Origin of the sequence: Streptomyces sp. JJ36 (assembly GCF_021696945.1) — a bacterium.
In the GTDB taxonomy this organism is placed as follows: Bacteria; Actinomycetota; Actinomycetes; order Streptomycetales; family Streptomycetaceae; genus Streptomyces.
In genome coordinates this window covers 1-57,007 of record NZ_JACYHE010000017.1, presented here as the reverse complement: position 1 = coordinate 57,007, position 57,007 = coordinate 1, and the positions used below count along the sequence as shown (strand labels likewise).

The 57,007-nt window shown below is 75.0% G+C and carries 53 protein-coding genes (1 of these 53 cut by a window edge); 27 read left to right on the top strand and 26 right to left on the bottom strand.

The window, feature by feature from the left end; translation table 11 throughout:
• The 4 genes from HOY81_RS09840 to HOY81_RS09825 all read right to left on the bottom strand — a co-directional run.
• A protein-coding gene (locus HOY81_RS09840; protein ID WP_237319877.1) for a hypothetical protein crosses the window boundary here: on the bottom strand, positions 1-97 show its beginning. The gene continues 272 nt to the left of window position 1, outside the view; the window shows 97 of its 369 coding nt (coding positions 1-97); its start codon is at positions 95-97; its stop codon lies off the left edge, out of view.
• A 311-nt stretch (positions 98-408) separates the two neighbouring features.
• Positions 409-1,407, bottom strand: a complete 999-nt coding sequence (locus tag HOY81_RS09835) for a heme A synthase (protein ID WP_237319876.1) — start codon at positions 1,405-1,407, stop codon at positions 409-411.
• A gap of 106 nt (positions 1,408-1,513) precedes the next feature.
• Positions 1,514-2,317, bottom strand: a complete 804-nt coding sequence (locus tag HOY81_RS09830) for an ABC transporter permease (RefSeq protein WP_237319875.1) — start codon at positions 2,315-2,317, stop codon at positions 1,514-1,516.
• A gap of 97 nt (positions 2,318-2,414) precedes the next feature.
• Complete coding sequence (locus HOY81_RS09825) at positions 2,415-3,338, bottom strand: ABC transporter ATP-binding protein (protein ID WP_237319874.1); 924 nt, start codon at positions 3,336-3,338, stop codon at positions 2,415-2,417.
• Positions 3,339-3,583: 245 nt separating this feature from the next.
• Here HOY81_RS09825 and HOY81_RS09820 point away from each other — a divergent pair, with 245 nt between their 5' ends.
• From HOY81_RS09820 to HOY81_RS09755, 14 genes are all read left to right on the top strand, one after another.
• Complete coding sequence (locus HOY81_RS09820) at positions 3,584-4,399, top strand: metalloregulator ArsR/SmtB family transcription factor (protein ID WP_237319914.1); 816 nt, start codon at positions 3,584-3,586, stop codon at positions 4,397-4,399.
• A complete protein-coding gene (gene sufB / locus HOY81_RS09815; RefSeq protein WP_237319873.1) occupies positions 4,396-5,817 on the top strand; it encodes a Fe-S cluster assembly protein SufB in 1,422 nt (473 codons plus the stop codon). The genes HOY81_RS09820 and sufB overlap by 4 nt, the downstream gene beginning before the upstream one ends.
• A 104-nt stretch (positions 5,818-5,921) precedes the next feature.
• Complete coding sequence (gene sufD, locus HOY81_RS09810) at positions 5,922-7,103, top strand: Fe-S cluster assembly protein SufD (protein ID WP_237319872.1); 1,182 nt, start codon at positions 5,922-5,924, stop codon at positions 7,101-7,103.
• On the top strand, positions 7,100-7,441 hold the full coding sequence (locus HOY81_RS09805; RefSeq protein WP_237319871.1) for a non-heme iron oxygenase ferredoxin subunit: 342 nt from the start codon (positions 7,100-7,102) through the stop codon (positions 7,439-7,441). Before sufD ends, HOY81_RS09805 begins: the two co-directional genes overlap by 4 nt.
• A 7-nt stretch (positions 7,442-7,448) precedes the next feature.
• The gene (gene sufC, locus HOY81_RS09800; RefSeq protein WP_237319870.1) at positions 7,449-8,204 is read left to right on the top strand and encodes a Fe-S cluster assembly ATPase SufC; all 756 of its coding nucleotides are present in this window, start codon (positions 7,449-7,451) and stop codon (positions 8,202-8,204) included.
• A gap of 5 nt (positions 8,205-8,209) precedes the next feature.
• A complete protein-coding gene (locus HOY81_RS09795; protein WP_237319913.1) occupies positions 8,210-9,466 on the top strand; it encodes a cysteine desulfurase in 1,257 nt (418 codons plus the stop codon).
• Between the two features lie 36 nt (positions 9,467-9,502).
• Positions 9,503-9,961 (top strand): Fe-S cluster assembly sulfur transfer protein SufU, encoded by a 459-nt coding sequence (gene sufU / locus HOY81_RS09790; RefSeq protein ID WP_237319869.1) that lies wholly within the window; start codon positions 9,503-9,505, stop codon positions 9,959-9,961.
• Entirely contained in the window at positions 9,958-10,287 is a 330-nt protein-coding gene (locus HOY81_RS09785; RefSeq protein WP_237319868.1) for a metal-sulfur cluster assembly factor, read from the top strand. The genes sufU and HOY81_RS09785 overlap by 4 nt, the downstream gene beginning before the upstream one ends.
• A gap of 145 nt (positions 10,288-10,432) precedes the next feature.
• Complete coding sequence (locus HOY81_RS09780; protein WP_237319867.1) at positions 10,433-10,753, top strand: multidrug efflux SMR transporter; 321 nt, start codon at positions 10,433-10,435, stop codon at positions 10,751-10,753.
• Positions 10,753-11,322 (top strand): TetR/AcrR family transcriptional regulator, encoded by a 570-nt coding sequence (locus HOY81_RS09775; protein WP_237319866.1) that lies wholly within the window; start codon positions 10,753-10,755, stop codon positions 11,320-11,322. The genes HOY81_RS09780 and HOY81_RS09775 overlap by 1 nt, the downstream gene beginning before the upstream one ends.
• Positions 11,323-11,416: 94 nt before the next feature.
• Positions 11,417-12,004 (top strand): RNA polymerase sigma factor, encoded by a 588-nt coding sequence (locus HOY81_RS09770; protein ID WP_237319865.1) that lies wholly within the window; start codon positions 11,417-11,419, stop codon positions 12,002-12,004.
• A gap of 1 nt (position 12,005) precedes the next feature.
• Positions 12,006-12,944, top strand: a complete 939-nt coding sequence (locus HOY81_RS09765; protein WP_237319864.1) for a CU044_5270 family protein — start codon at positions 12,006-12,008, stop codon at positions 12,942-12,944.
• 109 nt (positions 12,945-13,053) lie between these two features.
• Positions 13,054-14,043 (top strand): 2,3,4,5-tetrahydropyridine-2,6-dicarboxylate N-succinyltransferase, encoded by a 990-nt coding sequence (gene dapD / locus HOY81_RS09760; RefSeq protein WP_237319863.1) that lies wholly within the window; start codon positions 13,054-13,056, stop codon positions 14,041-14,043.
• A 75-nt stretch (positions 14,044-14,118) separates the two neighbouring features.
• Positions 14,119-15,081, top strand: a complete 963-nt coding sequence (locus tag HOY81_RS09755; RefSeq protein WP_237319862.1) for an EI24 domain-containing protein — start codon at positions 14,119-14,121, stop codon at positions 15,079-15,081.
• 30 nt (positions 15,082-15,111) lie between these two features.
• Here HOY81_RS09755 and HOY81_RS09750 read toward each other — a convergent pair whose 3' ends face one another.
• Positions 15,112-16,959: an endonuclease/exonuclease/phosphatase family protein gene (locus tag HOY81_RS09750; RefSeq protein ID WP_237319861.1), complete on the bottom strand. Its 1,848-nt coding sequence runs from the start codon at positions 16,957-16,959 to the stop codon at positions 15,112-15,114.
• 258 nt (positions 16,960-17,217) lie between these two features.
• Here HOY81_RS09750 and HOY81_RS09745 point away from each other — a divergent pair, with 258 nt between their 5' ends.
• The 7 genes from HOY81_RS09745 (at position 17,218) to HOY81_RS09715 (ending at position 24,906) form a co-directional block, all read left to right on the top strand.
• Positions 17,218-17,406 (top strand): hypothetical protein, encoded by a 189-nt coding sequence (locus HOY81_RS09745; RefSeq protein WP_237319860.1) that lies wholly within the window; start codon positions 17,218-17,220, stop codon positions 17,404-17,406.
• A 10-nt stretch (positions 17,407-17,416) separates the two neighbouring features.
• Complete coding sequence (locus HOY81_RS09740; RefSeq protein ID WP_308340970.1) at positions 17,417-18,229, top strand: hypothetical protein; 813 nt, start codon at positions 17,417-17,419, stop codon at positions 18,227-18,229.
• Positions 18,226-19,254: a hypothetical protein gene (locus HOY81_RS09735; protein WP_237319859.1), complete on the top strand. Its 1,029-nt coding sequence runs from the start codon at positions 18,226-18,228 to the stop codon at positions 19,252-19,254. The genes HOY81_RS09740 and HOY81_RS09735 overlap by 4 nt, the downstream gene beginning before the upstream one ends.
• Before the next feature lie 10 nt (positions 19,255-19,264).
• The gene (locus HOY81_RS09730) at positions 19,265-20,305 is read left to right on the top strand and encodes a hypothetical protein (RefSeq protein WP_237319858.1); all 1,041 of its coding nucleotides are present in this window, start codon (positions 19,265-19,267) and stop codon (positions 20,303-20,305) included.
• Positions 20,302-21,402 carry a serine hydrolase gene (locus HOY81_RS09725; protein ID WP_237319857.1) on the top strand — a complete coding sequence of 367 codons (1,101 nt, stop codon included), beginning with the start codon at positions 20,302-20,304 and terminating at the stop codon, positions 21,400-21,402. Before HOY81_RS09730 ends, HOY81_RS09725 begins: the two co-directional genes overlap by 4 nt.
• A gap of 138 nt (positions 21,403-21,540) precedes the next feature.
• Positions 21,541-23,070 carry a hypothetical protein gene (locus HOY81_RS09720; protein ID WP_237319911.1) on the top strand — a complete coding sequence of 510 codons (1,530 nt, stop codon included), beginning with the start codon at positions 21,541-21,543 and terminating at the stop codon, positions 23,068-23,070.
• 360 nt (positions 23,071-23,430) lie between these two features.
• Positions 23,431-24,906 (top strand): alkaline phosphatase PhoX, encoded by a 1,476-nt coding sequence (locus HOY81_RS09715; protein ID WP_237319856.1) that lies wholly within the window; start codon positions 23,431-23,433, stop codon positions 24,904-24,906.
• An 80-nt stretch (positions 24,907-24,986) separates the two neighbouring features.
• Here HOY81_RS09715 and HOY81_RS09710 read toward each other — a convergent pair whose 3' ends face one another.
• Positions 24,987-26,249: a TerD family protein gene (locus HOY81_RS09710; protein WP_237319910.1), complete on the bottom strand. Its 1,263-nt coding sequence runs from the start codon at positions 26,247-26,249 to the stop codon at positions 24,987-24,989.
• Positions 26,173-27,219 (bottom strand): DMT family transporter, encoded by a 1,047-nt coding sequence (locus HOY81_RS09705; RefSeq protein ID WP_237319855.1) that lies wholly within the window; start codon positions 27,217-27,219, stop codon positions 26,173-26,175. Before HOY81_RS09705 ends, HOY81_RS09710 begins: the two co-directional genes overlap by 77 nt.
• A gap of 156 nt (positions 27,220-27,375) precedes the next feature.
• Here HOY81_RS09705 and HOY81_RS09700 point away from each other — a divergent pair, with 156 nt between their 5' ends.
• Together HOY81_RS09700 and HOY81_RS09695 are read left to right on the top strand one after the other, a co-directional pair.
• Positions 27,376-28,008, top strand: coding sequence for a TetR/AcrR family transcriptional regulator (locus HOY81_RS09700; RefSeq protein WP_237319854.1), 633 nt, complete (start codon positions 27,376-27,378; stop codon positions 28,006-28,008).
• On the top strand, positions 28,005-28,484 hold the full coding sequence (locus HOY81_RS09695; RefSeq protein ID WP_237319853.1) for a pyridoxamine 5'-phosphate oxidase family protein: 480 nt from the start codon (positions 28,005-28,007) through the stop codon (positions 28,482-28,484). Before HOY81_RS09700 ends, HOY81_RS09695 begins: the two co-directional genes overlap by 4 nt.
• A gap of 81 nt (positions 28,485-28,565) precedes the next feature.
• Here the strand turns inward: HOY81_RS09695 and HOY81_RS09690 are convergent, their stop codons facing one another.
• Complete coding sequence (locus HOY81_RS09690; RefSeq protein ID WP_237319909.1) at positions 28,566-28,844, bottom strand: GlsB/YeaQ/YmgE family stress response membrane protein; 279 nt, start codon at positions 28,842-28,844, stop codon at positions 28,566-28,568.
• 208 nt (positions 28,845-29,052) lie between these two features.
• Entirely contained in the window at positions 29,053-29,874 is an 822-nt protein-coding gene (locus HOY81_RS09685; RefSeq protein ID WP_237319852.1) for an NAD(P)-dependent oxidoreductase, read from the bottom strand.
• Positions 29,875-30,032: 158 nt separating this feature from the next.
• Here HOY81_RS09685 and HOY81_RS09680 point away from each other — a divergent pair, with 158 nt between their 5' ends.
• Together HOY81_RS09680 and HOY81_RS09675 are read left to right on the top strand one after the other, a co-directional pair.
• Positions 30,033-30,593 carry a carboxymuconolactone decarboxylase family protein gene (locus tag HOY81_RS09680; protein WP_237319851.1) on the top strand — a complete coding sequence of 187 codons (561 nt, stop codon included), beginning with the start codon at positions 30,033-30,035 and terminating at the stop codon, positions 30,591-30,593.
• 214 nt (positions 30,594-30,807) lie between these two features.
• The gene (locus HOY81_RS09675) at positions 30,808-31,956 is read left to right on the top strand and encodes an aminotransferase class V-fold PLP-dependent enzyme (protein ID WP_237319850.1); all 1,149 of its coding nucleotides are present in this window, start codon (positions 30,808-30,810) and stop codon (positions 31,954-31,956) included.
• 132 nt (positions 31,957-32,088) lie between these two features.
• Here the strand turns inward: HOY81_RS09675 and thpD are convergent, their stop codons facing one another.
• From thpD to ectA, 4 genes are all read right to left on the bottom strand, one after another.
• Positions 32,089-32,988, bottom strand: coding sequence for an ectoine hydroxylase (gene thpD, locus HOY81_RS09670; RefSeq protein WP_237319849.1), 900 nt, complete (start codon positions 32,986-32,988; stop codon positions 32,089-32,091).
• Between the two features lie 93 nt (positions 32,989-33,081).
• A complete protein-coding gene (locus HOY81_RS09665) occupies positions 33,082-33,486 on the bottom strand; it encodes an ectoine synthase (RefSeq protein ID WP_237319848.1) in 405 nt (134 codons plus the stop codon).
• Positions 33,487-33,573: 87 nt separating this feature from the next.
• On the bottom strand, positions 33,574-34,842 hold the full coding sequence (gene ectB / locus HOY81_RS09660) for a diaminobutyrate--2-oxoglutarate transaminase (RefSeq protein WP_237319847.1): 1,269 nt from the start codon (positions 34,840-34,842) through the stop codon (positions 33,574-33,576).
• 112 nt (positions 34,843-34,954) lie between these two features.
• A complete protein-coding gene (ectA, locus tag HOY81_RS09655; protein WP_237319846.1) occupies positions 34,955-35,482 on the bottom strand; it encodes a diaminobutyrate acetyltransferase in 528 nt (175 codons plus the stop codon).
• Between the two features lie 517 nt (positions 35,483-35,999).
• On the opposite strand from ectA, the gene HOY81_RS09650 reads away from it, so the two are divergent.
• Positions 36,000-37,100 (top strand): amidohydrolase family protein, encoded by a 1,101-nt coding sequence (locus HOY81_RS09650; RefSeq protein ID WP_237319845.1) that lies wholly within the window; start codon positions 36,000-36,002, stop codon positions 37,098-37,100.
• A gap of 286 nt (positions 37,101-37,386) precedes the next feature.
• Entirely contained in the window at positions 37,387-38,358 is a 972-nt protein-coding gene (locus tag HOY81_RS09645) for an SCO1860 family LAETG-anchored protein (RefSeq protein ID WP_237319916.1), read from the top strand.
• 508 nt (positions 38,359-38,866) lie between these two features.
• Here the strand turns inward: HOY81_RS09645 and cobC are convergent.
• The 13 genes from cobC to HOY81_RS09580 form a co-directional block, all read right to left on the bottom strand.
• Complete coding sequence (gene cobC / locus HOY81_RS09640) at positions 38,867-39,946, bottom strand: Rv2231c family pyridoxal phosphate-dependent protein CobC (protein ID WP_237319844.1); 1,080 nt, start codon at positions 39,944-39,946, stop codon at positions 38,867-38,869.
• Entirely contained in the window at positions 39,903-40,853 is a 951-nt protein-coding gene (locus HOY81_RS09635) for a sirohydrochlorin chelatase (RefSeq protein ID WP_237319843.1), read from the bottom strand. Before HOY81_RS09635 ends, cobC begins: the two co-directional genes overlap by 44 nt.
• Positions 40,850-41,512, bottom strand: a complete 663-nt coding sequence (locus HOY81_RS09630; RefSeq protein ID WP_237319842.1) for a precorrin-8X methylmutase — start codon at positions 41,510-41,512, stop codon at positions 40,850-40,852. Before HOY81_RS09630 ends, HOY81_RS09635 begins: the two co-directional genes overlap by 4 nt.
• 175 nt (positions 41,513-41,687) lie before the next feature.
• A complete protein-coding gene (cobJ, locus tag HOY81_RS09625; protein WP_237319841.1) occupies positions 41,688-43,412 on the bottom strand; it encodes a precorrin-3B C(17)-methyltransferase in 1,725 nt (574 codons plus the stop codon).
• Positions 43,409-44,779, bottom strand: a complete 1,371-nt coding sequence (gene cbiE, locus HOY81_RS09620; RefSeq protein ID WP_237319908.1) for a precorrin-6y C5,15-methyltransferase (decarboxylating) subunit CbiE — start codon at positions 44,777-44,779, stop codon at positions 43,409-43,411. The genes cobJ and cbiE overlap by 4 nt, the downstream gene beginning before the upstream one ends.
• Positions 44,780-44,903: 124 nt before the next feature.
• Positions 44,904-45,761 (bottom strand): precorrin-4 C(11)-methyltransferase, encoded by an 858-nt coding sequence (gene cobM, locus HOY81_RS09615; RefSeq protein WP_237319840.1) that lies wholly within the window; start codon positions 45,759-45,761, stop codon positions 44,904-44,906.
• Entirely contained in the window at positions 45,758-46,537 is a 780-nt protein-coding gene (cobI, locus tag HOY81_RS09610; protein WP_237319839.1) for a precorrin-2 C(20)-methyltransferase, read from the bottom strand. Before cobI ends, cobM begins: the two co-directional genes overlap by 4 nt.
• Positions 46,501-47,937 carry a cobyrinate a,c-diamide synthase gene (locus tag HOY81_RS09605; RefSeq protein WP_237319838.1) on the bottom strand — a complete coding sequence of 479 codons (1,437 nt, stop codon included), beginning with the start codon at positions 47,935-47,937 and terminating at the stop codon, positions 46,501-46,503. The genes cobI and HOY81_RS09605 overlap by 37 nt, the downstream gene beginning before the upstream one ends.
• A gap of 49 nt (positions 47,938-47,986) precedes the next feature.
• On the bottom strand, positions 47,987-48,586 hold the full coding sequence (cobO, locus tag HOY81_RS09600) for a cob(I)yrinic acid a,c-diamide adenosyltransferase (RefSeq protein ID WP_237319837.1): 600 nt from the start codon (positions 48,584-48,586) through the stop codon (positions 47,987-47,989).
• Complete coding sequence (locus HOY81_RS09595; RefSeq protein WP_237319836.1) at positions 48,586-50,727, bottom strand: putative cobaltochelatase; 2,142 nt, start codon at positions 50,725-50,727, stop codon at positions 48,586-48,588. The genes cobO and HOY81_RS09595 overlap by 1 nt, the downstream gene beginning before the upstream one ends.
• A gap of 169 nt (positions 50,728-50,896) precedes the next feature.
• Positions 50,897-54,547, bottom strand: a complete 3,651-nt coding sequence (gene cobN, locus HOY81_RS09590) for a cobaltochelatase subunit CobN (RefSeq protein ID WP_237319835.1) — start codon at positions 54,545-54,547, stop codon at positions 50,897-50,899.
• A 154-nt stretch (positions 54,548-54,701) separates the two neighbouring features.
• Positions 54,702-56,255 carry a cobyric acid synthase gene (locus HOY81_RS09585; protein WP_237319834.1) on the bottom strand — a complete coding sequence of 518 codons (1,554 nt, stop codon included), beginning with the start codon at positions 56,253-56,255 and terminating at the stop codon, positions 54,702-54,704.
• The coding region (locus HOY81_RS09580) for a CobD/CbiB family cobalamin biosynthesis protein (RefSeq protein WP_237319833.1) at positions 56,252-57,007 on the bottom strand (756 nt) is incomplete at its 5' end. The genes HOY81_RS09580 and HOY81_RS09585, both read right to left, overlap by 4 nt.

The following is a 57,007-nucleotide window of genomic DNA, read 5'->3' as shown; positions in this document are numbered from 1 at the left end:
TCTGCTTGGCGAGCCGGGCCACCCGGCGTGCGTCCCGGCCGGTGGCGGACGCGGCCGCGTCGGCCGTGGTCCCGTCGGCGTGCTGTGTCTCTGCCATGACTGGATGCTACCCGCGGGTATGCCGGAAGGCGAGAGCGGTCCCGGCCCGTAGCTGCGGTGAGACCCCGCACACCCGCGCGCGAGACCGCGGGGCTGGTGCGGCCGGCGCTCCGTGACGGCGGCAGCCGGGAGCTTTCGTGACGGCTGGACCCGGGAGCTGCCGCGGCGGGCCTGGCAGCCCGGTCCGGGGCGCGGCCCGTGCACCACCCCGCACGGGGGCGCGAGAACGGTGGCCCGGCGACGGGGTCGCCCGGTGCGTGCTGTGGGCGTGCGGACGCCGCCCGGGGCGCGCGGGCGGTACCCCGGCCGCTACCGGCCGGACACCGCCAGCGGCTGCTCCTCCGCGCTTGCGGGTGCCGGAACCGGGGCCGTGGGCGGCAGCCCCCGCTCCCGCAGCGACAGCAGCAGCCGCAGCACCGCGATCCACACCAGGACCGAGCCCAGCAGATGCAACCCCACCAGTACCTCCGGCAGCTCGGTGAGGTACTGCACGTAGCCGAGGGCGCCCTGGGCCAGCAGCACCAGGAGGAGCTCCCGGGCGCGGGCCCGCGGGCCGGGGGGTGCGTCGAAGACCCGCAGCACCAGCCACACCGCCACGGTCAGCACCACCACGGCCCAGGCCAGCTCGGCGTGGAGCTGGGCGACCGTCCGCCACTCCACGGGCATCCGCGGCACATCGCTGCTGTCGCCCGCGTGCGGCCCGGAGCCGGTGACCACCGTGCCCGCCACGAGCAGCGCCACGGTCACCACCGTCAGCGCCCCCGCCAGCCGCTTGACCGGCCGGCCGACCAGCGGCCGGGGCGGTCCGTCGCCCTCCCGGGCCCGCAGCCAGGTCACCGTCGTCACCGTCACCAGGCCGGTGGCCAGCAGGAAGTGTGCGGCGACGGTGTACGGGTTCAGCTCGGTCAGCACCGTGACGCCGCCCAGCACGGCGTTGCCCATCACCAGCCAGAACTGGGACCAGGCCAGCCGGCGCAGCCCGCGGCGGACCGGCTTGGCGGCGCGAGCCGCGACGATCGCCCAGCCCACGGCGGCGCACAGCACATAGGTCAGCATCCGGTTGCCGAACTCGATGTAGCCGTGCAGTCCCATCTCGGGGGTCGCCGTCAGGCTGTCGGAGCTGCACTTGGGCCAGGTCTCGCAGCCCAGCCCGGAGCCCGTCAGCCGCACCGCGCCGCCGGTCACCACGATGAGCACGCTCATCACCACGGCGGACAGGGTGGCGCGCTGGAGGGTGCGCCGGCCGGGCGTCCAGCGCGCGGCGACGTACGCGAGGGGGTTGCGCAGCAGGGGGAGGATGTTCGGCACGGACCCATGGTAGGCCGGGCCTTGTGCGTGCCTTCACAAGGGGGCGCCGGAAGGGCCCGGGCACGGGTGCCCGCCGCCTGACGTGCTGCGTGGAGGCGCCGGCGGCTCACTCCCAGCGGAAGAAGCGGGCGGCGGCGCCCAGCCCCAGCACGGCCCAGACGGCCAGCACGCCGAGGTCGCCCCACGGAAGCCCGGCGCCGTCCTGGAGCACCGCGCGCAGCCCGTCGGAGAGGGCCGCGACGGGCAGCAGCTCCAGTACGGCGCGCACCCCGTCCGGGAACCGCTCCAGCGGCACCACCACCCCGCCGCCGATCAGCAGCAGGACGAAGGCGAGGTTGGCGGCGGCCAGCGTGGCCTCCGCGCGCAGCGTGCCCGCCATCAGCAGCCCCAGCCCGGAGAACGCGGCCGTGCCGGCCAGCAGCAGGAGCAGCACGGAGAACGGGTCGCCCTGCGGCGACCAGCCCAGCGCGAAGGCGAGCGTGGTGAGCAGAGCCACCTGCAACGCCTCGATCACCAGCACCGCGCAGGTCTTGCCGGCCAGCAGGCCGCGGCGGGGCAGCGGCGAGGCGCCGAGCCGTTTGAGCACGCCGTAGCGCCGCTCGAAGCCGGTGGAGATCGCCTGCCCGGTGAAGGCGGTGGAGAGCACCGCCAGCGCCAGCACCCCGGGTGTCAGGAAGTCCACCCGGCGGCCCGCACCGGTGTCCACGATGTCCACGGCGCTGAACAGCACCAGGAGCAGCGCCGGGATGATCACGGTGAGCAGGAGCTGCTCGCCGTGGCGCAGCAGCAGCCGGGTCTCCAGCGCGGCCTGCGCGGCGATCATGCGCGGCAGCGGGGCCGCGCCGGGGCGCGGGGCGAACGTCCCCGGGGTGCCCGCGGCGTCCCGGGCCCCGGTGGTCGGTTCGGTCATGCGCGCAGCTCCTTGCCGGTCAGCTTGCCGGTCGGCTCCGGGCCGTCGTCCTCCGGGGGGCGGCTCCCGTACCCCCGGACGGCCGGGTGCGGGCGGGTCATCGCAGCTCCTTGCCGGTCAGCTCCAGGAAGACGTCCTCCAGGGTGCGCCGCTCCACCGTGATGCGGTCGGGCAGCACGCCGTTCTGCGCGCACCAGGAGGTGACGGTGGCGAGGAGCTGCGGGTCGACGGTGCCGGTGACCCGGTAGCCGCCCGGGGTCAGCTCCGCGGCCGCGGTCTCCGGGGGCAGGGCCTTCAGCAGCGAGGAGAGGTCCAGCCCGGGCCGCCCGGTGAAGCGCAGGCTGTTCTCCGCGCCGCCGCGGCACAGCTCCTCCGGGGTCCCCTCGGCGATCACCCGCCCGCGGTCCACCACGGCGACGGCGTCGGCCAGCTCCTCGGCCTCCTCCATGTGGTGGGTGGTGAGCACCACGGTCACGCCGTCCGCGCGCAGCTCCCGCACCAGGGCCCAGGTGGCGCGCCGGGCCTGCGGGTCGAGGCCGGCCGTCGGCTCGTCCAGGAAGACCAGTTCGGGCCGGCCCACCACGGCCATCGCCAGCGCGAGCCGCTGCCGCTGGCCGCCGGAGAGCCGCCGGTAGGGCGTCCGTCCGCAGCCGTCCAGGCCGAGCCGGGCGGCCAGCGCCGGCACGTCCAGCGGGTGCGCGTGCAGGGCGGCGACGTGCCGCAGCATCTCCTCGGCGCGGGTGGTCGGGTAGACGCCGCCGCTCTGCAGCATGACGCCGATCCGGGGACGCAGTGCGGCCGAACGGGTGACGGGGTCGAGGCCGAGCACGCGAACGGTGCCGGCGTCGGGGCGGCGGAAGCCCTCACAGATCTCCACGGTGGTGCTCTTACCTGCTCCGTTGGGCCCCAGGACGGCGGTGACGGAGCCCGCGGCGACGGTGAGGTCGAGCCCGTCCACCGCGGTCTTGCTGCCGTACCGCTTCACGAGTCCCGCGATCTCGACAGCCGGTGCGCTCTGCATACCGGGAAGTCTAGGGAGCCCAGGTCAGGGATTGTTTCCGGGGGGTCTGCGGAGGTCCGTGCGGGTCTGCCCGGGTTCGTCGGGCAGGGCAGGTAAGGCTGGCCTTACGTGATGCATGCCATTCGGCCTGGTCAGGGTGGCGCTTGCCCGGTTCCGCGGAATTACGCAACAATGACGTTGTGAAAAAGAAGGGCGAGACTCCGCAGGCACGCACGACGGCCGGTACGGCCGTCGGCGGCGCTTCGGTGCCTCCTGCCCTGGACGAGCAGCACGGCACGCGGAACAAGGTGGCCCGGTCCATCCTCGACCACGGCCCCTCCACCGCCGCGGAGCTGGCGCTGCGCCTCGAGCTCACCCAGGCGGCGGTCCGCCGCCACCTGGACCACCTGGTCTCCGAGGGGGTCGTGGAGCCCCGCGACAAGCGCGTGTACGGCGCGCGGGGCCGTGGCCGCCCGGCCAAGGTCTTCGCGCTGACCGACTGCGGCCGGGACGCCTTCGACCAGGCGTATGACGAGCTGGCGGTGGACGCCCTGCGCTGGATCGCCCGGTCGGCGGGCGGCGGCGAGCAGGGCGAGGCCGCCGTCGCGGCCTTCGCCCGGGCCCGGGTGGCCGCGCAGGCGGAGCGCTACCGCGCGTCCGTGGAGGAGGCGCCGCCGGAGGAACGCACCCGCGCGCTGGCGCGCGCGCTCTCCGAGGACGGGTACGCTGCGACGGCACGCAGTGCGCCCGCCGCGGGCGGTGCTCCCGGGCAGAGCGCCGGCGGAGAGCAGCTCTGTCAGCACCACTGCCCGGTGGTGCACGCCGCCGAGCAGTTCCCGCAGCTCTGCGAGGCGGAGACGGAGGTCTTCTCCCGCCTGCTCGGCACCCATGTGCAGCGGCTGGCCACCATCGCGCACGGCGACGGCGTGTGTACGACCTTCGTGCCGCAGGCGCCGCAGCCGCCGGCCGCGCCCGAGACCGCCCGTACGACCACCCTCAGCGACAGCCCCGAAGCCCCGACAGCCCACACAAGCGAAGCCACCGCAGCATCTGCGAACACGGCCGGGAGGAACCCCGCATGACGCTCCCCACGGAGACTGCCCACCCCGAGCTGGAGGGTCTGGGCCGGTACGAGTACGGCTGGGCCGACTCCGACGCGGCCGGCGCCGCCGCCAAGCGCGGCCTCAGCGAGGAAGTCGTCCGCGACATCTCGGACAAGAAGAACGAGCCGGCGTGGATGCTGAAGCAGCGCCTGAAGGGCCTCAAGCTCTTCGAGAAGAAGCCCATGCCGAACTGGGGCTCGGACCTGAGCGGCATCGACTTCGACAACATCAAGTACTTCGTGCGGTCCACCGAGAAGCAGGCCCAGACCTGGGAGGACCTGCCGGAGGACATCAAGAACACCTACGACAAGCTGGGCATCCCGGAGGCGGAGAAGCAGCGGCTGGTCGCCGGTGTCGCGGCGCAGTACGAGTCCGAGGTCGTCTACCACCAGATCCGTGAGGACCTGGAGAGCCAGGGCGTCCTCTTCCTGGACACCGACACCGCGCTGCGCGAGCACCCGGAGATCTTCCAGGAGCACTTCGGCACGGTGATCCCCGCCGGTGACAACAAGTTCGCCGCGCTGAACACCGCCGTGTGGTCCGGCGGCTCCTTCATCTACGTGCCGCCGGGCGTGCACGTGGACATCCCGCTCCAGGCCTACTTCCGGATCAACACCGAGAACATGGGCCAGTTCGAGCGGACCCTGATCATCGTCGACGAGAACGCCTACGTGCACTACGTCGAGGGCTGCACCGCGCCGATCTACAACTCGGACTCGCTGCACTCCGCCGTGGTCGAGATCATCGTCAAGAAGGGCGGCCGCTGCCGCTACACGACCATCCAGAACTGGTCCAACAACGTCTACAACCTGGTCACCAAGCGTGCCGTGGCCTACGAGGGCGCGACCATGGAGTGGGTCGACGGCAACCTCGGCTCCAAGGTCACCATGAAGTACCCGGCGGTCTACCTCATGGGCGAGCACGCCAAGGGCGAGACGCTGTCGGTCGCCTTCGCGGGCGAGGGCCAGCACCAGGACGCCGGCGCCAAGATGGTGCACATGGCGCCCCGGACCTCCTCCAACATCGTCTCCAAGTCGGTGGCCCGTTCCGGCGGCCGCACCTCCTACCGCGGCCTGATCGAGATCGGCGAGGGCGCCGAGGGCTCCAAGTCCAACGTCCTCTGCGACGCCCTGCTGGTCGACACGATCTCCCGGTCGGACACCTACCCGTACGTCGACGTCCGCGAGGACGACGTGACGATGGGCCACGAGGCGACGGTGTCCAAGGTCAGCGACGACCAGCTGTTCTACCTGATGAGCCGGGGCCTCTCCGAGGACGAGGCGATGGCGATGATCGTGCGCGGCTTCGTGGAGCCGATCGCGAAGGAGCTCCCGATGGAGTACGCGCTCGAGCTGAACCGGCTGATCGAGCTGCAGATGGAGGGCGCGGTCGGCTGACGCCGCCCGCCGCCTGTACCCGGTGACCAGGCGAGCGTGCCCCCGGACCCCGCTGCCCGGGGGCACGCGGCCACAGACTAAGGAAAGCGAGCACGACGACAGCCATGGCTGAGGCTCAGAACATCCCGGTCGGTTCGAACACCACCGGATCGATCGCGGTGGCCGCCGAGTCCACCGTCGCCACCAGGATGAGCGCGCCGCCGTCCTACGACGTGGCGGACTTCCCGGTGCCGCACGGCCGTGAGGAGGAGTGGCGGTTCACGCCGCTGGAGCGGTTGCGCGGGCTGCACGACGGCACCGCCGAGGCGTCGGGCTCGCTGAAGGCCGAGATCTCCGCGCCCGACGCCGTGACGGTGGAGACCGTCGCCCGTGACGACGCGCGGGTGGGCCGCGCCGGCACGCCGGTCGACCGCGTCGCGGCCCAGGCGTTCAGCTCCTTCGAGAAGGCCACCGTCGTCTCGGTGCCCAAGGAGGCCGTGCTGGACGAGCCCATCCGGGTGGGCCTGCACGGCGAGGGCGGCGTGACCTACGGGCACACCGTCTTCGAGCTCGGGGCGTTCGCCGAGGCGGTCGTGGTGATCGACCACACCGGCGACGGCGTCCGCGCCGCCAACGTGGAGTACGTCCTCGGCGACGGCGCGAAGCTCACCGTCGTCTCCGTCCAGGACTGGGACGACACCGCGGTGCACTGCTCCCAGCACAACGCCCTGGTGGGCCGGGACGCCTCCTTCAAGTCCGTGGTCGTCACCTTCGGCGGCGACCTGGTGCGGCTCTACCCCCAGGTCCGCTACGCCGGCCCGGGCGGTGAGGCCGAGCTCTACGGGCTCTACTTCACCGACGACGGCCAGCACCAGGAGCACCGGCTCTTCGTCGACCACGACAGCCCGAACTGCCGGAGCAACGTCGCCTACAAGGGCGCGCTGCAGGGCGAGGAGGCGCACGCCGTGTGGATCGGCGACGTGCTGATCCGCAAGGACGCCGAGGGCACCGACACCTACGAGCTCAACCGCAACCTGGTGCTCACCGACGGCGCGCGCGTCGACTCGGTCCCCAACCTCGAGATCGAGACCGGCGAGATCGTCGGCGCCGGGCACGCCTCGGCCACCGGGCGCTTCGACGACGAGCAGCTCTTCTACCTGATGGCCCGCGGCATCCCGGAGTACGAGGCCCGGCGCCTGGTGGTGCGCGGCTTCTTCGCCGAGCTGGTGCAGCAGATCGGCCTCCCCGACCTGGAGCAGCGCCTCATCGCCAAGATCGAGGCCGAGCTGGAGGCGTCGGTCGCATGACTGCCGCCGAGAGCTTCGTACGCGTCGCCACGCTGGGCGAGCTGGAGGAGGACACCCCCAAGCGGGTGGAGATCGACAGCACCCCGGTGTCGCTCGTCCGTACGGAGGGAGAGGTGTTCGCGATCTACGACATCTGCTCGCACGCGAACGTCTCGCTCTCCGAGGGCGAGGTCGAGGACTGCCAGATCGAGTGCTGGCTGCACGGCTCCAGCTTCGACCTGCGCACCGGCAAACCCTCGGGCCTGCCCGCCACCCGACCCGTCCCCGTATACCCCGTCAAGATCGAAGGAGACGGCCCCGACGCGGCTGTGCTCGTCTCCGTCACCCAGGAGTCCTGAGTTCCCCATGGCAACGCTTGAGATCAACGACCTGCACGTCTCCGTCGAGACCGACAACGGTACGAACGAGATCCTGCGCGGCGTCGACCTGACCGTGAAGCAGGGCGAGACGCACGCGATCATGGGTCCGAACGGCTCCGGGAAGTCCACCCTGGCCTACTCGCTCGCCGGTCACCCGAAGTACCAGATCACCGGCGGTTCGGTGAAGCTCGACGGCGAGGACGTCCTGGAGATGTCCGTCGACGAGCGCGCCCGGGCCGGCCTCTTCCTCGCCATGCAGTACCCGGTCGAGGTCCCCGGCGTCTCCGTCTCCAACTTCCTGCGCACCTCCGCCACCGCCATCCGGGGCGAGGCGCCGAAGCTGCGCACCTGGGTGAAGGAGGTCAAGGAGGCCATGGAGCGCCTCCAGATCGACCCGGCCTTCGCCGAGCGGAACGTCAACGAGGGCTTCTCCGGCGGTGAGAAGAAGCGCCACGAGATCCTCCAGCTCGAGCTGCTCAAGCCGCGGATCGCGGTGCTGGACGAGACCGACTCCGGGCTGGACGTCGACGCGCTGCGCGTCGTCTCCGAGGGCGTGAACCGCGTCCGCGAGTCGGGCGAGGTCGGCACCATGCTGATCACCCACTACACGCGCATCCTGCGCTACGTCACCCCCGACCACGTGCACGTCTTCGCCAAGGGCCGGATCGCCGAGTCCGGCGGTCCCGAGCTGGCGGACAAGCTGGAGGCCGAGGGCTACGAGGCGTACGTGAAGGGGGCATGAGGCACGTGACACAGCTCCCGGGGCTCCTCGACACCGAGGCGATCCGCAAGGACTTCCCGATCCTGGACCGCACGGTCCACGACGGGCAGAAGGTCGTGTACCTGGACAACGCGGCCACCTCGCAGAAGCCGCGCCAGGTGCTCGACGCGATGGCCGACTACAACGAGCGGCACAACGCCAACGTGCACCGCGGCGTCCATGTGCTCGCCGAGGAGGCCACGGCGCTCTACGAGGGCGCGCGGGACAAGGTCGCGGCCTTTGTCAACGCCCCGAGCCGGGACGAGGTCGTCTTCACCAAGAACGCCTCCGAGTCGCTGAACCTCGTGGCCAACATGCTGGGCTGGGCCGACGAGCCCTACCGCGTGGAGCACGACACCGAGATCGTCATCACGGAGATGGAACACCACTCCAACATCGTGCCGTGGCAGCTGCTGGCGCAGCGCACCGGCGCGAAGCTGAAGTGGTTCGGGCTGACCGACGAGGGCCGGCTCGACCTCTCCCGCATCGACGAGATCATCACCGAGAAGACCAAGGTCGTCTCCTTCGTGCTGGTCTCCAACATCCTGGGCACCTTCAACCCGGTCGAGGAGATCGTCCGGCGTGCCCAGGAGGTCGGGGCTCTGGTGGTGGTGGACGCCTCGCAGGCGGCGCCGCACATGCCGCTGGACGTGCAGGCGCTCCAGGCGGACTTCGTGGCCTTCACCGGCCACAAGATGTGCGGCCCGACCGGCATCGGCGTGCTCTGGGGCCGGCAGGGGCTGCTGGACGACCTGCCGCCCTTCCTCGGCGGCGGGGAGATGATCGAGACGGTCTCGATGCACTCCTCCACCTACGCCCCGGCGCCGCACAAGTTCGAGGCGGGGACGCCCCCGATCGCGCAGGCGGTCGGGCTGGGCGCGGCCGTGGACTACCTCTCCGCGATAGGCATGGAGAAGGTGCAGGCGCACGAGCACGCGCTCACCGAGTACGCGGTGGAGCGGCTGCGTCAGGTCTCCGGCCTGCGGATCATCGGCCCGGTCACGGCGGAGGAGCGCGGCGCCGCGATCTCCTTCACGCTCGGTGACATCCACCCGCACGACGTGGGTCAGGTACTGGACGAGCAGGGTATCGCCGTCCGGGTCGGCCACCACTGCGCGCGACCCGTCTGCCTGCGCTACGGAATTCCTGCGACGACGCGAGCGTCGTTCTATCTGTACTCCACGCCGGCCGAGGTCGACGCCCTGGTGGACGGCCTGGAGCACGTACGGAATTTCTTCGGTTAGCCGAGCGGCGGCAGAGGCCGGGACAGGGACTGACTAGTGAAGCTCGACTCCATGTACCAGGACGTGATCCTGGATCACTACAAGCACCCCCACGGGCGTGGCCTGCGCGAGGGCGACGCCGAGGTGCACCACGTCAATCCGACGTGTGGTGACGAGATCACCCTCCGGGTGCGGTACGACGGGGAGACCATCGCCGACGTGTCGTACGAGGGCCAGGGCTGCTCCATCAGCCAGGCCAGCGCCTCCGTGCTGAACGAGCTGCTGGTCGGCAAGGAGCTGGCCGAGGCCCGCCGCATCCAGGAGACCTTCCTGGAGCTGATGCAGTCCAAGGGCCAGCTCGAGCCGGACGACGCCATGGAGGCGGTGCTGGAGGACGCGGTCGCGTTCGCCGGGGTCTCCAAGTACCCGGCGCGCGTCAAGTGTGCTCTGCTGAGCTGGATGGCATGGAAGGACGCCACCGCCCAGGTGCTGGGCGACCCGAAGGAGAAGGCATGACCGAGACCACCACCAAGCCGGCGAGCGAGGACGAGGTCCGGGAGGCGCTGTACGACGTGGTCGACCCCGAGCTGGGCATCGACGTCGTCAACCTCGGGCTCATCTACGGCATCCACATCGACGACTCCAACGTCGCCACCCTGGACATGACGCTCACCTCGGCGGCCTGCCCGCTGACCGACGTCATCGAGGACCAGGCCAAGGCGGCGACCGAGGGCATCGTCAACGAGCTGAAGATCAACTGGGTCTGGATGCCCCCGTGGGGCCCGGACAAGATCACCGACGACGGGCGGGAGCAGCTCCGCGCCCTGGGCTTCAACGTCTGAGGCCCGCTCGCTCCGCCACGGCGAGGCCCGCCGGCTCCGGCCGGCGGGCCTCGCCGTTTCCGTGTCTCCGCACCCGGGGGCCGGGGGTCCTCGCCACCCGCCGCGCTGTGTACGGGCGTACGCATCGTTGTGTACGCTCGTACACATGGTCTATCTGACGCTTGCGAGCGCGATCCTCGCCGAGGTCCTCGGGACCACCGCGATGAAGTACAGCGACGGCTTCACCCGCCTCTGGCCCTCCCTCGGCACCGCCGCGGGCTATCTCGTCGCCTTCGCGCTGCTCGCGCAGACCCTGAAGACCATGGGTGTCGGCACCGCCTACGCCATCTGGTCGGGCGCGGGCACCGCGGCGATCGCCGCCATCGGCATGGTCTTCCTCGGCGAGCCGGTCACCGCCCTCAAGATTCTCGGGCTGCTGCTGGTGGTCGCCGGCGTGGTGGTGCTCAACCTCGGCGGGCTGCACTGATGGCCGGCCGGCGCTACGACCCCGAACGCCGCCGGCGCCTCGTCGACGCCGCCGTCCGGGTGGTGGCCGACCGCGGCATCGCGGGGGTGAGCCACCGCCGGGTGGCCCGCGAGGCCGACGTCCCGCTCGGCTCCACCACCTACCACTTCGCCTCCCTGGATGACCTGCTGGGCGCCGCGCTCCGCCAGATCAGCGAGGAGTGGCTGGCGGGCATGGAACGCTGGGACCGGCGCACCGACCCGGCCCTACCGCTCGCCGACGCGCTGACCGGGCTGGTCCTCGAGTGGCTGGCCGGCGACCGCACCCGCACCCGCCTGGAGTACGAGCTCTACCTCGCCGCCCTCAACCACGAGCGCCTGCGGCCGCTGGCCGCCGAGTGCCTGGACGGCCTCACCGCGCTGCTGCACCGCCGTACCGGCGACGAGGCCACCGCCCGTGCCCTGACCGCCCTGCTCGACGGCCTGACCCTGCAGTTCCTGCTCACCGACCGTCCCGCGGACCCGCAGACCATCCGTACCCTGGTCGCCCGCCTCACCGGGCCGGGGCCCGCCGGGGACGGCGGCCTGTGAACCCCGCCCGCCGCGGCGGGCAACAGCAGGTGACACATCCGCGCGCCCGGCACGTCCGGGCACCGACACCGCCCACCGACGGGGGACCGACCGCATGACCGATCCGCCGATGGACGACGCCGCCGTCATCGACGCGTCACTGGAGAGCCCCGAGGCCTTCGCCCAGCTCTACGACCGCTACGCGGCCGACATCCACCGCTATGCACTGCGGCGGCTCGGCGACTCGGTCGCGGACGACATCACGGCGGAGACCTTCCTCGCCGCCTTCCGTTCCCGGTCCCGCTTCGACACCACCCGCACCAGCGCCCGGCCCTGGCTCTACGGCATCGCCGCCAACCTCATCGGCCGGCACCGCCGCAGCGAGGTCCGCGCCCTGCGCGCCCTCGCCCGCACCGGCGTCGACCCGGTGGCCGAGTCCTGGACGGACCGGGTCGAGACCCGGGTCACCGCCGAGGCCGCCCGGGGCCCGCTCGCCGCCGCGCTCGCCGCGCTCCCCGCCCGCGACCGGCACGTACTGCTGCTCTTCGCCTGGGCCGACCTCAGCTACGCGGAGGTCGGCGAGGCCCTCGGCATCCCCGTCGGCACCGTCCGGTCCCGCCTCAACCGGGCCCGCCGGAAGGTGCGCTCCGCCCTGGGCGGCGACCCCACCGTTGTCCGCGACGACGCCCCGGAGGTGGCGTGACATGGACGAGATCACTTCCGTACGCGAACTGCGCGCGGACGCACCCCCAGCCGACCGGGCCCGGCTCGCCCCCGGGCGCCGCCGCCTGCTGGAGGCGGCCGAGCGGCCGGCGGCCCGCACCCGGCTCCGGGTGGACTGGCGGATCACCGCGCTCGGCGCCGCCGCCGCGGTCGCCGCGGCCGCCCTGGCCGGTGCCCAGCTCGCGGGGGAGGGCACCGGCGGGGGCGACCCCGGCCCCGCGGCCTCCCGGGTGCAGCAGCAGTACGACCTCACCGACGCCCCCGCGCTGCTCCACGCCGCCGCGGACGCCGCCGCGGCCCGGCCCGACCCCGAGCCGCGGGTCGGCCAGTGGGTCTACCGGAAGACCGTGCGGGGCAACGAGACCTCCGAGCCCGGGACCGGTGCCGTTCCCGACACCCAGGAGAACTGGTACCAATACGCCGACCCCGAGTTCGAGAACTGGAAGGAGGGCGACGACCACTCCTACCGGGAGCGGTACGAGTTCCTTGCCGGCCTCCCCGCGGAGCCGGAGAAGCTCTGGTCCGAGGCGCGCGACTTCTACCCCAGCGGCGGGGACGAGCCGGTGAGCGCGCACAACTACCGGGCCGCCCGGGTCCTGCTCCAGTCCTGGCCGGCGCCCCCGGAGGGCCTGGCCCGCGTCTACCGTGCGCTGGCGGAGCTGGACGGCATGCAGGCCGTCGACCACCCGGTCGAGGACGCGCAGGGGCATCCGGCGATCGCCCTCTACCGGGAGACCGACGGCCCCACCCGGGAGGAGATCCTGCTCGACCCGGACACGCTCGCCTACCGGGGCAGCCGGCTGGTGGCCACCGGGAACGGCCCGGTGTTCGGCGAGCGGGACCGCCGGGAGGGTGACGTCCTGATCAACTCCGCCGTGCTGCGCACCGCCATGGTGGACGCCGAGGGCGAGCGGCCCTGAGGGGGCCGCGGCCGCCCGCCCCGGGGCCCGGGGCGGGCGGCCGCGCGGTGCGCGACCGAAGCGTGGGACCGGTTCGCCAGGACGGCGGGCGGCCGGTTAGGTTCGGCGTATGACCGATGCACCCACCACCCGCACCACCGGCGCCGTCGCCGCCGGACTCGCCACCGTCACCGACGAGGGCACCGTCCTCGACACCTGGTTCCCCGCCCCGGAGCTCGCCGCGGAGCCCGGCCCCGCCGGTACCGAGCGCCTGAGCCCGGAGCAGGCCGCCGAGCTGCTGGGGGAGGCCGCCCCGAAGGCCCTCGGCCCGGACCCGCGGCGCGGCGTGGAGGTCATCGCCGTCCGAACGGTCATCGCCTCGCTGGACGACAAGCCCGCCGACGCGCACGACGCCTACCTCCGGCTGCACCTGCTCAGCCACCGGCTGGTGCGGCCGCACGGGCAGAACCTGGAGGGCCTCTTCGGGCTGCTCGCCAACGTCGCCTGGACCAGCCTCGGCCCCGTCCCCGTGGACCGCCTGGAGCAGGTGCGGCTCGCCGCCCGCGCCGACGGCCTCGCGCTCCAGGTCACCAGCGTCGACAAGTTCCCGCGCATGACCGACTACGTCGCCCCCAAGGGCGTGCGCATCGGCGACGCCGACCGGGTGCGCCTGGGCGCCCACCTCGCCGAGGGCACCACGGTCATGCACGAGGGCTTCTGCAACTTCAACGCCGGCACCCTGGGCACCTCCATGGTCGAGGGCCGGATCAGCGCGGGCGTCGTCGTGGGCGACGGCTCGGACGTCGGCGGCGGCGCCTCGATCATGGGCACCCTCTCCGGCGGCGGCAAGGAGACCATCTCCCTCGGCGAGCGCTGCCTGCTCGGCGCCGAGGCCGGGGTCGGCATCTCGCTCGGCGACGACTGCGTCGTCGAGGCCGGCCTCTACGTCACCGCCGGCACCCGGGTGACGCTCCCGGACGGCAAGGTCGCGAAGGCCCGCGAGCTGTCCGGCGCCCACAACCTGCTCTTCCGCCGCAACTCCACCACCGGCACCGTCGAGGCGCTTCCGCGCTCCGGCTCCTGGGGCGGCCTCAACGAGGCGCTGCACAGCCACAACTGACGCCCGGCCCGGGCGCCCGGGGGCCGCACACGGCGGCCCCCGGTGGCCGGGCGGCCCCCAGTAGGCTGTGCTGCCATGCGGGAGTTCACGGCGGGGATGCGGTATCTGGGGCGCGGCCAGAAGTGGGTCGCGGGGCACGGCAGATGGTTCGGCTTCGGGCTGCTGCCCGCCCTGCTGGCCTTCGTGCTCTACGCGGCGGCGCTGACCGGCCTGGCACTGGCCGCCGACGACCTCGCCGCCTGGGCCACGCCGTTCGCCGACGACTGGAGCGACGGCTGGCGGACCGCGCTACGGGTGCTGTTCGGGGTGCTGCTGTGGGTGGGCGGGCTGCTGCTCGCGGTGCTCACCTTCACCGCCGTCACCCTGCTGATCGGCGACCCCTTCTACGAGAAGCTCTCCGAACAGGTCGAGGAGTCCGAGGGCGGCTGCCCCACCGCACCCGACCGCCCGCTCTGGCAGGAGCTGTGGCGGTCGCTCGCCGACAGCCTGGGCGTCCTCTCCCGGGCACTGCTCTGGGCGGTGCCGCTCTTCGTGCTGGGCTTCGTGCCGGTCCTGGGGCAGACCGTGGTGCCCGTGACCGGCCTGGCGGTCTCCGGGTTCTTCCTCGCCGTGGAGCTCACCTCGGTCGCCATGCAGCGCCGGGACATCCCGGTGCGCGAGCGGCTCCGGCTGCTGCGTGCCCGCCGCGGTCTCGCGCTCGGCTTCGGGGTGCCGCTGGTGCTCTGCTTCCTGGTGCCGTTCGCCGCCGTGCTGCTGATGCCGGGAGCGGTGGCGGGCGCGGCCCTGCTGGTACGGGACGTCACGGGGACGGCGCCCGCGCCGTCGCGGGACGACGCGGGGGACGCACCGGGCGCCGGCCACCCCGGCACCGCCCCGTACGGGCCGGGCCCCGGCGCCCCGGCCGCTCCCGGCCCGTACGGCCCGCCCGGTGCCCCCGGCCCCTACGGCCCGCCCGGCACAACCGGGCCGTACGGCGCCCCGGGCCCCTACGCCCCGCCGGGTGCCCCCGGGGCGCACGGCCCCGGGGACGGCCGCTGAGCGGGGGCGCGGCCGGCGGCGTCCGGCGGCTCAGGGCCGGAAGCGCAGCACCTGCGGGTCGTGGTCGCTCACCTGGTCCGCGAACTCGGCGTTGGTGTGCACGATGTCGTAGTCGAAGGAGCGCACCCCGGGGGAGACCAGGGTCTGGTCCAGGACCTGCGAGTTGCCCTGGTAGACGTAGGTGTAGCGCTCCCAGGGCGGCAGCCGGAGCGCCGCGTTGCGCAGCACCCCGCCGTCCGTCAGCGCCTCGGCGGTGCCGGAGAACTCGAAGTCGTTGACGTCGCCGAGGACCACCACGTCCGCCGAGGGCTGCACCGCCAGCACGTCCGCGACGAAGGCGTTGACCTGTCGCGCCTGCCGCATCCGCTGCTCCTCGGAGCTGCGCCGCGGCGGCTGGAAGCGGGCGTGCAGCGCCTGGTCGCCGCCCTTGGAGGCGAAGTGGTTGGCCACCACGATCACCGGCCGCCCGCGGAACCGGAACTCGCCGGCCAGCGGCTTCCGGCTGTCCTCCCATGCCTCGTCACCCGGCGCGATCCGGCCGGGGGAGAGGGTGAGCGCCGCCTTCCCGCGGCGCTCGGTCACGCCGGTGGGGGTGGTCGCGTCGCCCCCCGGGCGGTCCACGAAGGAGACCCGGTCGGGGTCGAAGAGGAAGACGTTGCGGATGTTGCCGCCGGGCTGGCCGCCGTCCTGCTTGTCCCGGGGGTCGATGCCGCGCCACGCGTAGCGCGGACCGCCCGCCGCGACGATCGCGTCCACCAGCCTGCGCACCGTGCGGTCGGCGGTCACCGTGCCGTCGTCCTCGGGGCCGCTGTCGTCCTGGATCTCCTCCAGGGCGAGGATGTCGGGCGAGGCGAGCGAGCGCACCACGCCCTCGGCCAGCCGGTCGAACTTCGCCTGGTCGTCGCCGGGGTCGAGATTCTCCACGTTGTAGGTGGCCACGGCGAGTTCGGAGCGGTGCTGCGGGCGGGTGCGCTCGCGCGGCAGGTGCCGCCTTTCCACCTCCCCCAGCTCCCGGGCGGCGACCAGGTAGCCGCCGTACTGGTCGTAGTCGAGCGGCCCGGCCGTGGTGCCGGTGAGCCGGTCGCCCACGTCGGCGGTGGGGAAGGGCTGCTCGGAGAGCGGTGTGAGCATCTCCACCTTGAGGCGCCCGGAGTTCTGCGCCGCGTAGGACGCGTAGCGGGTGCCGCCCCGCGGCGTGGGGTGCTGCCACGGCTTCACGGTCACCCACAGCTCGGCGTACGGAGTGCTGGGGCCGACCACCCGGGCGTGCCGGATGCGGACGTTCATGCCCTCCAGCGACTCGAAGCGGTCCAGCGCGAACCGCCCCGGACGGAGCGGGAGGCCGTCGATGCTGCCGCCGTCCGCCGGGTCGCCCTCCGGCGCGTACGCGTCGGGGACGGTACGGAGGTCCAGCGCGCGGGCGCGGGGAAGGGGGTTGCCGGAGGAGAGCACCCGGACCTCGGGCCGGGTGATCTGGGTGACGGACTGGTTGCCCGAACTCCGCCCGCCGGGCGTGTACTCGGAGACCTCCCCGGTGACCAGCACCGCGTCGCCGGTCCGCACGGTGGGGGAGGAGCCGGTGTAGACGAACACCCCCTCGCTGGTGGCCGCGTCGTCGTCGGCGTCCGGGTCCTGCAGCCAGAAGCCCCGGGAGCCGTAGCTGCGGACGCCGGTGACCACGCCGGGCACCTCGCGCACGGTGCGCCCGGCGTAGGGGGAGGTTCTGGTGGTGCCCTGGATGTCGTGGACGCGGGTGCCGCCGGCCCCGGCGTCCCCGTCCGCCGGGTGCGGGGCCGCGACCGCGGGTGAGGCCAGCACCGTGGACGTCAGGGCGGCGAGGACGAGGGCGCGGGGTATGACCGTATGACGGAACGTCAAGGGAGCCTCCGTGGGCAGGAGTCGGCGCGCGATGAGGGGCCGCCCGGCGAGGGCGGTGCTACGCGCGTAAAACCTACGGAGCCCAGCGGTCTTGTCAAGGCGCGGCAGGCGACCGCCGGATCACCTGGAGATGAACCTCCGTCGACGTCCCGTGACCACTTCTGCGCAGCCCCGCGGGGATTTCCGGGTTGCGAGCCGGATAGTTGTGCCCTGCACTGGAACCGGTGCACAGAAGGACGAATCGGAAGAGGTGATTCCATGCTGTCGCCCACCGGAAAGCCGGCCGAGCCACTCACCGCGGAGGAACTCGCCGGTGACGTCGACGCCCTGCTGAACCCGGCAGAGCCGGACGGCGTCTTCCGCGACTCCCGCGAATGCGCCAGTCTGCTCCTGGCCAAGGGCGCGGCCCTGCTGTCCCCGCCTACTCCGCGGCCCAAGAAGGGGTAACCCGCCGGTCGTGGTGAACGCAGTCCCCGCCGCGTCCGGTCTCCCGGACGCGGCCCAGGAACTCGCGGCCGCGGTCGCCTCCGCCCTCGCGGGCGGGGACGGCCGCCCGGAAGCGTGGAACGCCTCCGGCGCAGATCCCCTCACCGTCGCCGCCGTGCGCGTGCTCGGCGCCGACGTCCTCGCACCGGCGACCCTGAGCGGCCGCCCGGCCGTGGTGGACACCGCCACCGCAGAACGGGCCTGCGCCGACCACCCGCCCCGGCCCGGCGCCTCCGCCACCACCCGGTGGAGCCACTGGGGCCTGCGGGAGGCACTGCGCCGGCTGCCCGCGGCGCACGGCCCCCCGGGCCCCGGCACCACCGGCACGCCCACGGGGCGTGCGGGGCCCGTGGCCGGTAACCCGGCCACGGCCGGACCGGCCGGGCCCTCCGTACACCCCGGACCGGCGGGCCCCGGCGCCCCCGCGTCCCCTGCTTCCGGTCAGCCCGACGCGGACTGGGTGGCGCGGGAGCCGTGGCAGCGGATGACCCACCACCTCGCCCACCTCGCCTCGCTGGCCGTCCCCGGCATCGACTCCGCGCTGCGCACCGCCGTGGCCGCCCGTCCGGTGGACCTGGCCCGCGGCTTCGTCCGCGCGGTACGCCGCCGGGACTGGCTGCAGGCGGCCGGGGCCGGCCGCTGGCTGGCCCTCACCCCCGGCGTGCCCTCCTCGGTCGGGCTCGGCGCCGGACTGGACTTCGTCGAGCACATGGCTGCGGAGGACGCCCGCGTCGTCCTGCAGACCCGGGCCGCCCGGCTGCTGCTCACCGGAGAGCCCGCGTGACCGTCACCCGGGCCCCGGCGCAGCAGGCGCCGGCGGCCCTGCTGGACCGGGTGACCACGTCGGCCCTGGCCTGGCTGGACGCGCACGCCGCGGGCTTCCGGCTCCCCGGCGATCCCACCGGCGCAGGCTGCGACCCGGATGCCACGCTCAAGCCGCTGGGCGAGCTGGCCCGGCTGAGCGGCACCCTGGCCACGCTGCCCGGTCTGACCCGGGAGACGCACCGGGCGGCCCGCCGGCTGCTGCACCACGCATGGCGGGAGGCGGGGCACGGCGCGCTCTTCGTGGCGCTCGCCCGGGCCGAACCCCACGCCACCTACCCGCTGGAGGTGTACGCCCCCTTCGCCGAGGCCGGGCTGCGCCACCGCCCGTACGAGGAACTGGCGCGTGCCCACGCCGGCACCCGGGCCTGGCGGGCCGCCGAGCTGGAACCCACCCGGCTGCTGGCCGTGCTCCAGGCCGAACGCTGCCTGGGGCTGCCGCCGCACGAGCTGCCCGAGCAGGCGATGCGCCGCACCTGGCTCGGCGCCCTGCCCGAGCCGTGGGCCTTCGAGGGCGGCTCCGGCTACGCCCTGACCCACTACGTCTTCCACGCCACCGGCTGGGGGCGCCGGCCCCGGGAGCTCCCCGACGGGGTCCGGGACCATCTGGCGCTCTGGCTACCCGCCTGGACCGACTGCTGCCTGGCGGAGGAGCGCTGGGACCTGGCCGGTGAACTGCTGGCCACCGCCGCCTGCCTCCCCGACCCGCTCCCCGCGGCGGCGGAGTGGCGGCGGCTTGCCGCCGCCCAGGGCGCCGACGGAGCCCTCGCCGAGGCCGGGCCGCCGCCCGCGGCCGGGCCCGGGGCCGGGGAGCCCGCCGCCGGGGAGCCGTCCACGGGAGTCTCCGCGGCCGGCGAGTCTCCCGCCGGCGCGACCCGCGCGGCGTTCCTGGGCTGCTACCACGCCACGCTGGTGGCCGCGTTCGCCGCCGGCCTGACCGCGGCCCGGACCCGGTGTCTCCCCGGGGCCGCCGCGGTGACCGAGTGAGGAGGGCCTCATGACCGCACCGGCCGGCCCCCGGGCCGCCGCACCCGCCCGGCTCGTCCACGGCGTCGGGGCCGGCGCCCTGGAGTGGCTCGACGCGCACCGCGAGTTCTTCCGCGCCCGGCGGGACGACACCACCCCGGACACCGAGGTCAAGGACCGCTTCAAGCCCCTCGGGGAACTGGCCACCATCGGGGCGGTGCTCTTCCGCGAGGGCGTGGCCGGCTCGCGGCAGGCCCGCATCGCCCGCCGGCTGCTGGACTTCGCCTGGCACGACCTGCTCGACTCCGGCGCGCTGCTCGCGTGGATGCAGCGCGAGGAGCCGCTGAGCCCGATCCCGCTGGAGATCTACGTCCCGTTCCGGGAGGTCGGCTACGTCCACCCCGGGATCGAACGCGCCGCCGCCGTCGCCCGCGGCCTGGCGAGCTGGCCCGCGCTCGGCATGCTGCCCGTCCGCCGTCTCGGGCTCGCCGCGACCGAGCGGCGCGCCGGCCTGCCGCCCAGCACCGGCACCGAGGAGGCCCTGCGGGGCACCTGGCTGGGGCGGGCCCCGGAGCCGTGGACCGTGGAGCAGCACCTGGCGTACGACGTGACGCACACCGTCTACCACCTCACCGACTGGGGCGCGGACCCCGGCGGCCTCCCCGCCGGCCTGGCCGGCTATCTCACGCACTGGCTCCCGGCGTGGCTGGACGACTGGGCCGGGATGGAGCACTGGGACCTCGTCGGGGAGCTGCTCGTCGTGGACGCCTGCCTGCCCGTACCGGCCCTGGACCGGGAGGTCTGGGAACGGTTCGCCGCGGCCCGGTCCCCGGACGGCGCCATGCCGGTGCAGCACGGGATGCCGGAGGGGGACACCGACGAGGTGTTCGACCTGGTGTACCACCCGACGCTGGTGGCCGCGCTGGCCTCCGCGCTGGCCACCTCCCGGGCGCTGAGCGCCCTGACCGGCGCGGACGGCGGCCCGGAGCCGGGCGGCCCCGGAAGCGGGGAGGCCGGTCCCGGAGGGCCCGGCTCCCCAGGGGCGTTCCCCGGCCCCGGAGGGGCGCCATGAGCCGCCCGGCCCAGGCCCACCACCCGCCGGCCCCGGCCGCGCATGCCGCCGCGGGCACGCTCACCGCGGCCCGGCTGCGCGAGGCGGTGGCCGCGGTCCCCGCCCCGGACGTGGTCTTCGCCGTCTCCCACCGCGGCCGCCGCACCCTGGTCGCGGGCGGCACCCGCCCGTACCCGCCCGGCGACCGGCGCGCGCTGCGGTACGAGATCGGCTCGGCGACCAAGACCTTCACCGGCCTCCTCTTCGCCGCCCTCGCGGACGACGGGCTGCTCGCCGCCGGAGATCCGCTGGACACCCGGCTGCCCGCGGCCGTACGGGCGCGTGCCGGGGACCCCGCACACCCGGTCACCCTGCTGCACGCCCTCACCCACACCTCGGGCCTGCCCCGGCTGCCGCGGGACTTCTACCCGCACGCGTTGCCCCGCTGGCGGGTCAACCCCTACGCGGGCTACGGCCGCCGACGGCTGCTCGACGCCTACCGGCGGACCCGCCCGCGGCGCGCCCCCGGCACCCGCTGGCACTACTCCAACTTCGCGGTCTCCGTCCTCGGCCACGCCCTGGCCCACACCGTGGGCTCCCCCTACGGCGAGCTGCTGACGCGTCGTGTGCTGCACCCGCTCGGCCTGGCCGGCACCGCGCTGTGCGCCGCCGGGCCGGACCGGGACGCCACCGGGCACGCCGCGGACGGGCGTACCCCGCTCCCGCCCGCCGAGCTGGCCGGGTTCACCCCCGCGGGCGCCGTCCGGGCCACCCCGGACGACCTGCTGGCCTTCCTGGAGGCCCATGTGCGGCCCGGCGACGGACCGGCGGCCGGCCGCCTCTCCGGCGCCCTCGCGGAAGTCCAGCGCCCCGTGCTGCGCCGGGGCGCCGGTCACCGTCACCTGCACACCCTCACCTGGTTCCGGCAGCCGAGCCCGTACGGACCGGTCTGCTTCCATGCCGGGGCCACCCCCGGGCAGGAGGCGTTCCTGGGGTACCGGCCCGCCACCGGGACCGCCGTGGTCGGCCTGGCCACCCGGCGGTTCGCCGCGCGCACCTCGCTGGTGCCCGTGGCCCACGCCCTGCTGACGGAGCTCCCGGCTGAGCGCACCGAGTGAGCGCGCGCCCGGAGCGTGCGCCGGGGCGCGCACGGCGCTTGTGCCGCCTCCCGGCGGGGGGCCGGCAATGCGTCATCCGTGTCCCGGGTCCTCTACGCTGGTCCTGCCTTGCCCCAGCTCCTTGAGGAGTCGCCCACCATGCACGGTGACGACCGGCCCACTCTGCCCCCCGTACGGTTGTCCGCCGCGGCGGAGCTGGCGGCCGACGCGCGCAGCGCGCCGCTCTTCGCCCACGCGGTCCGGCTCGCCCGCTGGGCCGGCGAGACCGGCCTGCGGGTGGGCGCCGGTGGCGAACTCCTGGCCGGCCAGATCAAGGAGGCCACCGGGCGGATCGGCCTGGACGGGGACGACCAGGGCCCCGCCCTCGCCGTCGACGCCTGGACGCTGGCCGTCGACACCGGGATGGTGGAGATCGAGGAGGACGCCGACGCCGCGGAGGCGGACGGCCCCGCCTGGGAGGACGCCCTCGACGGGGACGGTGACGACGAAGCCGGCACCGCCACCGCCGGCGAGGAGCTGGAGCGGTTTGCCGAGGGCGCCCCGGAGGACGCCCTCGACGTGTGGCTCAACGGCCTGGAGACCGTCCTCGCCGACGCCTCCACCCCCGCCCTGGAGGACCTGCTCGGCGACCTCGAGCCCGAGGTGGACGAGAACGGGCAGATCGACCCGGAATCCCTCGATCTCGACGCCCTCGACTGGGACCCGGAGGAGGAGGCCGGCTTCCTCGACAGCGCCCTGGTGAACCTCTACCTCCTGACCGCCACCGACCCCGCGGTCTCGGCCGGCGCCATGGTGCCGCTGCCGGTGCTCGCCGCCTCGATGATCGTCCCCGACGACATGGAGGAGCCGACCGACGAGGCACTGGAGGAGGTCTCCGCCGCGATGATGCGCCTGGACGACCAGTTCCGGCTGCTGGAGCCCACCGGGCTGGTCACCTACCGGCCCGTCGACGAGGAGCTCACCGAGGAGTCCGAGGGGGAGCTGCCCGAGCAGCCGGAGGACCCGGACGAGGACGTCGCCCGTTACGGCATGGTCCGGCTCACCCCGCTCGGGCTGTACGGCGTGCGGGAGCGGATGCGGGAATCCGGCGTCGAGGCGCCGCTCGTCGGCGACCTCGCCGAGGCGAGCGCCGCGGCGCTGCTCGCGGCGCTGCCCGGCTTCCCGGAGGAGAGCGCCCGGGTGGAGGTCGAGGGGTGGCTGGCCGCCCGTACGGTGCCGGAGGCCGCCCGGGAGCTGCTGGGCGCCGCCCGCGGCCGGGACGCCGGTGCGCCCGCTCGCCGCCTCGCCTGCCAGCAGGCCCTCTCCCTGGCAGGCGACCCGGCGGAGCCGGCGCTGCGCGAGGTGCTCGACGACCGGGAGCTCGGCGGACTCGCCCGGGTCTGGCTCGCCGAGCGCGGCGCACGGGACGTGCCGCAGCCCGACGAGCAGATGGTCTTCTGGCTCACCGTCGACACCCTCGCCGCGCAGCTCTCGACCGCCGGCGAGCCGGAGGAGCTGCGGGAGCTGATCCAGGGACTGGTCGACCAGCACACCGGGTTCTTCGACAAGGCGTGGCAGGTCGACCACCCGGCGACCGGGGACGTGCTGGAGGCGATGGGGCGGATCCACCCGGACCGCGGGACGGCAAAGGAGGCCCGCAAGGCGGCGTTCCGGGCACGCTCCCGCTAGGGTCTGCCGGCGGACCTTCCCGGGCCCGCGACGCCTGGCACGCCGCGCGCCGCGTTGTCGCATCGTCCCGGTACGCCCCGTACGAGAACGACCCTCCGCCTTGCGCGCGCACGCTCCCCCAGAGCCTTCGGCCGGGGGCCCTGACGCCGCGGGCTGATCCCCGAAGGTCCCTGGACAGGTCCCACGCCCGTCCTGGTGACGGTCCGGAGGCGGAGGTCTCCGGCCCCGGGCCGCGGCACGTCCGGGCCGCCGGGCTGCGGCTTCCGCCCCGCGCCCGTCGTGCGGAGTTCAGGCGGAGTTCGCCGGCGGGCGGGAGCCTGTGCGCGCCACAGTTGGTCCGCACGAGAGGCCGGAGAGACGATGCCGATCAGCCGGAGACACTTCGCGAAGCGTTCCGCCACCGCCGGGGCCGGGGTCGCCCTCGCCGGCAGCGTGGGAGTGCTGGCCAGCGCACCGGGCGCGCTGGGCAGCGGCGGCCACCCCCGGGACCACGGGCCCCGGGACCGGGACGACCGCGGGCCGCACCGCCCGGAGCTCGGCTACGGCCCCCTGCTGCCGGACCCGGACGGCATCCTGGCGCTTCCGGAGGGCTTCGCGTACCGGGTCCTCACGCACTCCGGCAGGACCACGCTCGAATCCGGCGAGACCACCCCGTCCCACCACGACGGCACCGCCGCCTTCCGCGGCCCGCGCGGCACCACCCTGCTGGTGAACAACCACGAGCTGAAGGGCCCCCGCGACCGCTGGGAGCACCCCGTGCCGCTGGCCGAGGGCCTGGTCTACGACCCGGGGGCGGCCGGCGGCTGCACCGTCGTCGAGGTCTCCCGGCACGGCGACCACGTCGCCGAGTGGGTCGGCATCGCCGGCACCTCCACCAACTGCGCGGGCGGCAGCACCCCGTGGGGCACCTGGCTGACCTGCGAGGAGAACACCGACCGGGCCGGCGAGAACGGCATGACCAAGGACCACGGCTATGTCTTCGAGGTCGACCCGCACGACCGCCGCGCCAATCTCGACCCGCGCCCGGTGAAGGCCCTGGGCCGCTTCGACCACGAGGCCGTCGTGGTGGACACCCGGCGGGGCCACTTCTACCTGACCGAGGACGACTCCGGCCCGAACGGCCTCTTCTACCGCTGGACGCCCCCGCCCGGCTTCCGCGGCGGCCGCGGCCGGCTGCGCGGTCTCGCCGACGACGCCGGCGTGCTCCAGGCCATGAAGTGCTTCGACTCCGGCGGCCGGTTCGTCACCGACCTGTCGCACGCCACCCGCACCGGCGTGGTGTACGGCGTGGACTGGGTGGACGTACGGGACCGCGACGCCCGCGCGACGCCGGTCCGCAAGCAGTTCCGGGACCACGAGGTCACCCGGGCCCGCAAGCTCGAGGGCATGTGGTGGGGCGATGGCGGCGCCTACTTCGTCTCCTCCTACGCCCGGGAGGACGACTCCCCGGGCACCCCGCACGACGGGCAGGTCTGGTTCTACGACCCGCGGCGCCGCACCGTCACGCTCAAGGTGCTGCTGGGGGTGAACACCGACCCGGATACGCCCGGCACCCTGGACGGGCCCGACAACATCACCGTCTCCCCGTACGGCGGGCTGATCCTGGCCGAGGACGGCGAGGGGCAGCAGCACCTCTTCGGCGCAACGGAGCGGGGCGAGACCTACCCGCTGGCGCGGAACGAGCTCAACGTGGGGACCGCGGAGGAGCCGGAGTACAGCGAGTTCGCCGGGGTCTGCTTCTCCCCGGACGGCGACACCCTCTTCGCCAACATCCAGACGCCGGGCCTGCTGCTCGCGATCACCGGGCCCTGGCGGCGGCACCCGCGCCACCGCTGAAGGCCGCGCCGCGTCCGGTACGGTCCCGGGGCCGGGCGGGCCGGGGAGCAGCGGCAACGCTTCCCGCCCCGCCCGGCCGGTCAGAGCGCGGCGCCGGCCGGCTTGACCATGCCGCGGACGGTGCGCGAATCGACGTACTCGCCCAGGGCGGTCATCTCCCACTCGCCGGAGTACTGCCGGATCAGCTTGGCCATCATCACGCCGGTGCGCGGCTCGGCGCCGGTGAGGTCGAAGCGGACCAGCTCCTCGCCGGTGGTGGCGTCGAGCAGCCGGCAGTACGCCTTGGCGACGTCGGAGAACTTCTGCCCGGAGAAGGAGTTCACCGTGAAGACCAGCCCGGTGACCTCGGGCGGCAGGCCGCCCAGATGCACCGTGATGGCCTCGTCGTCGCCCGCGCCCTCGCCGGTGAGGTTGTCCCCGGAGTGCTGGATGACGCCGTTCAGAATGGTCAGCTTGCCGAAGTAGCAGGCGTCGATCTTCTTGCGCCGGGCGTCGTAGGCGATGACCGAGGCGTCGAGGTCGATGTCCTTGCCGCGGAAGGCGGGCTCCCAGCCCAGCCCCATCCGGACCGAGGTGAGCACCGGGCGGCCGCCCTTGACCAGCGAGACTGTCTGGTTCTTCTGAAGGCTGACCCGGCCCTTGTCCAGGTTGATCTTGCCGCCGGTGGAGCCCGGGGCCGGCGCGGCGGGCGCCTGCGGCGCCGACGGAGCCTGCGGGGCCGGGGGTACCGGCGGACCGGGCATCGAGGGGGCCTGCGGGGCCGGAGGCGGCTGCGGGGCGGACGGTGCCTGCGGGGCCGGGGGCGCCTCGGGCGCGGACGGTGCCTGCGGGGCGGACGGCGTCGGCGGCGCGGGTGGGGGAGCCGGTGCCTGCGGGGTGGGGGGCGACTGCTGCTGCGGGCCCGGGTCGTCGATCGACACGCCGAAGTCCGTGGCGATGCCGGCCAGCCCGTCGGCGTACCCCTGGCCGACCGCGCGCACCTTCCACGCGCCGTTCCGCCGGTACACCTCGGCGACGATCAGCGCGGTCTCCGGACCGAGCTGCGACGGGGTGAAGGTGGCGATGACCTCCTGGGACTCCGCGTCGCGGACGGTGGCCGTCGGCTCGGTGCCCGCGAAGGTGGCGCCCGGGTCGTCCAGGCTGGCGGTCACCACGACCTTCTCGACGTCCGCGGGGACGGCCGCGGTGTCCACGGTGATGGCGTCCGCCGCGCCGCCGCTGTGCGTCACGCCCGGTGCGCCGGGCTGGTTGTAGAAGACGAAGTCCTCATCGGAGCGGACCTTGCCGTCGGCGGCGATCAGGAGGCCCGACACGTCCAGCCGCACCGGCGCGGTGACCTCCACCGCAACCCGTGCCGCGGTCAGCGGGAGATTCGAGCCAGGGGTCATTGCAGTCATGCCCCGGGTAACGAACGGCTCCGGTGTGCGGTTCCGCCGTCTGCGTCCGTACGGCGGCACCCGTGCCGGGGCGCTGCCGGGCCGCCACGACGACCCCGGCCACGCTCACCGCCATGCCGGCCAGGGCGACGGGCCCGGGGGCCTCGCCGAAGAGGGCGTACGCCCAGACGACCGTGGTCGGCGGCGTGAGATACATCAGGGCACTGGTGCGGGTGACCCCGGACCGGCGCAGGCTGAGCCAGTAGAAGCCGTAACCGCCGGCCGTGGAGAGTACCACCACCCAGGCGACGGCGAGCCAGAAGCCGGTGGTCACCGGGGGCGCCGCGCGGCCGCCCGTGGCGGCGACGGCGGTGAACGCGACGGCGCTGACCAGGCAGTGCACCGGCAGGGCCGCGGTGAGACCCGGCCGGTGCCGGGCCCGGCGCTCGACGAAGCTGGCGGCCAGCAGCCCCGCCATGCCCGTGAAGGGGAGGACGTACGCCCAGGCAGGTGCCCCCGCGGAGGAAGCCAGGTCGCCGTGGACCACCAGGGCGACGCCGGCCAGTCCGGTCGCGAGCCCGGCCCACTGCCGGCGGCCCACGGGTTCGCCCAGCAGCCGGCCGGCGAGCGCCCCCGCCGCCAGCGGTTGCAGCGCCGCGATCAGTGCCGCGGTGCCGGCGGGGACCCCGGCACCGACCGCCCAGACGATCGAGCCGAGGTAGACGCCCTGGGAGAGCAGCCCGATCACGGCCTGTTCGGCGAGGGCCCGCGGCGGCAGCCGCCGCCCCCGGCGCAGCAGCAGCCGGAGGCCGCCGAAGAGCGCCACGGCGGCGAGGAAGCGCCACATCAGCAGCGTGTCCGGCGCGGCCTCGCGGGTGCCGAGTTCGGCGCCGACGAAGCCGGAGCTCCACATCACCACCAGCCCGGTCGAGGTCACGACGGCAGGAACCCCCGGGGGAGCGGCGGGAAGGGCGGTTACGGCGCGCGGGGCGGACATGGGGACTCCTACGGAGGTAAACCGGTCTGTTTACTTCTACCTGCCGTACAGTGAACTAGACAGATCGGTTTACTGCAAGCGGAAGGCGGCCGCGCGATGGCGGAGGAACCCACCCCGCAGACGCTCACCCCCGGGGCGCGCAAGATCCTGGAAGCGGCCTCACGGCTGTTCTACGAGCGCGGCATCACCGCGGTCGGCGTGGACCTGGTGGCCCGGGAGGCGGGCGTCACCAAGAAGACCCTGTACGACCGCTTCGGTTCCAAGGAGGCGCTGGTCACCGCGTACTTGCGGGAACGGGACGCGCGCTGGCGCCGCTGGTTCACGGCCACGGTGGAGGAGGGCGCGGCGGAGCCGGCCGAGCGCCTTGCGGGAACCTTCGACGCCCTGGGCGCGTGGATGCGGCGGGAGAACCCGCGGGGCTGCGGCTTCGTCAACGCCGCCGCCGAACTGCCCGACCCGGGCCACCCGGCCCGTGCCGTCATCGAGGACCAGAAGCGCTGGCTGCGCGGGTATCTGCGGGAGCTGTCCGCCGCGGCCGGGGCGGACGCCCCGGACCGGCTGGCCGACGAACTGCTGCTGCTGCACGAGGGCGCGACCGTGCTCGGCGGCCTGCACCTCACCGGCGACCCCGCGGCCACCGCACGGTCGCTCGCCCTCCGGGCCCTGGAGCACGCGGGCTGCGCCCCGGCGGAACAGAACGGCCCCCGCCGGAGGTTGGGGCGGGCATGACGAAGAACGACGAGGAAGGGCCGCCGCGCCCCGGCCCGCGCACGCTGTCCGAGCAGGAACTGTCCGGCCTGCTCGGCGGGAGCGGCTTCGGGGTGCTGGCGACCAACAAGCGCAGCGGGCACCCGCATCTGACGACCATGCTCTATCACTGGGACCCGCAGGCCCGGCTGCTCCGCTTCGCCACCACGGCGGACCGGGTGAAGGTGCGGCACCTCCGGCGCGACCCCAGGGCGGCCCTCCATGTGGCGACACCCGATCACATGGCGTTCGTGGTCGCGGAGGGCCGGGCCGAGCTGACCGCGGTGACCGGCACGCCGGGTGACGACATCGGACGTGAGCTGCTCTCGCTGCTGCCCGCCCCGCCCCCGCCCGGGGAGGAGCAGTCCGTCCTCGCCGGACTGGTGGACGAGCGGCGGCTGGTCGTCCGGCTCCTGGTGGACCGGCTCTACGGCACCGCGCTGGACGGCGCCGGCTGACCCGCGGGGAGGCCCGCTGCCCCGGCTCCCCGACCGGCTGACCGGCGCGGAGCCGGGGCGGTGCGGCGGGCCGGGTGCCGGTCAGCGGCGTTCGCGGGAGTGGCCGAAGAAGATGCGGTAGGCGACCAGCAGCACCAGGGAACCGGCCACGGCAGCCACCCACAGCGCCGGGTCGACGACGTTGTCGCTCACCGGCCGGTCCAGGAAGGTCGCCGAGAGCCAGCCGCCCAGGAAGGCGCCCGCCACGCCGATCAGGGCGGTGCCGAGGATGCCGCCCGGGTCGCGCCCCGGCAGCAGCACCTTGGCGACCGTACCCGCGATCAGCCCGAGTATCAGCCAGCTCACCACTCCCGAGTTCAGCAGCTCGGAGAGCGTGAGGGTGTCGTCCTCCGCCGCCAGGTCCGCCGCAAGGTGCGCCGGAAGATCCCCCGGGGGGTAGGACCCCGGGCTCCCCGCGAGGTCCTCCGCCGGCCGCAGCCCGCCGTCGATGCCGTCCGTGCGCCCCATGGTGGGCCCCTCCCCGTCGCCTGAGCAGTTGCGGGCCCATCATGCCCGGTCCGGGCGGGCTTCAGTGCGGGCGGCCCAGCGGGACGGCGCAGAACGTGCCGCCGATCCGGTTGTGTCCGGGTCCGGCCGGCCCCGCTTCGCCCTGTTCCGCGAGGAGCCCGGCGGCGTACTCCTCCGAGTCGTCGCGCGGCACGTACCCCAGCGCACGGGCGCCGGAGAGGTCCCACAGCGCACGGGTGTTGGCGGAGGAGCCGTAGACGACGGTGTGCCCCACGTCGTCCGCGGTGAGCGCCGCGTCGACCAGCCGGGCCGCATCCGTCGGGCTCAGCCAGACCGGCAGCATCCGCACGGAGGACGGCTTGCGGAAGCAGGAGCCGATCCGCAGGGAGACGGTCTCGATGCCGTACCGGTCCCAGTAGAGCTGTGCCAGGTCCTCGCCGAAGCACTTGGAGAGCCCGTAGAAGGTGTCCGGGCGGTGCGGGGCGTCCGCGCGGACCAGGGGCTCGCCGGGCCCGGGCCGCGGCGTGAAGCCGATCGCGTGGTTCGAGGAGGCGAAGACGACCCGGCGCACGCCCTCCTCCAGGGCCGCCTCGTAGAGGTGGTACGTGCCGCGGAGGTTCGCCTCCAGGATGTCCTCGAACGTGGCCTCCCGGGAGATCCCGGCGAGGTGCACGATCGCGTCCACACCGCGCACGGCGGTGCGGAGCCTCTCCCGGTCCCCGAGCTCCGCGGTCACCGCCCCGGTCTCCGCCTCCCCCTCCTCCTTGACCGGGGCGGCGTCCAGCAGACGCAGTTCGTAGCCGAAGGCGGGGAGGAGCTCGCGCATCATCGTGCCCACTCCGCCGGCGGCTCCGGTGAGCAGAAGAGTGCGGGGCGCGCTCATGACCAGTCTCCCTCCGTGTGCGGGGCGCCCGGGTGCCCGCCCCGTCCCCGGATATACCCCCACGGTCCGGGTGGCCGGACTCCGCGCGGATGTCACATCCGCGGGCCCGCGATCCGTCGCAGCGGTGACACGATCCCCGAGACGGAGAAGAGGCCACCGTGGCACGCATTTCCCTCGACCCGCCCCGCTCGCTGCTCACCCGGTTCGTCGCCTGGTACTCGCGGCGCCGTTACGGAGCGGTCCTGGAACCGCTGGCCGCCATGGGCCACAACCCGCGGGTGCTCTTCGCCGGCGGCCGCTACGAGCAGCGCATCGCCCGGTGGAACGCCGTGGACCCGGCGCTGAAGCAGCTTGCCGTGATGGTCTCGGCGGCGCGCATCGGCTGCTCGTGGTGCATGGACTTCGGGCACTGGGAGGCGGAGAAGCTGGGCCTGCCGATGGAGAAGGTCCGGCACGTCCCCGCGTGGCGCGACCACCGCGAGCTCTTCGGCGCGCTGGAGCTGCTGGTGATGGAGTTCGCCGAGGTGATGACCGAGACACCGCCGGAGGTGACCGACGAGCTGGTCGCGGAGCTGGTCGACCGGCTGGGGGAGCGCGCGTTCGTCGAGCTGATGGCCATGGTGGCGGTGGAGAACCACCGGTCGCGGATCAACGCCGCTCTGGGCCTCACCGGCCAGGGCTTCTCCGACCGGTGCTCCGTGCCGCTGCCCGGGGCCTGAGCCGCCGTGGCCGGTCACCCCGGGGCGGACGGGGGTCGTCCCGGGGTGACCGGACCGCTCGGAGCCTGCTCCGATCCCGCGCGGCCCGCACGGGCCGGGGCCCTCGGGCGGCCGGGTCCCACCGGCACGCCCGCGGGACCCGGCCGCACCCGCCACGGGCGCCCCGCGGCGGAATGCCGTGGACGGCGGGCGGCCCCGGGGCGACAGTGGGCCTATGACGACACACGGTGAGACCCCCGCGCCGCCCCCGTCCGCACCGCTCGCGGAGGGCCGGTTCGCGCCCCTGGCCACGACGTACCTCAACACCGCGTCCACCGGCGTGCTGCCGCTCGCCGCGGCGGAGGCCCTCGCGGAGACCGCCCGGGACGCCGCCCGTGGGCGCGCCGCGCCCGAGCACGGCCTCGCCGCCGTCGCCGAGGTCCGTGAGGCCTTCGCCCGCCTGGTGGGCGTCCCGGCGGAGCGGGTGGCGGTGGGGAACGGCGTGGCGGTGTACGCGGGGCTGCTCGCGGGCTCCCTGCCGGACGGCGCCGAGGTGCTGGTCGCCGAGGGCGACTTCAGTGCGCTGATCACCCCGTTCGCGGTGCGCCCCGGGCTGAAGCTGCGCAGCGCGCCGCTGGAGCGGCTGGCCGGGCAGGTGGGGCCGCAGACGGCGGTGGTCGCGGTCAGCGCGGCCCAGTCCGCCGACGGGCGGGTCGCCGATCTCGCGGCCCTGCGCGCCGCCGTCGACGCCCAGGCGGAGGGGGGCCGGCGTCCGGCCCGCATCGTGGTGGACGGCACCCAGGCGCTGGGCTGGCTGACCGTCGACCCGGCGCACTACGACTTCCTGCTGTGCAGCGCCTACAAGTGGCTGCTCTGCCCGCACGGGGTGTCGCTGATGGTGGTCTCCGGGGACGCCGGAAGCGGGGTGGTGCCGCGGAACGCGAGCTGGGTGGCGGGCGAGGAGCCCTGGAACAGCACCTACGGGCCGGTGGAGCAGTTCGCGCGGTCGGCCCGCCGGTTCGACGAGCGGCCGGCGTTCCTGGCGCACCTGGCGGCGCGGCACTCGCTGGCGCTGCTGGAGGAGATCGGCACGGAACGCGTCGCGGCGCACGATCTCGCGCTGGCCGCCGCCTTCCGTCGGGGGGCCGAGGAGCTGGGACTGCGCCCGGTGCCGGCGCGTGCGCCGATCGTGTCGGTGCCCGGTCTGGCCGAGGCCGCGGACGCGCTGCGCGAGGCCGGGATCGACGCGGCCGTACGGGCGGGAAGTCTCCGTGCCTCGTTCCACCTCTACAACACCGCCGCCGACGTCGACCGGGTGCTGGAGGTGCTCGCGGAGCTGACGGCGCGGGGCGGGGGCCGCCCGCTGACGGATCCGGCGGGGTGAACGGGTCCCGGGGCCGCGCGCCGGCGCCGCCCCGCGGGACGCCAGGCCCCCTGAGGGGTGGGACAGCCCCCGCGGCCCCACCCCTCAGGGGTTCACTGCGCGGTCAGCGTGCCGGCGTTGCGGCGACGCCCGTCACTTCACCGGGGTGAAGTCCCGGGCCCCGAGGAAACCGGGGCGCCGGACCGGTGCGGCGAAGGGCTCCACCGCCGGGTTCTCCACGCTGTTGAAGACGATGAAGACATTGCTCCGCGGGTACGGAGTGATGTTGTCACCGCTTCCGTGCATGCAGTTGCAGTCGAACCAGGTCGCCGAGCCCGGCTTGCCGGTGAAGAGCTTGATGCCGTGCTCGTCGGCGAACTTGGCCAGGGCCTCGTCCGAAGGCGTGCCCGCGTCCTGCATCTGCAGCGACTTCTTGTAGTTGTCCTTCGGCGTCTCACCCGCGCAGCCGAGGAAGGTCCTGTGCGACCCCGGCATGATCATCAGGCCGCCGTTGGTGGTGTAGTTCTCGGTCAGGGCGATGGAGACCGAGACGGTCCGCATCTTGGGCAGGCCGTCCTCGGCGTGCCAGGTCTCGAAGTCCGAGTGCCAGTAGAAACCGGTAGCCCCGAACCCCGGCTTGACGTTGATCCGGGACTGGTGGACGTAGACGTCCGAGCCCAGGATCTGCCGTGCACGGCCCACCACACGCGGGTCCCGCACCAGGTTGGCGAAGACCTCGCTGATCTTGTGCACCTCGAACACGGTCCGGATCTCCTGCGACTTCGGCTCGACGATCGAGCGCTCGTCGGCCCGCATCACCGGATCGGAGGTGAGCCGTTCCAGTTCCCGGTTGTAGAGGGCCACCTCATCGTCCGTGATGAGCTGGTCCATCGCCAGGAACCCGTCCCGCTCGTACGCCGCCAGGTCCGTGGCCTCGATCGGCCCCGGCGTACCCGGCTGGGACCACACGACGGGGTCCATCCGCGGGGTCGCCACCTCGGTGGCCCCCCGGGTCGGGTACAGGTCGGCGGTGCGCTCGGGTGCGGTGGTCATGGTGTTGCCTTCCTCTCCTCTCGTACGGCCCTGTACTGCGGGCGATCGGCCGGAGCGGCGGCGGACGGGGGATGCGGCCACCGCCGCGGGAGCTCAGCCTTCGTCGGGCTCGGTGAGAAGCGGGTAGACACCGTTCTCGTCGTGGTCCTCCCGGCCCGTGACCGGCGGGTTGAAGACGCACACGACGCGGAAGTCCGTCTTGGCCCGCACCGTGTGCTTCTCGTGCCCGTCGAGCAGGTACATGGTTCCGGGAGAGATCCAGTGCTTCTCACCGGTCTCGTCGTTGGTGAGTTCGGCCTCGCCCTCCACGCAGAGCACGGCTTCGATGTGGTTGGCGTACCACATCGAGGTCTCCGTCCCCGCGTAGAGCGTGGTCTCGTGCAGCGAGAAGCCGACGCGCTCCTTCGCCAGCACGATGCGCTTGCTGCGCCAGGTCCCCGAGGCGGACCTGACGTCACGATCAGTGCCCTCGATTTCCTGCAACGAACGTACGATCACGGATGTGGAGCCTCTCTGTCGCTCTGGGTTGTCTCTCAAGGGGGCGGCCCGCCCCGTACGGACGGGGCGGGCCGTACGAGGGGACGCCTAGGCAGTCTCGCGCACCGCGCGGGCGAGGATGCGCAGCCCCTCGTCGAGTTCCTCCGCCGTGATGGTCAGGGAGGGCAGCAGCTTGACGACCTCGCTCTCGGGACCGGAGGTCTCGATGAGGAGGCCCAGCTCGAACGCGCGCTTGGCGACAGCCCCTGCGCGGTCCTTGTCCTGGAACTCCATGCCCCACACCAGGCCGCGGCCGCGCACGTCGGCCACCTCGTCCCGGTGCTCCTCGGCGATGGCACGGAGTGCCAGCTCGACCTGCTCGCCGCGGTCGAGAGTCTGCTTCTCCATCTGGGCGTCGTTCCAGTACGTCTCCAGCGCGGCCGTCGCCGTGACGAAGGCCGGGTTGTTGCCGCGGAACGTGCCGTTGTGCTCGCCCGGCTCCCAGACGTCCAGCTCCGGCTTGAACAGGGTGAGCGCGAGCGGCAGCCCGTAGCCGCCGATGGACTTCGACAGCGTGATGATGTCGGGCTTGATGCCGGCCTCCTCGAAGGAGAAGAAGCCGCCGGTCCGGCCGCAGCCCATCTGGATGTCGTCGACGATCAGCAGCATGTCGTGCCGCTCGCAGAGCTCGGAGAGCGCGCGCAGCCACTCGGCCGTGGCCACGTTGATGCCGCCCTCGCCCTGGACCGTCTCCACGATCACCGCGGCGGGCTTGTTGAGACCGGAGCCGGAGTCCTCCAGCAGCCGCTCGAACCAGATGAAGTCGGGGACCGCGCCGTCCAGGTAGGAGTCGAACGGCATCGGCGTGCCGTGCACCAGCGGGATGCCGGCGCCGGCCCGCTTGAAGGCGTTGCCGGTGACGGCCAGCGAGCCGAGCGACATGCCGTGGAAGGCGTTGGTGAAGGAGACGATCGCCTCCCGGCCCTTGACCTTGCGGGCCAGCTTCAGCGCGGCCTCGACGGCGTTGGTGCCGGTCGGGCCCGGGAACATGACCTTGTGGTTCATGCCGCGCGGCTTGAGGATCGTCTCCTGGAAGGTCTCCAGGAAGGCACGCTTCGCGGTCGTCGACATGTCGAGACCGTGCGTGACGCCGTCCCGCTCGATGTAGTCGATCAGGGCGCGTTTGAGCACCGGGTTGTTGTGCCCGTAGTTGAGCGTGCCCGCACCGGCGAAGAAGTCGAGGTAGGTGTGGCCGTCCTCGTCGTACATGTGCGAGCCCTGCGCACGGTCGAAGATGGTGGGCCAGCCACGGCAGTAGCTGCGCACCTCCGACTCGACTGTCTCGAAGACGCTCAGGTCGGGCTGGGTGATGGTCACAGCATGCTCCTGGGAGTGAGTCACGTGGGGGAGAAGTCCGTATGGGTTTGTGCAGGCCGGTTCCGGCCCGCGGCGGGTGGCACGCGGCGGCGGTGCCGGGCCCGCGGAAGTTTCAGGGGCGGTTCGCGGCGCGCCGCTCCGTCAGGGCGGCCACCGGGCCTATCCGGTAGAGCACCTCCGGCTCGTGGCCCTCCTCCGGGAAGACCCCGGCGTCGAAGAGCACCTCGCGCTCCAGTGCGGCGCCGTGCCGTTCGGCGTAGGAGGTGAAGAGCCGGTTCGAGGGGGTGTTGTCCGGCGTGATCGTGGTCTCGATCCCGTCGATCCCCAGGTCCTCGGCGACACGGAGTGTCAGGCCGTCGAGCATCGCCGCGGCGAGCCCCCGGCCGCGCTGGGCCTCGTCGACGGCCACCTGCCAGACGACGAGGGTGAGCGGGCTCTGCGGGCGCAGGTAGCCGGTGACGAAGCCGACCGGCTCGCCGGCCGCGTCGCGGGCCACCACCGAGGTGTCGGCGAAGTCGCGGCACCACAGCAGGTAGCTGTAGGAGGAGTTGAGATCGAGCGTCTTCGAGTCGCGGGCGATGCGCCAGATCGCGGCTCCGTCCTCCAGTCGAGGAGCGTCGAGCTTCAGTCCCTCCGGCATTTCCAAGAAATCGCTAGGGGCACGTGCATGGTCTGCTTGTGCGGCGGTCATGAGGACTAAATTTACCCAGGAGAAACGGAAATCGCATCGTCGGAAGGGGTTACGAAACCGCGCGATGTATGTTATCGCGCGCAGGCGCGCAGGAAGCTCCGAGGGGCTGGGTTTTCCGAGGTCATGTCCCGATTTTCCGGGGCAGAACCGGCGGGCTGTGGAGTCTGTCACAGTGCCGTAACGACTGCCGGGGCCGCCCGGAAATAGGGTCACGGTCTTAGCGGAATCTTAGTGTTTGAGCTGCGGAAAAGCGGGAAGAAGAATACGGGTGGCTACGCTCGATAACGATAGCGGGAATGTGGCCGCAGGTGAATATCGTGCCTCATGCCGATGGCTGAGGCGGGTAATACCGAGGAAGACGGGTGACACCGGTGGGACCGGCGGGACCGCGGGTGACGCACGGGCCCGTGAGCGCGGGACCGGCGGCGGTTGCCGGAGCCTACCAGGCGGCTCGTACAGTGCGGCCATGACTGACAGCGGAGTGCTCCACATCAAGGGCCGGGTGCTGACCGGGCCCGAGGACGTACGGGACGAGCTGTGGGCGGTGGACGGCCGCCTCACCTACTCCCGCCCGCCCGCCGCCACCCTGCGCCGGGGCACCACGGAGCTGACCGGCTGGGTGCTCCCCGGCCTCGTCGACGCGCACTGCCATGTGGGGCTCGACGCGCACGGCCCGGTGGACGACTCCACCTCCGAGAAGCAGGCGCTCACCGACCGCGACGCCGGGGCGCTGCTGCTCCGGGACGCCGGCTCGCCCTCGGACACCCGCTGGATCGACGAGCGCGAGGACCTGCCGAAGATCGTCCGGGCCGGCCGGCACCTCGCCCGCACCCGGCGGTACATCCGCAACTACGCGCACGAGATCGAGCCCGGCGATCTCGCCGCCTACGTGCGGCGGGAGGCCCGGCGCGGCGACGGCTGGGTCAAGATCGTCGGGGACTGGATCGACCGCGAGGAGGGCGACCTGTCCGCCTGCTGGCCGCGCTGGGCGCTGGAGGAGGCCATCACCGCCGCCCATGAGGAGGGCGCCCGGATGACCGCCCACTGCTTCGCCGAGGACTCCCTCCGGGATCTCGTCGAGGCGGGCATCGACTGCATCGAGCACGCCACCGGGCTGACCGAGGAGACCATCCCGCTTTTCGCCGAACGCGGGGTCGCCATCGTGCCCACCCTGGTCAACATCGCCACCTTCCCCGCGCTCGCCGACGGTGGGGAGCGGAAGTACCCCCGCTGGGCAGGCCACATGCGCCGCCTCCACGAACGCCGCTACGAGACCGTGCGCGCGGCCCGGGACGCCGGCATCCCGGTCTACGTCGGCACCGACGCCGGCGGCTCCCTCGCGCACGGCCTGGTCGGGCAGGAGGTCGCCGAGCTGGTACGGGCGGGACTGCCGCCCCTGGAAGCGCTCTCCGCCACCACCTGGGGAGCCCGTCGCTGGCTGGGCCGGCCGGGGCTGGAGGAGGGCGCCCCGGCGGACCTGGTCGTCTACGAGGCCGACCCGCGCACGGACGTACGGGTGCTGTCCGCCCCGAGCCGGGTGGTGCTGCGCGGGCGCGTGCAGGCGTAGCTGCCCGCTGCCTGCCGTCTGCTGCCGCCGGGTGGCAGGTCGTCCGGTTGCCCGGCTGCCCGGGCCCGGGGCCCGGTCCTGGCGGCCCGGGGATGTGACGCGGGGGGACCAGGGGGTGGGTGAATCGTTCACCCGTGCGGTGACTCCCCGTAAGGGTGAAGGTGCCCCGCGTGCCTGACAGTGTTCCCGGGGTGGGTCAACGATGGCGTGGTTCCTGTCACCGGCGCGAGCGATGTCCCCCATGGCCGCGTCGTTGACGCCATGACCTGTGTGGGGGTTTCTCACTGTGAACAAGTCCGTATGCAGCATGCTCGCCGCCGCCGCGCTGGTGGGGGCCGCCGCCGCACCCGCGCACGCCGACGGGCACGGCGACAAGGGCGAGGCGAGCGCCGCCGTCCTCCGGACACAGCTCGACGTCGGCTTGCTGCACAAGACCGTCGACGTGCCGCTGAGCGCCACCCTGAACACGGTGCGCGCCGAGGACGCGGGCGACACCGCGGACCGGGCCGCGCTCACCGCCCGGCTCGACGGCGTCGAGAACGGCGACCCGGTGCAGGTGCTGCGCGCCGACGTGGCGCGCGCACGTGCCGGGAAGGAGAAGGGGAAGTCCTGGGCCCGGGTGGAGCTGGTCCGGGCGAAGGTGCACGTGCCCGGCCTGCCGCTGCTCTCCGTCATCGAGGCCGGGAAGGTGACCGCACGCGCCGAGTGCGCCGCCGGGGAGCGTCCGGTGGCCGAGGCGAAGGTCCCCGGCACGGTGCGGGTGCTGGGGAAGAAGGTCACGCTCACCGCGGGCGGGCCCACGGTGGTGCGGGTGCCCGGGGCCGGCGAGGTCCGCCTGGAGCTCTCCGCGACGGACACCACCTCGGACACGGCCGCCGCCACCGCGCTGCGGCTCGACGTCGCGGTCGACCCGCTGGACCTCGGCGTCGCCGAGGTGGCCGGCACCGTCACCCTCGCCGAGGCGCGTTGCCGTACGCCTCGCGGGGAGACCGGCACCCAGACCGTGCCCGGGGAGAAGGAGCAGGTGGCGGTGGACGGGGGCCCCGGGGAGGCCGACGACGGAGCCGGCGGCGACGCGGCGGACACGGGATCCGCGGAGGCCGGGGCCGCGGAGGCCGGCCTCGCCGCGACCGGCGGAAGCTCCGCCACGCCGTACCTCGCCGGAGGTGCGGCCGTGCTGCTGGCCGCCGGCGGGCTGCTGGTGGCGCTCCGCCGCCGTGGCCGGGACGGCGGCGCGGGCAGCCCCGACGAAGGGTGAGCCGGGCCGGGCGGGCCTGCTCCGCGGCGCGCCCCTGGTGGAGGCCCGCCCGGCACCCGGCCGCGCGTGGCGGGGCCGGGTGCCGGCTCCGGGGCGCGCCCTGACCGGCCCGCAGCCGGCACTCCGCGCGTTCGAGCCGGCGCCGGCTCAGGGTTTCCAGAACGGGTCACGGCCGGCCAGGGTCCCGCACGGTCCCGGTGGCCCCGGCGGCGGACCGGATGCCGGGAGTGCGTCCCGCGGGGGCCGGCCGCGTCCCGGCGCTGCTGCACCTCCCGCGCCCGGCAGCGGCAGGCCCGCTTCCCGGGCCGGGGGCGGGCGGTCGGGCCGGCTGAGCCGCCGGCCACGCGTCGCGCGGAGCGTTCCCCCGGTGCCGGGGAGGGACCGGCGGGGTCGGCTCTGCGGCCCGGGAACCGTGCGGCACGGCCGCCCCGGGCACGCCGGGGCCGCCGCCTCAGGGGCCGTGGCCCCGGGCCGGTTGCGGCCGGCCGCCGGGCGGGCCGCCCGGGGATCAGGCTCCGGCGGTGGTGAGGGCCGCCAGGAAACGGTCCGTCGTCGCGCGGTCGCGCACGGCCACCCGTAGCCACTCCGGACCCAGCCCGGGAAAGGTGTCGCCGCGCCGCACGGCGAACCCCAGCTCGCGCAGCCGCGCGCGGAGCGCGGTCGCGCGCGGGTGGCGGACCAGGACGAACGGTGCCTCCGCGGGTTCCGCCACCCGCACCCCGGGACACTCCGCGAGCCGCTTCACCAGGTACGCCCGGTCCTCGCCGGCCTCCCGTGCGGCCCGTTCCCCCTCGGCGAGCGCCGCCGGTGTGCAGCAGGCCTCCGCCGCGGCCAGGGCCGGACTGGACACCGGCCACAGCGGCTGCTCCCGGGCGAGCGCGGCGACGGTCTCCGGGTCGGAGAGCACGTAGCCGATCCGGAGGCCTGCCAGCCCCCAGGTCTTGGTGAGGCTGCGCAGCACCAGCACCCGCCCCGGGAGGCCGGTGACCCGTGGTGCCAGCGACTCCCGTTCCCCGGGGACCGCGTCGATGAACGCTTCGTCCACCACGAGTGCCCGGCCCGGCCGCGCCAGCGCCGTGAGGTCGCGGGCCGGGTGGAGCACGGAGGTCGGGTTGGTCGGGTTGCCCACCACCACCAGGTCGGCGTCGTCCGGCACCCGCGCGGCCCCGAGGCGGAAGCCGTCCGCGGCGTCCAGCAGCACCCGGTGCACCTGGTGCCCGGCGTCCCGGAGGGCCGCCTCCGGCTCGGTGAACTGGGGATGCACCACGGCCGGGCGCCCGGCGGCCACCGCCCGGGCCAGCAGGACGTACGCCTCCGCCGCGCCGGCGGTCAGCAGCACGCACTCCGGTGGCAGCCCGTGCCGTGCCGCCACCGCCCGCCGGGCGGCGCGCCCGTCCGGGTAGGCGGCGAGCCCGTCCAGGGAAGCGGCGATCCGGTCCCGCAGCCAGCGGGGCGGCGTGCCGGCGCGGACGTTGACCGCGAGGTCGGTGAGCCCCGCGCCGTCGTCGCGCAGCTCGGCGTCCCCGTGGTGCCGCAGGTCCGGCTCAGTGCGCGGGCGCATGACCGCCGTGCGGATGCCCGTGCGCATGGCCCTCGTGGTGACCGTGCCCGTGCCCGTGGTGCCCGTCGTCGTCCGGGTGGTAGTGCGGCTGCTGGGGAAGCCCGACCTTGTCCTCGAACCCCGGCAGGGCGACACGGTAGGCGCAGGAGTCGCAGTTCATCCGGATGTCGCCCGCCAGCGCCTCCCGGTAGCGCTCCTGCACCAGCCCGGCGAGCGCGTCGGTGGGCCCGAGCACGCCGGCCGCCAGCACCTCCACGTCCGGGTGGGCCGCGGCCCACCCCTCGGACTGCATCCGCACCCGCTCCGGCAGCACACCGGTGAAGAGGAAGTAGGGCAGCACCACGATGCGGCGGGCCCCCAGCTTCCGGCAACGGTCCAGCCCGGAGGCCACGTCGGGGGCGGCGAGCGAGACGAAGGCGGTCTCCACGCCGGCGTAGCCGCGGCCCTCCCAGAGCAGCCGCGCGGCCTTGTGCACCTCGGAGTTGGCGTCCGGGTCGGTGGAACCGCGGCCCACCAGCAGCACGGTGGTGTCCGCGCGGTCCGCGGGGGAGCGCCCCGCGCCGCCCAGCGCCTCGTCCAGCCGGCGCTCCAGCACCTCCAGCAGCGAGGGGTGCGGGCCCAGCGGGCGCCCGTAGGTGTACGAGATGCCCGGGTGCCGCTCCTTCTCCCGGGCCAGTGCGGCCGGGATGTCCCCCTTGGAGTGGCCGGCCGAGACCAGCATCAGCGGCACCGCGGCGAACCGGGTGGCACCGGCGTCCACCAGTTCCGCCACGGCGTCCGCGAGCGGCGGCGGGGACAGTTCGATGAACCCTCCCGCAACGGGGATGTCCGGGTTCCGTTTGCCCAGTTCGGCGACGAAGGAGCGGAAGGCCTCGGCTCCGTCGTCGTCTCGCGTGCCGTGGCCGACGAGAAGCAGCGCGGGCGGGGTAGTCACGAGTTCTCCTTGGTGGTGCGAGGGGCCGGGCCCGGGAGGGGACCGGCGTTCTCCGGATGGGCGGTGCCCGGGGCGGGGGCACCCGTCTCGTAGAGCAGCGCGTTGAGCGCCGCTGCGGCGACGGCCGAGCCGCCCTTCTCCGAGACGTTGCTGACGGCGGGCAGACCGCTGTCCCGCAGGGCCGCCTTGCTCTCGGCCGCGCCCACGAACCCGACGGGCAGACCGACGACCAGGGTGGGCGACACGCCGAGCTCGATCACCTCGAACAGCGCCGTCGGCGCGCAGCCGATCACCCACACCGCACCGGGACCCACCTCCTCGTGGGCGAGCCGGACGGCGTGCGCGCTACGGGTCAGACCGGGCCCGGCCACCGCGTCCGCCAGCCGGCACACGGTGCGGCGCCGGGTGATGCCCGCGGCGACCATCGCCACGTCCGTCACCACCGGTGCCCCCCGGTGCAGCGCCGTGTGTGCGGCGCGGAGCGACGCCTCGTCCGTCACCAGGTCCGCGGCGTACTCCAGATCGGCGCTGGCGTGCACGACGCGCTCCACCACCGCCCGGGTGAGCGGTGGCAGGCCCGAGGTGTCCAGGCGGGACCGCAGGATGCGGTACGACTCCTGCTCGATGGGGTGGACGGTGCGGGCGGGCGTGCGGGTCACCGGTCTCCTCCGTACGGGATGCAGGGCAGCGGGCCGGCCGTCCCGGCGGCGCCGGCCGGGCGGACCGCGGCGCACCCGCCGCAGCCGGTGCGGGGCGAGGTGACACGTACCGGAGCGTCCACCGGTCCGTCAACCGTCGCGCCGGGCCCGCCCGTGGGACCGCGGTGCCGGGGCGTCACGCCTGCCACCGGTAGCCGCGCGGGGTCACCATGCGCCCGGCGACCGTGCGGGTCGCCGAGTTGCCGACGGTGACCACCGTCATCATGTCGACCGTCGCGGGGTCGAGTCCGGCCAGGGTGCCCAGCGCGACCTGCTCGCCCGGCCGGCTGGCGTTGCGCACCACGCCCACCGGGGTGTCCGGCGCGCGGTGCTCGCCGAGGAGGCCGAGCGCCCGGGGAAGCTGCCAGTCGCGGCCGCGGGAACGGGGGTTGTAGAACGTCACCACCAGGTCCGACTCGGCCGCCGCCCGCACCCTGCGCTCGATGACCTCCCAGGGCGTGTGCAGGTCGGAGAGGCTGAGGGAGACGTGGTCGTGCCCCAGGGGCGCACCGAGCAGCGCGGCCGCCGCCAGCGCCGCCGTCACCCCCGGCACTCCCACGATGTCGATCTCCGGGCCCGCCTCGGCGAGCGCCGGCGAGGCCATCGCGTAGACGCCCGCGTCGCCGCTGCCGATGAGCGCGACGGCGTGCCCCGCCCGGGCCTCCGCCACGGCCGTGCGGGCCCGCTCCTCCTCGGCGCCCAGCCCGGACTCCAGCACGCGGGTGCCGGGACGCAGCAGGTCGCGGATCTGCTCCACGTACTGGTCCAGGCCCACCAGCACCGCCGCCCGGCGCAGCTCCGCACGGGCCCGCGGGGTGAGCAGGTCGCGGGCGCCCGGACCCAGCCCCACGACGGCCAGCCGTCCCCGCGGCCGGCGGCGCGCCACTGCCGCCGTCGCCATGGCCGGGCGGCCCTCCGGCGCCGACTTCTGCTTGGGGACGACGAGTTCGGCGCCCTCGCCCGCGGAGCGCAACGCCGCGGCCTCGGCCACCGAGGGCGTGCCGACGGCGTCCCGCGGCGCGTCCGACGGGTTCGGCACGGCCACCTCCGCCAGCTCCCCGGCGGGGTGGGTGCGCAGCGGCAGCCCGAGTTCCTCCGCGGCGGCCAGCAGACCCGGCTCGCCCGCCTTGGCGTCCACGGTCGCCAGCTCCGTCACCGACCGGAGGGAGAGACCGGCCCCGGCCAGCGTACGGGTCAGCAGCTCCCGCACCTCCGCGGCGGGAACGTCCCGGCTGGCGCCCACCCCGACCGTCAGGGACGGCGGCCGCAGCACCGCCTCCTCCGGACCCGGCGGCACCACCCGGTCGGTGATCCGCAGCACCGGGCCGCCGGCACCGGCCGCGCCGTCCTCCGGCGGGGCGGTCACGTTCGGCGGCAGCGCGGGCAACGGCCACCGTGCGTCCGCGTGCAGGGTCACCGGGCTGCCGTCGAGCAGGGCCCGGGACACGGCCGCGACGGCGCCCTCCACGGGCAGCCCGAGGGTGTCCAGGCCGGGCAGCCCGGCGGCGTCGGTCGCCGTGGTGACGACCGGGGCGCAGCCCGGCAGGACGTCCGCGACGGCCTGCGCCAGCGCGTTGGCGCCGCCCGCGTGCCCGCCGAGCAGCGCCACCGCGTGCTGCCGCCCCTCGTCGACGCAGACCACCCCCGGGTCGGTGTCCTTGCCCGCCAGCAGCGGCGCCAGCAGCCGCACGGTGGCCCCGGTGGCGAGGAAGCAGACGAGCTGCTCGCACTCCCGGAAGGCGGCGGTGACGGCGTCCCGCACACTCGGGCCGTCGTACACCCGGGTCTCGTCCGGCCAGGCCGCGGCGAGGCGGTCGCGGGCGGTGGCGCCCGCGGCGGTGGCGGAGATGAGGCCGATCACGGGAGAGGCTCCTTCGGGCTAGTCGGTACGGGATCGGGGCCGGACGGCGCCGGGACGGGGCCCGGCGGGACGCCCGGGGACCCGCGGGCGTCCTCCCCGGGGCCGGGGCCGGGCGGGGGCGAGGGGCGGGTGCCCCAGAGCACGAAGACCGGGTTGGTCGCGGCCAGCCGCACCACGTCCCCCGGCAGCGGGGCCAGCCGGGAGGACTGCAGCAGCACGCCGTCCGTCGCGAAGCCCTCGGCGGCCAGCGCCGCCCGCACGTCCGGCACCCGGTCCAGAGCGGCCAGCGTCACCACCACGGCGCGCCGTGCCCGGCGGGCGCAGGCGGCCACCACGGCGGGCAGCGACCGGCCGCCGCCGCCCACGAAGACCGCGTCGGGCTCCGGCAGCCCCTCCAGGGCGGCGGGCGCGGTGCCGTGCTCCACCTGCACGTCCGTCCCGTGCGCGGCGGCGTTGGCACGGATGCGGGCCACCGCGTCCGCGGCCTGCTCCACCGCGACCGCCGCCGCGCCCAGCCGCGCGCACTCCACGGCGACCGAGCCGCAACCGGAGCCCACGTCCCAGACCAGGTCTCCCAGGCCGGGCCCCAGCCGGGCCAGTGCCAGCGCCCGCACCTCCGCCTTCGTGATCATCGAGTCGCGGTGGCCGAACTCCTCCTCCGGCAGCGCCCAGCCCCCGGCCGGCCGCGCCGGACCGGCGATCGCGCGGCGCCCGGCGGCCAGCGCCCGCGCCTCGTCCAGGCAGAGCACCACGCTCACCGGCTCCGGCCAGTCGCGTTGCGCCGCCTGAGCGGGCGTCAGCCGCTCCAGCCGCTCCGCCGGGGTGCCCAGCGCGGCGGCCACCACCAGCGTGCGGGCCGTCCCCGCCCGGACCAGGTCGGCGCCCAGCTCGGCGGGCCCGGCGCCCGGCCCGGTCAGCACCGCGGTCTTCGGGTGCGCCCGGCACACGTTGACCGCCGTCCGCCGGTCCCGGCCGTGCGCGCTCACCACCGCGGCGTCGTCCCACGGCAGTCCCGCCCGGGAGAAGGCCACCGCCACGGACGGCGCCGACGGCGCCACGGTCAGCGCCTCCGGTCCGAACCGGTCCGCGAGCGCCCGTACGATCCCGAAGAACCCGGGATCGCCGGAGGCCAGCACCACCACCCGCCGGGCGGCGTGCGGCGCGGCCCCGGCCTCCGCCAGATGCGCCGCGATGGTCTCCAGGGCGGGGGAGAGCGGGCCCAGTTCCAGCCGTACGGCACCGGCCGGCACCCGGCCGGCGGCGGCGTCGAGGTGCCGCCGTGCCCCGGCCACCAGGGTCGCCGTGGCCAGCGCCTCCGCGGCGGGCGGCGCCGTGTCGCCGGTCCCCGTGCCGAGGACGGTGAGCACCGTGCCCGCGGCCCGTCCCACGGAGTCCCCGTCCGGCCGGGAGCCGGGCGGCCCGGCCGCGCCGGACGCCCCGGAGGCGCCCGGCGCACGGGGTGTGCCGGAGCCGCCGTCGCGGCCCGGACGGTCAGTCACGGCCCGCCCGCCGCGCCCGCAGGGCGCGCCGCGCCGCCGGCTCGGCACGCCGGTAGCCGTGGAAGTGCCCCGGGTGGTAGAGGTGCGAACGGGTCCCCGAGGCGGACAGCGCCGGGCCGACCAGGAAGAGCGTGTGCTTCCACAGCCGGTGCTCCTTGACCGTCTCCTCCAGCGTGCCCACGGTGCAGCGCAGCAGCAGCTCCTCCGGCCAGGTCGCCTGGTACGCCACCACGACCGGCGTGTCCTCCGGGTAGCCGCCCTCGCGCAGCTCCGCGGCGAGCTGGCCGGAGCGCGCCGCCGAGAGGAACAGCGCCATCGTGGTGCCGTGCCGGGCGAACTCGCGCACCTCCTCCCCGGGCGGCATCGGCGTCTTGCCGCCACCGAGCCGGGTGAGGACCACCGACTGCGCGACCTCCGGGATCGTCAGCTCCCGCCCCGCCAGCGCCGCCACGGCGGAGAACGCCGGCACGCCCGGCACGATCTCCACCTCCAGGCCCAGCTCGGCGCAGCGGTCCACCTGCTCCTGGGTGCCGCCCCACAGGGAGGGGTCGCCGGAGTGGATCCGTGCCACATGCAGCCCCTCCCGCGCGGCCCGCGCGTACACCGCGACCACGTCCTCCAGGGACATCGCCGCGGAGTCCAGGACCTCCGCGTCCGGGCGCGCGTGCTCCAGGACCGCCTCCTGCACCAGGCTGGCCGCCCAGATCACCACGTCGGCCTCGGCGATCGCTCGCGCGGCACGGAACGTCAGCAGGTCCGCGGCACCGGGCCCGGCGCCCACGACCGTCACCCTGCCCCGCGCCGCCGCCTCGGCGGCCACGGGCTCCGTCGTCGTCCGGTCCCCGGTCACAGTTTGCCTCCCCGGGCGTCGCGTCGGGCGGGTGAGAGAAGAGTGGAGAGATACGGCAGCGGGCCGTCGGCCAGCGACGCGGCAGGGCGGATCGACTCGCCGGGCAGCCCCAGCGCGGAGCCCCACACCGAGCCCTGCGTACGGCCGGTCTCCTCCAGCGCCCCGGCCACCTCGGCGGCCAGCCGCCCGAACTTGTAGGCCACCACCGTGCCCGGGCCGTCCAGCGCCTCCCGCAGCACGCCCGTACCGGCGGTCACCGGCACCAGCGTCAGCGGCTCCGTGCCCTCCGTCAGCACCGCGCCGCTGCGTGCGGCCAGATCCTGCATCGCGGTGATCCCGGGCACCGTCTCAACCGCCAGTCCCGGGACCAGGTCGCGGGCGGTCTGCGCGAGATAGCCGAACGTGGAGTAGACGTTCGGGTCGCCGATGGTGGCGAAGGCCACCGTGCCGTGCTCCCGCAGCAGCCCGGCGACCCGCTCGCCCGCCGCGTCCCAGGCCGCCTCCCGGCGCGCCCGGTCGCTGCGCTCGTTCAGCGCGAACACGACCCGCACCACCTTCGCGGCGTCCACATGATGCAGCACGGTGGCCTCCGCCCGGCCCGTGCCGCCGTCCTCCATCACGGGCACCACCACCGCCGCGGACTCCCGCAGCGCGCGGACGCCCTTGACGGTCACCAGCTCCGGGTCGCCGGGGCCCACCCCGACGCCGACCAGCCGGAAGTCCGTACCGCTCACGCCGGTCACGCTCTCGCCGCCCTTCCCGCTCCAGCCGTCCATGCTCCACACCTCTCCGCGAACCGGCGGGCCAGCTCCGGAGCCCCGGCCCAGTGCACATGCAGATAGGAGGCGTGCACCCGCCCCCGTACGAATCCCTCGGTACGCCCGCCGCCCCCCGGCGAGGAGACCGGCACCAGACCCCAGGCGGGCTCCGCGCCCGCCCCCGGCTCCAGCACGGTGCGGTGGAACTCGTGCCCCCGCGCCCGGGTCCCGGCCGCGGCGAGCACGCTGTCGCTCACCGCCACCGCCTCCCGGTAGCCCAGCGTGAGCCGGTCCGTCATCCGCGCCGTGGCGTCCAGCACACCGCACATCGGCACCCCGTCCAGCTCCCGGGCGAGATACAGCAGCCCCGCGCACTCCGCCGCCACCGGGCCACGGAACGCGGCGATCTCCCTGCGCAGCGGTTCGTTCGCCGCCAGCGCCGTGGCGTGCACCTCCGGGAAGCCCCCGCCGAGCACCACCCCGGCGGTGTCCTCCGGCAGCGCCTCGTCGCGCAGCGGGTCAAAGACCGTCACCTCCGCCCCCGCGGCGCGCAGCAGTTCGGCGTGCTCGGCGTAGGAGAAGGTGAACGCGGGACCGCCGGCCACCGCGACCAGCGGCCCGGCCTCGCCGGCGGCGGGCGCCTCCCGGGCGGTGGCGGCCGTGCCGACCGCCGCCTCCGGCGTCCACCGCCCGCCGGGCAGCGGGGGAGCGCTGCGCGCCAGCGCCAGCAGCGCGTCCAGATCGCACCCCGTGCGCACCCGCTCCGCCATGGCCTCCACCGAGGCCACCGCTTCCGCGCGCCGCTCCGCCACCGGCACCAGGCCCAGGTGCCGGCTCGGGGTGCCCACCGCGTCCGTACGGCGCAGCACGCCCAGCACCGGCACGCCCGCGCCGTCCAGCGCCTCCCGCAGCAGCTCCTCGTGCCGTCCGGAGCCCACCTTGTTCAGCACCACCCCGCCGATCCGCACCTCCGGGTCCCAGGAGGCGAAGCCGTGCACCAGCGCCGCGACCGAGTACGACTGCGAGGACGCGTCCACGACCAGCACCACCGGTGCCCGCAGCGCCTTCGCCACCTGCGCCGTGGAGGCGTGCTCGCCCGGCCCGCCCGGTCCGGACACGCCGTCGAACAGGCCCATCACGCCCTCCACCACGGCCACCTCGGCCCCCGCCGCGCCGTGTGCGAAGAGCGGGGCGAGCAGCTCCGTACCGCACAGGTGCGCGTCGAGGTTCCGTCCCGGACGGCCCGTCGCCAGCGCGTGGTAGCCCGGATCGATGTAGTCCGGGCCGGCCTTGTGCGGGGACACCGCCAGTCCACGGCCTGCCAGCGCGGCCATCAGCCCGGTGGCCACGGTGGTCTTGCCGCTCCCCGAGGCGGGTGCGGCGACGACCAGCCGCGGCACCCGTGTCGCCTCCGTCATTCCCGCCCCCGGCCCGGCGTCCGGCCCGGCAGCGGTATCCGCGCGCGGCTCACCATTCGATGCCCCGCTGACCCTTCTGGCCCGCGTCCATCGGGTGCTTCACCTTGGTCATCTCCGTCACCAGGTCCGCCGCGTCGATCAGTTCCTGCGGCGCGTACCTGCCGGTGATCACCACGTGCTGGGTGCCCGGACGGTCCCGCAGCGCCGAGACCACCTCGGCGGTGTCCACCCAGCCCCAGTGCAGCGGGTAGGCGAACTCGTCCAGCACGTACAGCCGGTAGGTCTCCGCGGCCAGGTCCCGCTTGACCTGCTCCCAGCCCTCCCGGGCGGCGTCCTCGTTGCTCAGCTCCGCGTCCCGGCGGATCCAGGACCAGCCCTCGCCCATCTTGTGCCAGGCCACCGTCCCGCCCTCGCCGGAGTCGCCCAGCACGCGCAGCGCCCGCTCCTCGCCGACCTTCCACTTGGCCGACTTCACGAACTGGAACACCCCGACGGGCCACCCCTGGTTCCAGGCGCGCAGCGCCAGCCCGAACGCCGCCGTGGACTTGCCCTTGCCGGTCCCGGTGTGCACCGCCAGCAGCGGCCGGTTGCGGCGCTGCCGGGTGGTGAGCCCGTCGTCCGGCACCACACTCGGCTGTCCCTTCGGCATTACGCGGCCCTCCTCGCCGTCCTCGGATCCTGAACACCCTGCAGGGAACGCACGAGCCCGGTCACCGCGTCCGCGCGCAGCCCGTCCAGCGTGACGGCCGTGCCGTCCAGGGCGGCGGCCAGCTCACCGGCCAGACCCAGCCGTACCGGCCCCGACTCGCAGTCCACCACCACCGAGGCCACACCGTCGCCGGCCAGCAGCCGTGCCGCCTGCCGCGCCCGGGCCACCGGCCCCTCCGTCCCGGCGCCCCGCCGGGAGGCACCACCGGGGGACCCACCGTGCGCCGCAGGGCCCGCGCCCGTCGCGCGCCCGTCGGTCACCGCCACCAGCAGCGGCCGGCGCCCCGGGTCCCGCAGCCGCTCCACCCGCAGCACCTCCCGCGCCCGGAGCAGCCCCTCCGCCAGCGGCGTCCGGCCGCCGGTGGGCAGCGACTCCAGCCGGGCCGCGGCGGCGTCCACCGAGGAGGTCGGCGGCAGCGCCACCTCCGCGCCGTCCCGGCGGAAGGTGACCAGGCCGACCTTGTCCCGGCGCTGGTAGGCGTCCAGCAGCAGGGAGAGCACGGCGCCCTTCACGGCGCTCATCCGCTGCCGCGCCGCCATCGAGCCGGAGGCGTCGACGAGGAACAGCACCAGATTCGACTCCCGCCCCTCGCGCACCGCCTCCCGCAGATCGTCCCGGCGCACCAGCAGCCCCGGGCCGTGGCGGCCCCGCGCCCGCTGGTGCGGCGCCGCCGCCTGCACCGTCGCGGCCAGATGCAGCCGGCTCAGCGCACCTCGCGGACGCCGCGCCCCGGTGGTGCGCCCCTGGGCCGTACGGGCCCGGGAGCGGCGTCCGGCGGTGCCCTCCCCGACCCCCGGCACCGTCAGCGCCCGGGCCCGGAAGGGCTCGCCGGCGGCGGCCGGGGCCTTCTCGCCGGAGCCGCCCTCGCCCGGGGCCGGCCCCGCGGACTCCTCCGGCCGCTGCTGCTCCGGCTCCTGCTCGGCGCGCTGACCGGGCAGTCCGGGCCCGCCGGCGTCGCCGGAGTCCGCGCCGTCGCCGGAACCGGGGCCGTCACCGCCGTCGTCCTGCGGCGGGGCGCCGCCGCCCCCGTCCGGGCCGTCGGGACCGCCGGGGTCCGGATCGTCGTCCGGCCCGGCGTTCTCCCGCAGCGTGTCGTCCAGCTTCTCCTCGTCCAGGCCGGGCGCGTCGAACGGCGCCCGGCGCCGCCGGTGCGGCAGCGCCAGCAGCGCGGCCTGCCGCACGTCCTCGGCCAGGACGTCCGTACGGCCCGCCCAGGCCGCCAGCGCGGCCGCGGTGCGGGCCATCACGATGTCGGCCCGCATGCCGTCCACCTCGAAGGCGGCGCAGGTGGCAGCGATCTGACGGAGCGCCGCGTCCCCGAGCCGGACCCGGGGGAGCAGGGCGCGGGCGGCCGTGATCCGCTCCCGCAGCTCCGCTTCCTCGGCGGCCCAGCGGGCGGCGAAGCCCTCCGGGTCCTCCTCGTAGGCGAGCCGCCGCCGCACGACCTCCACCCGCTCGTCGGTCTCCCGCGAGGCGGCCACCTCGACCGTGAGCCCGAACCGGTCCAGGAGCTGCGGCCGCAGCTCGCCCTCCTCCGGGTTCATCGTGCCCACCAGCAGGAAGCGCGCCGCGTGCCGCACGGACACGCCCTCGCGCTCGACGTGCACGACGCCCATGGCGGCGGCGTCGAGGAGGGAGTCGATGAGGAAGTCCTGAAGCAGGTTCACCTCGTCGACGTACAGGATGCCGCGGTGGGCCTGGGCGAGGAGTCCGGGCTCGTAGGCCTTCACGCCCTCGGAGAGCGCCCGCTCGATGTCCAGCGAGCCCACCAGACGGTCCTCGGACGCCCCGACGGGCAGTTCCACCAGCCGGGCACCGCGCCGGACGCCGCGGCTGTCGTCATGCCGGCCGTCGGGGCAGTCCGGGTCCGGAGCGGCTGGATCGCAGCAGAACCGGCACCCGGGAACGACGGCCAGCTCGGGAAGGAGGGACGCGACGGAGCGGACCGCCGTGCTCTTCGCCGTTCCCTTCTCGCCTCGTACGAGTACACCACCGATACGGGGGTTCACGGCGTTGAGAAGGAGACCGAGCTGAAGATCCCGCATGCCGACAAGAGCGGTGAAGGGGAAGGGGGTGGTCACCCGGAGATCCCTCCTTGGAGTGAATGAGTGCTGGTTGTCGTGGCGAGTCCCGGCGGCCCGGGGGGCAGGGTGCCGTCCGCCTCGCGCACGCGGGAGTGGTCCGCCGCTCCACGAGCACCTCGCCGAGCTGCTTCTGCGGCCGCTGTACCTGCGGGGACGGGGGCGGCGCTCACTCGTCGCCCTCCAGATCGCCCTCGAGCTCCAGATAGGTCGCCCGCAGGTGCTCCAGCGTGGCCGGGTCGGGAGCGGCCCACAGACCCCGCTCCGCGGCTTCCAGCAGCCGCTCGGTGATGCCCCGCAGCGCCCACGGATTGGACCGCCGCATGAACTCCTGGTTCTCCGGAGCGGCGACGTACTCCGCCGCCAGCTTCTCGTACATCCAGTCGTCCACGACCCCGGCCGTCGCGTCGTAGCCGAAGAGGTAGTCCACGGTGGCGGCCATCTCGAAGGCGCCCTTGTAGCCGTGCCGCCGCATCGCCGCCATCCAGCGCGGGTTGACCACCCGCGCCCGGAAGACCCGGTGGGTCTCCTCGCCGAGCGTCCGCGTCTTCACCTGGTCCGGGACGGCGCTGTCCCCGACGTACGCCTCGGGGGAGTCCCCGGTGAGGTGCCGCACCATGGCGACCATGCCGCCGTGGTACTGGAAGTAGTCGTCTGCGTCCGCGATGTCGTGCTCCCGGGTGTCGACGTTCTTCGCCGCCACCTGGATGCGCCGGAACGCCGTCTCCATGTCGCCGCGCGCCGGCCGCCCGTCCAGACCGCGCCCGTAGGCGTAGCCGCCCCACACCGCGTACACCTCGGCCAGGTCGGCGTCCGAGCGCCAGTTGCGTGCGTCGATCAGCGGCAGCAGCCCGGCCCCGTACGCGCCCGGCTTGGAGCCGAAGATGCGGGAGGTGGCCCGGCGGCGGTCGCCGTGCGCCGCGGTGTCCTCGTCCGCGTGCGCCCGTACGAAGTTCCGCTCCGGCGGCTCGTCCAGTTCCGCGACCGCCCGTACGGCGTCGTCCACGAGCCCCACCACGTGCGGGAAGGCGTCCCGGAAGAAGCCGGAGATGCGCACCGTGACGTCGATCCGCGGCCGCTCCAGCTCCTCCAGCGACACCACCTCGAAGCCGGTGACCCGGCGCGACGCGTCGTCCCACACCGGGCGGGTGCCGAGCAGCGCCAGGATCTCGGCGATGTCGTCGCCCTGGGTGCGCATGCAGGAGGTGCCCCACACGGTGAGGCCGACCGAGCGCGGGTACTCCCCGGTGTCCTCCCGGTGCCGGCGCAGCAGCGAGTCCGCCAGCGCGCTGCCGACGTCCCAGGAGAGCCGCGAGGGGATGGCCTTCGGGTCGACGGAGTAGAAGTTGCGGCCGGTCGGCAGCACGTTCACCAGCCCGCGGGTGGGCGACCCGGACGGGCCGGCGGGCACATACCCGCCGTCCAGCGCGTGCAGCACGTTCCCGATCTCGTCCGTGGTGCGGTCCAGCCGGGGCACCACCTCCGCGGCGGCGAACTCCAGCACCCGTACCGCGTCCGGGGGTTCCGTCCCGAGCACGCCGCGGACCACCGGGGCCGCCGCCTCGCGGGCCCAGTCGCGCGCCTCCATCGCCCCGGCGAGATCCCGGGCCAGCCGCTCCAGCAGGTCGATCGCGTCGGACGCCGTGCGGGCCGGCCCCTCCGCCAGCGCCGTCAGCTCCTCCGGCACCGTCACCCGGGCCCCGGGCTCCGCGAGCAGCTCGGACTCGACCAGCCCGAAGTGCCCGGCCAGCGCCGCCCGCAGGCCGGGCAGGGCGCCTCCGACGCCGCCCCACACCTGGGCGGACCGCAGCACCGCCAGGGCGAGGTTCACCCGGGGCTCGCCCACCGGGGTACCGCCCAGGATGTGCAGACCGTCGCGGATCTGCACGTCCTTGATCTCGCAGAGCCAGCCGTCGATGTGCATGACGAAGTCGTCGAACTCGTCCTCGTCCGGCTGCTCCTCCACATGCAGGTCGTGGTGGAGCTCGGCCGCCCGCACCAGCGTCCAGATCTGGCTGCGCACCGCCGGCGCCTTCGCCGGGTCGAGGTCGCAGACCAACGCGTACTCGTCGAGGAGCTGCTCCAGCTTCGCCAGGTCGCCGTACGAGTCGGCGCGGGCCATCGGCGGCACCAGGTGGTCCACCACGGTGGCGTGACCGCGGCGCTTGGCCTGCGTCCCCTCGCCCGGGTCGTTCACGATGAACGGGTAGACCAGCGGCAGATCGCCCAGCACCGCGTCCGGGGCACAGCCCGCGGAGAGCCCGAGGCCCTTGCCCGGCAGCCACTCCAGGGTGCCGTGCTTGCCCATGTGCACCACGGCGTCCGCGCCGAAGGTGTGCTCCAGCCAGCGGTAGGCCGCCAGGTAGTGGTGCGAGGGCGGCATGTCGGGGTCGTGGTAGATGGCGATGGGGTTCTCGCCGAAGCCGCGCGGCGGCTGGATCATCACCACGACGTTGCCGAACTGCAGGGACGCCAGCACGATGTCGTCGCCGTCGACGTAGAGCGAGCCGGGCGGCTCGCCCCAGTGCTCGGTCATCGCCTCCCGCAGCGCGGGGTCCAGGGTGGCGAACCACTCCTGGTAGTCCTTGAGCGGCACCCGGGCCGGCGCGGCGGCGAGCTGCTCCTCGGTCAGCCACTCCACGTCGTGCCCGCCGGCCGCGATCAGCCGGTGGATCAGCTCGTCGCCCTCGGCCGGGTGGCCCTCGACGCCGTACCCGGCGTCGCGCAGCGCGTCCAGCAACGCCACGGCGGAGGCCGGAGTGTCGAGCCCCACGGCGTTGCCGACCCGGGAGTGCTTGGTGGGGTAGGCGGTGAAGACCAGGCCCAGCCGCCGCTCGCTCTTCGGCACCGACCGCAGCCGGGCGTGGCGCACCGAGATCCCCGCGACCCGCCGGGCACGCTCCGCGTCGGCGGCATAGACCGGCACGCCGTCGGGCCCGTCCTCCTTGAAGGAGAACGGCACGGTGACCAGCCGCCCGTCGAACTCCGGGATGGCCACCTGCATGGCGGCGTCCATCGGGGACAGGGCCGCGTCGGACTCCTCCCAGGCCGCCCGGGATCCGGTGAGGCACAGGCCCTGAATGATCGGCACGTCCAGCTCGGCCAGGGCGCCGATGTCCCAGGACTCGTCGTCACCGCCGGCCGAGGCGTCGCTCGCCCGGCTGCCGCCGGCCGCCAGCACGGTGGTCACCAGCGCGTCGGCGCGGCCCAGCAGTTCGTACAGCCCGGGGTCGGCGCCCCGGAGGGAGCCGCAGAAGACCGGCAGCGCGTTCGCTCCGCGCTCCTCCACCGCGTCGCAGAGCACGTCGACGAAGGCGGTGTTCCCGGAGAGCTCGTGCGCCCGGTAGAAGAGCACCGCGACGGTGGGGCGCGCCGGGTCGTACCGCCGGTCGCCGCGGACCCCGTACGCGGGCATCGGCTCCGGTGCCGCGAAGCCCTCGCCGCTCATCAGCACCGTGTCGGAGAGGAACCGGGCGAGTTCCGCGAGGTTCCGCGGGCCGCCCTCCACCAGGTACTTCAGGGCCTCGGCGACCACGCCGGCGGGCGCGGTCGACTCGCCCATCAGCTCGGCGTCCGGCACCGCCTCGCCGCCGAGCAGCACCGTGGGGACGCCGGAGGCGCGCAGCGCGGCCAGTCCCTCCTCCCAGGCGCGCTTGCCGCCGAGCAGCCGTACGACGGCCACGTCGGCCCCGTCCAGCAGGCCGGGCAGCTCCTCGGTCACGTCGACGCGGGTGGGGTTGGCGATGGTGTACGAGGCGCCGGAGGCGCGTGCGGCGAGCAGATCCGTGTCGGCGGTGGACAGCAGCAGGACGGTGCTCATGCGGCGGCTCCTCGGGGGCAGCGGGGTCGGCGGTCGCGGGGTGCGGCGGGGCGGTGGGCGGCGTGGTGGTTCACGGAGGTGCCGGCGGCGCCGGGGCGCCCGCTGCGGTGCGGTGCCCGGCGGGGCAGGCGGTGCGGGACGCGGGCGGCGGGACTCACGGCACCCCCGGCGGCAGGAACGGCAGCCCGCCGGGCGGGCCCTCCTCGATCAGCCGGAGCAGCGCGGCGGTGTCCGCGTGCTCCTCTATCAGGTCCCCGAGCCGGTCGAGCTGTTCCTCCCGGAGTGCGGCGAAGCAGGTGTCCGGGGCGGGGACGAAGGCACGGCCGGCGTCGGCGGCGATGCGGCGCAGGAAGGCGCGCCGGAAGCCGTCGCTCTCCAGGGAGCCGTGCCAGTGGGTGCCCCAGACCGGACCGACCCGGCAGCCGTCCGGCTCCCCGCCGTCGTCGCCGGTCATCACCGGTTCGCCGCCCCGTACGTCGGCGACGCCGTGGTGGATCTCGTAGCCGGTGACCCGTTCGCCCAGGGCGTGGCCGGAGGGCCGGGCCAGGGTCTTCTCCGGGGCGAACCGCACGCGTACGGGCAGCAGCCCCAGCCCGTCCACGGTGCCCGCGCGGGACTCCACCTCGTCCACGATGCGCTCCCCGAGGAGCTGGTAGCCGCCGCAGATCCCCAGCACCGGGCGCCCCTCGGCGGCGCGCCGGGCCACCGCGCCGGCCAGGCCGCGTTCCCGCAGCCAGGCCAGGGCGCGGACGGTGCCGCGGGTGCCGGGGATCACCACCAGGTCGGCGTCGGCGAGCTCCTCCGGCCGGTCGGTGAACCGCACCACCACGCCGGGCTCGGCCGCCAGCGCGTCCAGGTCGGTGAAGTTGGACATCAGCGGAACCGGCAGCACCGCGACCCGCAGCACGTCCGCGCCGTGCGGCGGCGCGGTGTTCGCCTCCCGTACGGTGCCGCGCAGCGACACGCGCAGCCCGTCCTCCTCGTCGATGCCCAGTCCGTGCCGGTACGGCAGGACGCCGTAGGTCTGCCGGCCGGTGAGCGTGTGCAGCGTCTCCAGGCCGGGCCGGAGCAGCGAGACGTCGCCGCGGAACTTGTTGACCAGATAGCCCGCGAGCAGCGCCTGGTCCTCCGCGGCCAGCAGCGCCGTGGTGCCGAAGAAGGAGGCGAAGACGCCGCCCCGGTCGATGTCCCCGACGACCAGCACCGGCAGCCCGGCGGCGCGGGCCAGGCCCATGTTGACGATGTCGCTGTGCCGCAGGTTGATCTCGGCGGGGCTGCCGGCGCCCTCGCAGATCACCGCGTCGTGGCCGGCGCGCAGCTCGGCGAGGCAGCCGGTGACCGTCTCCAGCAGTGCCTGCTGCCGGCCGGCGTGGTAGCCGCGGGCGCTGAGTTCCCCGACGGGCCGGCCCAGCAGCACCACCTGGCTGGTGCGGTCGCCGCCGGGCTTGAGCAGCACCGGGTTCATCAGGGCGCTCGGTTCGGCGCGCGCGGCGGCGGCCTGCATGGCCTGCGCCCGGCCGATCTCGGCGCCGTCCCGGGTGACATGGGAGTTGAGCGACATGTTCTGCGCCTTGAAGGGCGCCACCCGCAGGCCCTTGCGGGCCAGCCAGCGGCAGATGCCCGCGGTGACCACGCTCTTCCCGGCGTCCGAGGTGGTGCCGGCGACCAGCAGCCCGCCGCCGCGCGCTCCCGCGGATGCCGTGCTCATCGTCCCTCCCCCGTGGTCCGGCGGGCCCCGTACGCGCCGGCGGCGCGGGCGGTGAGCGTCACGGCCAGCGCCAGCACGCACACCCGGCGGGAGAGCCGGACGGCCCGTGCGATGTCGGCCGGGACGGGGTCCCGCCCGGCGGGGTGGAGCACCGGGCGGTGCTCGACGCGTCCGCCGTAGGAGAGAGTGCCGCCCAGCCGGACGCCGAGCGCGCCCGCGAAGGCCGCCTCCACGGGGCCGGCGTTGGGGCTGGGGTGGTGCGGCGCGTCGGTGCGCCAGGCGTGCAGCGCCGCGCGCGGGTCGGGGCCGGCGAACACCGCGAGCAGCGCGGTCAGCCGCGAGCCGGGAGCGCCGGCCAGGTCGTCCAGCCGGGCCGCGGCCCAGCCGAACCGCCGGTAGCGCGGGGACCGGTGACCCGTCATCGCGTCCAGCGTGTTGACCGCGCGGAACGCGGCCAGGCCGGGTACGCCCGCGGCCGCTCCCCAGACCAGGGCGCCGACCACGGCGTCGGAGGTGTTCTCGGCCACCGACTCGACGACGGCGCGGGCGATCCCGGCCGCGTCGAGCGCCTGCGGGTCCCGGCCGCACAGATGCGGCAGCCGGGCCCGGGCGGCGGCCAGGTCACCGGCCTCCAGGGCCCGCCCCACGGCGCGCGCCTCGCGGGCGAGCGAGGCTCCGCCGAGCACGCTCCAGGCGGTGGCGGCGGTCAGCGCGGCCGTCATGGCGGCCGCCGGGCGGGCGCGGCGCGCGGC

Coding starts and splice junctions, on each gene's coding strand:
- HOY81_RS09765 (WP_237319864.1), top strand. CDS start 12,006: ATGGACGAGATCACTTCCGTACGCGAACTGCGCGCGGACGCACCCCCA.
- HOY81_RS09725 (WP_237319857.1), top strand. CDS start 20,302: ATGAGCCGCCCGGCCCAGGCCCACCACCCGCCGGCCCCGGCCGCGCAT.
- HOY81_RS09805 (WP_237319871.1), top strand. CDS start 7,100: ATGACTGCCGCCGAGAGCTTCGTACGCGTCGCCACGCTGGGCGAGCTG.
- HOY81_RS09700 (WP_237319854.1), top strand. CDS start 27,376: ATGGCGGAGGAACCCACCCCGCAGACGCTCACCCCCGGGGCGCGCAAG.
- dapD (WP_237319863.1), top strand. CDS start 13,054: ATGACCGATGCACCCACCACCCGCACCACCGGCGCCGTCGCCGCCGGA.
- cobO (WP_237319837.1), bottom strand. CDS start 48,586: ATGCCGAAGGGACAGCCGAGTGTGGTGCCGGACGACGGGCTCACCACC.
- cobC (WP_237319844.1), bottom strand. CDS start 39,946: ATGCGCACGGGCATCCGCACGGCGGTCATGCGCCCGCGCACTGAGCCG.
- HOY81_RS09695 (WP_237319853.1), top strand. CDS start 28,005: ATGACGAAGAACGACGAGGAAGGGCCGCCGCGCCCCGGCCCGCGCACG.
- HOY81_RS09755 (WP_237319862.1), top strand. CDS start 14,119: ATGCGGGAGTTCACGGCGGGGATGCGGTATCTGGGGCGCGGCCAGAAG.
- HOY81_RS09605 (WP_237319838.1), bottom strand. CDS start 47,937: ATGACGGAGGCGACACGGGTGCCGCGGCTGGTCGTCGCCGCACCCGCC.
- HOY81_RS09720 (WP_237319911.1), top strand. CDS start 21,541: ATGCACGGTGACGACCGGCCCACTCTGCCCCCCGTACGGTTGTCCGCC.
- HOY81_RS09780 (WP_237319867.1), top strand. CDS start 10,433: ATGGTCTATCTGACGCTTGCGAGCGCGATCCTCGCCGAGGTCCTCGGG.
- HOY81_RS09775 (WP_237319866.1), top strand. CDS start 10,753: ATGGCCGGCCGGCGCTACGACCCCGAACGCCGCCGGCGCCTCGTCGAC.
- HOY81_RS09675 (WP_237319850.1), top strand. CDS start 30,808: ATGACGACACACGGTGAGACCCCCGCGCCGCCCCCGTCCGCACCGCTC.
- HOY81_RS09785 (WP_237319868.1), top strand. CDS start 9,958: ATGACCGAGACCACCACCAAGCCGGCGAGCGAGGACGAGGTCCGGGAG.
- HOY81_RS09770 (WP_237319865.1), top strand. CDS start 11,417: ATGACCGATCCGCCGATGGACGACGCCGCCGTCATCGACGCGTCACTG.
- HOY81_RS09715 (WP_237319856.1), top strand. CDS start 23,431: ATGCCGATCAGCCGGAGACACTTCGCGAAGCGTTCCGCCACCGCCGGG.
- cobN (WP_237319835.1), bottom strand. CDS start 54,547: ATGAGCACCGTCCTGCTGCTGTCCACCGCCGACACGGATCTGCTCGCC.
- HOY81_RS09830 (WP_237319875.1), bottom strand. CDS start 2,317: ATGACCGAACCGACCACCGGGGCCCGGGACGCCGCGGGCACCCCGGGG.
- sufC (WP_237319870.1), top strand. CDS start 7,449: ATGGCAACGCTTGAGATCAACGACCTGCACGTCTCCGTCGAGACCGAC.
- HOY81_RS09745 (WP_237319860.1), top strand. CDS start 17,218: ATGCTGTCGCCCACCGGAAAGCCGGCCGAGCCACTCACCGCGGAGGAA.
- HOY81_RS09685 (WP_237319852.1), bottom strand. CDS start 29,874: ATGAGCGCGCCCCGCACTCTTCTGCTCACCGGAGCCGCCGGCGGAGTG.
- sufD (WP_237319872.1), top strand. CDS start 5,922: ATGGCTGAGGCTCAGAACATCCCGGTCGGTTCGAACACCACCGGATCG.
- cobI (WP_237319839.1), bottom strand. CDS start 46,537: ATGGACGGCTGGAGCGGGAAGGGCGGCGAGAGCGTGACCGGCGTGAGC.
- HOY81_RS09585 (WP_237319834.1), bottom strand. CDS start 56,255: ATGAGCACGGCATCCGCGGGAGCGCGCGGCGGCGGGCTGCTGGTCGCC.
- sufB (WP_237319873.1), top strand. CDS start 4,396: ATGACGCTCCCCACGGAGACTGCCCACCCCGAGCTGGAGGGTCTGGGC.
- thpD (WP_237319849.1), bottom strand. CDS start 32,988: ATGACCACCGCACCCGAGCGCACCGCCGACCTGTACCCGACCCGGGGG.
- HOY81_RS09825 (WP_237319874.1), bottom strand. CDS start 3,338: ATGCAGAGCGCACCGGCTGTCGAGATCGCGGGACTCGTGAAGCGGTAC.
- ectA (WP_237319846.1), bottom strand. CDS start 35,482: ATGCCGGAGGGACTGAAGCTCGACGCTCCTCGACTGGAGGACGGAGCC.
- HOY81_RS09730 (WP_237319858.1), top strand. CDS start 19,265: ATGACCGCACCGGCCGGCCCCCGGGCCGCCGCACCCGCCCGGCTCGTC.
- HOY81_RS09650 (WP_237319845.1), top strand. CDS start 36,000: ATGACTGACAGCGGAGTGCTCCACATCAAGGGCCGGGTGCTGACCGGG.